The 57671-nt window shown below is 34.5% G+C and carries 59 protein-coding genes and 1 riboswitch (1 of these 60 running past the window's edge); of the genes, 30 read left to right on the forward strand and 29 right to left on the reverse strand.

Going from position 1 to position 57671, the window contains the following annotated elements; all coding sequences use genetic code 11:
* The first annotated feature begins 384 nt into the window (after positions 1 to 384).
* The 5 genes from AC1DY0_RS13130 to AC1DY0_RS13150 all read left to right on the forward strand — a co-directional run bounded on the left by AC1DY0_RS13130 (position 385) and on the right by AC1DY0_RS13150 (position 4990).
* Positions 385 to 723 (forward strand): hypothetical protein, encoded by a 339-nt coding sequence (locus AC1DY0_RS13130; RefSeq protein ID WP_477189044.1) that lies wholly within the window; start codon positions 385 to 387, stop codon positions 721 to 723.
* Between the two features lie 187 nt (positions 724 to 910).
* Positions 911 to 1369 (forward strand): (2Fe-2S)-binding protein, encoded by a 459-nt coding sequence (locus tag AC1DY0_RS13135; protein WP_477189045.1) that lies wholly within the window; start codon positions 911 to 913, stop codon positions 1367 to 1369.
* A gap of 2 nt (positions 1370 to 1371) precedes the next feature.
* On the forward strand, positions 1372 to 3555 hold the full coding sequence (locus AC1DY0_RS13140) for a xanthine dehydrogenase family protein molybdopterin-binding subunit (protein ID WP_477189046.1): 2184 nt from the start codon (positions 1372 to 1374) through the stop codon (positions 3553 to 3555).
* Between the two features lie 42 nt (positions 3556 to 3597).
* Entirely contained in the window at positions 3598 to 4359 is a 762-nt protein-coding gene (gene xdhC, locus AC1DY0_RS13145; RefSeq protein WP_477189047.1) for a xanthine dehydrogenase accessory protein XdhC, read from the forward strand.
* Positions 4349 to 4990, forward strand: a complete 642-nt coding sequence (locus tag AC1DY0_RS13150) for a nucleotidyltransferase family protein (protein ID WP_477189048.1) — start codon at positions 4349 to 4351, stop codon at positions 4988 to 4990. The genes xdhC and AC1DY0_RS13150 overlap by 11 nt, the downstream gene beginning before the upstream one ends.
* A gap of 52 nt (positions 4991 to 5042) precedes the next feature.
* Here AC1DY0_RS13150 and AC1DY0_RS13155 read toward each other — a convergent pair whose 3' ends face one another.
* The 4 genes from AC1DY0_RS13155 to AC1DY0_RS13170 all read right to left on the reverse strand — a co-directional run bounded on the left by AC1DY0_RS13155 (position 5043) and on the right by AC1DY0_RS13170 (position 7330).
* Positions 5043 to 5582, reverse strand: a complete 540-nt coding sequence (locus AC1DY0_RS13155) for a DUF4252 domain-containing protein (protein WP_477189049.1) — start codon at positions 5580 to 5582, stop codon at positions 5043 to 5045.
* Position 5583: 1 nt separating this feature from the next.
* Positions 5584 to 6111 carry a DUF4252 domain-containing protein gene (locus tag AC1DY0_RS13160; protein WP_477189050.1) on the reverse strand — a complete coding sequence of 176 codons (528 nt, stop codon included), beginning with the start codon at positions 6109 to 6111 and terminating at the stop codon, positions 5584 to 5586.
* 273 nt (positions 6112 to 6384) lie between these two features.
* Complete coding sequence (locus tag AC1DY0_RS13165) at positions 6385 to 6834, reverse strand: hypothetical protein (protein ID WP_477189051.1); 450 nt, start codon at positions 6832 to 6834, stop codon at positions 6385 to 6387.
* Positions 6821 to 7330: an RNA polymerase sigma factor gene (locus tag AC1DY0_RS13170; RefSeq protein WP_477189052.1), complete on the reverse strand. Its 510-nt coding sequence runs from the start codon at positions 7328 to 7330 to the stop codon at positions 6821 to 6823. The genes AC1DY0_RS13165 and AC1DY0_RS13170 overlap by 14 nt, the downstream gene beginning before the upstream one ends.
* A gap of 127 nt (positions 7331 to 7457) precedes the next feature.
* Between AC1DY0_RS13170 and AC1DY0_RS13175 the strand changes: the two genes are divergently transcribed.
* The gene (locus tag AC1DY0_RS13175; protein WP_477189053.1) at positions 7458 to 8930 is read left to right on the forward strand and encodes a S41 family peptidase; all 1473 of its coding nucleotides are present in this window, start codon (positions 7458 to 7460) and stop codon (positions 8928 to 8930) included.
* A gap of 110 nt (positions 8931 to 9040) precedes the next feature.
* On the opposite strand, the gene AC1DY0_RS13180 is transcribed toward AC1DY0_RS13175, so the two are convergent.
* The 9 genes from AC1DY0_RS13180 to AC1DY0_RS13220 all read right to left on the reverse strand — a co-directional run bounded on the left by AC1DY0_RS13180 (position 9041) and on the right by AC1DY0_RS13220 (position 17404).
* Complete coding sequence (locus tag AC1DY0_RS13180) at positions 9041 to 10102, reverse strand: YncE family protein (protein ID WP_477189054.1); 1062 nt, start codon at positions 10100 to 10102, stop codon at positions 9041 to 9043.
* Positions 10103 to 10108: 6 nt separating this feature from the next.
* The gene (locus AC1DY0_RS13185; protein WP_477189055.1) at positions 10109 to 11962 is read right to left on the reverse strand and encodes a TonB-dependent receptor plug domain-containing protein; all 1854 of its coding nucleotides are present in this window, start codon (positions 11960 to 11962) and stop codon (positions 10109 to 10111) included.
* Between the two features lie 31 nt (positions 11963 to 11993).
* Positions 11994 to 12192, reverse strand: a riboswitch (cobalamin riboswitch).
* A 104-nt stretch (positions 12193 to 12296) separates the two neighbouring features.
* Positions 12297 to 12833 carry an alpha-ribazole phosphatase gene (gene cobC / locus AC1DY0_RS13190; protein WP_477189056.1) on the reverse strand — a complete coding sequence of 179 codons (537 nt, stop codon included), beginning with the start codon at positions 12831 to 12833 and terminating at the stop codon, positions 12297 to 12299.
* Positions 12818 to 13624, reverse strand: coding sequence for an adenosylcobinamide-GDP ribazoletransferase (locus AC1DY0_RS13195; RefSeq protein ID WP_477189057.1), 807 nt, complete (start codon positions 13622 to 13624; stop codon positions 12818 to 12820). Before AC1DY0_RS13195 ends, cobC begins: the two co-directional genes overlap by 16 nt.
* A gap of 15 nt (positions 13625 to 13639) precedes the next feature.
* Positions 13640 to 15316, reverse strand: coding sequence for a nicotinate-nucleotide--dimethylbenzimidazole phosphoribosyltransferase (gene cobT, locus AC1DY0_RS13200; protein ID WP_477189058.1), 1677 nt, complete (start codon positions 15314 to 15316; stop codon positions 13640 to 13642).
* A 129-nt stretch (positions 15317 to 15445) separates the two neighbouring features.
* The gene (locus AC1DY0_RS13205; protein ID WP_477189059.1) at positions 15446 to 16090 is read right to left on the reverse strand and encodes a Dph6-related ATP pyrophosphatase; all 645 of its coding nucleotides are present in this window, start codon (positions 16088 to 16090) and stop codon (positions 15446 to 15448) included.
* Positions 16091 to 16092: 2 nt separating this feature from the next.
* The gene (gene cobU, locus AC1DY0_RS13210) at positions 16093 to 16602 is read right to left on the reverse strand and encodes a bifunctional adenosylcobinamide kinase/adenosylcobinamide-phosphate guanylyltransferase (RefSeq protein ID WP_477189060.1); all 510 of its coding nucleotides are present in this window, start codon (positions 16600 to 16602) and stop codon (positions 16093 to 16095) included.
* Positions 16603 to 16648: 46 nt separating this feature from the next.
* Entirely contained in the window at positions 16649 to 17011 is a 363-nt protein-coding gene (locus AC1DY0_RS13215; protein ID WP_477189061.1) for a four helix bundle protein, read from the reverse strand.
* Positions 17012 to 17041: 30 nt separating this feature from the next.
* Positions 17042 to 17404 (reverse strand): DUF5522 domain-containing protein, encoded by a 363-nt coding sequence (locus AC1DY0_RS13220; RefSeq protein ID WP_477189062.1) that lies wholly within the window; start codon positions 17402 to 17404, stop codon positions 17042 to 17044.
* 96 nt (positions 17405 to 17500) lie between these two features.
* Here AC1DY0_RS13220 and AC1DY0_RS13225 point away from each other — a divergent pair, with 96 nt between their 5' ends.
* The 4 genes from AC1DY0_RS13225 (at position 17501) to AC1DY0_RS13240 (ending at position 21563) form a co-directional block, all read left to right on the forward strand.
* Positions 17501 to 18643, forward strand: coding sequence for an ABC transporter substrate-binding protein (locus AC1DY0_RS13225; RefSeq protein WP_477189063.1), 1143 nt, complete (start codon positions 17501 to 17503; stop codon positions 18641 to 18643).
* A 7-nt stretch (positions 18644 to 18650) separates the two neighbouring features.
* Positions 18651 to 19679 carry an iron chelate uptake ABC transporter family permease subunit gene (locus AC1DY0_RS13230; RefSeq protein ID WP_477189064.1) on the forward strand — a complete coding sequence of 343 codons (1029 nt, stop codon included), beginning with the start codon at positions 18651 to 18653 and terminating at the stop codon, positions 19677 to 19679.
* Positions 19680 to 19718: 39 nt separating this feature from the next.
* Positions 19719 to 20498, forward strand: coding sequence for an ABC transporter ATP-binding protein (locus AC1DY0_RS13235; protein ID WP_477189065.1), 780 nt, complete (start codon positions 19719 to 19721; stop codon positions 20496 to 20498).
* A 207-nt stretch (positions 20499 to 20705) separates the two neighbouring features.
* The gene (locus AC1DY0_RS13240) at positions 20706 to 21563 is read left to right on the forward strand and encodes a DUF5602 domain-containing protein (protein ID WP_477189066.1); all 858 of its coding nucleotides are present in this window, start codon (positions 20706 to 20708) and stop codon (positions 21561 to 21563) included.
* Between the two features lie 42 nt (positions 21564 to 21605).
* Here the strand turns inward: AC1DY0_RS13240 and AC1DY0_RS13245 are convergent, their stop codons facing one another.
* On the reverse strand, positions 21606 to 23213 hold the full coding sequence (locus tag AC1DY0_RS13245) for a class I SAM-dependent methyltransferase (RefSeq protein ID WP_477189067.1): 1608 nt from the start codon (positions 23211 to 23213) through the stop codon (positions 21606 to 21608).
* A gap of 320 nt (positions 23214 to 23533) precedes the next feature.
* On the opposite strand from AC1DY0_RS13245, the gene AC1DY0_RS13250 reads away from it, so the two are divergent.
* Complete coding sequence (locus AC1DY0_RS13250; protein WP_477189068.1) at positions 23534 to 24031, forward strand: hypothetical protein; 498 nt, start codon at positions 23534 to 23536, stop codon at positions 24029 to 24031.
* Here AC1DY0_RS13250 and AC1DY0_RS13255 read toward each other — a convergent pair.
* The 6 genes from AC1DY0_RS13255 to AC1DY0_RS13280 form a co-directional block, all read right to left on the reverse strand.
* Complete coding sequence (locus AC1DY0_RS13255; protein WP_477189069.1) at positions 24018 to 24470, reverse strand: tRNA (cytidine(34)-2'-O)-methyltransferase; 453 nt, start codon at positions 24468 to 24470, stop codon at positions 24018 to 24020. The genes AC1DY0_RS13250 and AC1DY0_RS13255 overlap by 14 nt on opposite strands.
* A 10-nt stretch (positions 24471 to 24480) precedes the next feature.
* Positions 24481 to 25056, reverse strand: coding sequence for a pseudouridine synthase (locus AC1DY0_RS13260; protein ID WP_477189070.1), 576 nt, complete (start codon positions 25054 to 25056; stop codon positions 24481 to 24483).
* 145 nt (positions 25057 to 25201) lie between these two features.
* Positions 25202 to 26944, reverse strand: coding sequence for a hypothetical protein (locus AC1DY0_RS13265; protein WP_477189071.1), 1743 nt, complete (start codon positions 26942 to 26944; stop codon positions 25202 to 25204).
* 32 nt (positions 26945 to 26976) lie between these two features.
* A complete protein-coding gene (locus tag AC1DY0_RS13270) occupies positions 26977 to 27522 on the reverse strand; it encodes an RNA polymerase sigma factor (RefSeq protein WP_477189072.1) in 546 nt (181 codons plus the stop codon).
* Positions 27523 to 27541: 19 nt separating this feature from the next.
* Entirely contained in the window at positions 27542 to 27865 is a 324-nt protein-coding gene (locus AC1DY0_RS13275) for a hypothetical protein (RefSeq protein ID WP_477189073.1), read from the reverse strand.
* 19 nt (positions 27866 to 27884) lie between these two features.
* Complete coding sequence (locus AC1DY0_RS13280) at positions 27885 to 28736, reverse strand: protease complex subunit PrcB family protein (RefSeq protein ID WP_477189074.1); 852 nt, start codon at positions 28734 to 28736, stop codon at positions 27885 to 27887.
* A 182-nt stretch (positions 28737 to 28918) separates the two neighbouring features.
* Between AC1DY0_RS13280 and AC1DY0_RS13285 the strand changes: the two genes are divergently transcribed.
* The 4 genes from AC1DY0_RS13285 to AC1DY0_RS13300 all read left to right on the forward strand — a co-directional run bounded on the left by AC1DY0_RS13285 (position 28919) and on the right by AC1DY0_RS13300 (position 31968).
* Positions 28919 to 30292, forward strand: coding sequence for a DNA recombination protein RmuC (locus tag AC1DY0_RS13285; RefSeq protein WP_477189075.1), 1374 nt, complete (start codon positions 28919 to 28921; stop codon positions 30290 to 30292).
* A gap of 6 nt (positions 30293 to 30298) precedes the next feature.
* Entirely contained in the window at positions 30299 to 30664 is a 366-nt protein-coding gene (locus tag AC1DY0_RS13290; RefSeq protein ID WP_477189076.1) for a 6-phosphogluconate dehydrogenase, read from the forward strand.
* 4 nt (positions 30665 to 30668) lie between these two features.
* Positions 30669 to 31217, forward strand: coding sequence for an acyl-CoA thioesterase (locus tag AC1DY0_RS13295; protein ID WP_477189077.1), 549 nt, complete (start codon positions 30669 to 30671; stop codon positions 31215 to 31217).
* Positions 31218 to 31428: 211 nt separating this feature from the next.
* The gene (locus tag AC1DY0_RS13300; protein WP_477189078.1) at positions 31429 to 31968 is read left to right on the forward strand and encodes a YceI family protein; all 540 of its coding nucleotides are present in this window, start codon (positions 31429 to 31431) and stop codon (positions 31966 to 31968) included.
* Here AC1DY0_RS13300 and AC1DY0_RS13305 read toward each other — a convergent pair.
* The gene (locus AC1DY0_RS13305; protein WP_477189079.1) at positions 31965 to 32882 is read right to left on the reverse strand and encodes a TIGR01777 family oxidoreductase; all 918 of its coding nucleotides are present in this window, start codon (positions 32880 to 32882) and stop codon (positions 31965 to 31967) included. The two genes, AC1DY0_RS13300 and AC1DY0_RS13305, sit on opposite strands and share 4 nt — an antisense overlap.
* 119 nt (positions 32883 to 33001) lie before the next feature.
* On the opposite strand from AC1DY0_RS13305, the gene AC1DY0_RS13310 reads away from it, so the two are divergent.
* From AC1DY0_RS13310 to AC1DY0_RS13340, 7 genes are all read left to right on the forward strand, one after another.
* Positions 33002 to 33661, forward strand: a complete 660-nt coding sequence (locus tag AC1DY0_RS13310) for a TetR family transcriptional regulator C-terminal domain-containing protein (protein ID WP_477189080.1) — start codon at positions 33002 to 33004, stop codon at positions 33659 to 33661.
* Positions 33661 to 34968, forward strand: a complete 1308-nt coding sequence (locus AC1DY0_RS13315) for an ABC1 kinase family protein (RefSeq protein ID WP_477189081.1) — start codon at positions 33661 to 33663, stop codon at positions 34966 to 34968. Before AC1DY0_RS13310 ends, AC1DY0_RS13315 begins: the two co-directional genes overlap by 1 nt.
* A 4-nt stretch (positions 34969 to 34972) precedes the next feature.
* Positions 34973 to 35251, forward strand: a complete 279-nt coding sequence (locus AC1DY0_RS13320) for a TIGR03643 family protein (protein ID WP_477189082.1) — start codon at positions 34973 to 34975, stop codon at positions 35249 to 35251.
* Between the two features lie 14 nt (positions 35252 to 35265).
* On the forward strand, positions 35266 to 35949 hold the full coding sequence (locus tag AC1DY0_RS13325; protein WP_477189083.1) for an SDR family NAD(P)-dependent oxidoreductase: 684 nt from the start codon (positions 35266 to 35268) through the stop codon (positions 35947 to 35949).
* A gap of 21 nt (positions 35950 to 35970) precedes the next feature.
* Entirely contained in the window at positions 35971 to 36582 is a 612-nt protein-coding gene (gene folE / locus AC1DY0_RS13330; RefSeq protein ID WP_477189084.1) for a GTP cyclohydrolase I FolE, read from the forward strand.
* Between the two features lie 216 nt (positions 36583 to 36798).
* Entirely contained in the window at positions 36799 to 38217 is a 1419-nt protein-coding gene (locus AC1DY0_RS13335; protein WP_477189085.1) for an SDR family oxidoreductase, read from the forward strand.
* 368 nt (positions 38218 to 38585) lie between these two features.
* On the forward strand, positions 38586 to 38771 hold the full coding sequence (locus tag AC1DY0_RS13340; RefSeq protein WP_477189086.1) for a hypothetical protein: 186 nt from the start codon (positions 38586 to 38588) through the stop codon (positions 38769 to 38771).
* Between the two features lie 25 nt (positions 38772 to 38796).
* On the opposite strand, the gene AC1DY0_RS13345 is transcribed toward AC1DY0_RS13340, so the two are convergent.
* Genes AC1DY0_RS13345 through AC1DY0_RS13375 form a run of 7 tightly spaced genes read right to left on the reverse strand, consistent with a single transcriptional unit; the run spans position 38797 to position 44971 of the window.
* Positions 38797 to 40092, reverse strand: a complete 1296-nt coding sequence (locus AC1DY0_RS13345; RefSeq protein WP_477189087.1) for a cryptochrome/photolyase family protein — start codon at positions 40090 to 40092, stop codon at positions 38797 to 38799.
* Between the two features lie 13 nt (positions 40093 to 40105).
* Positions 40106 to 40573 (reverse strand): SRPBCC family protein, encoded by a 468-nt coding sequence (locus AC1DY0_RS13350; protein ID WP_477189088.1) that lies wholly within the window; start codon positions 40571 to 40573, stop codon positions 40106 to 40108.
* Positions 40560 to 41249 carry a lycopene cyclase domain-containing protein gene (locus AC1DY0_RS13355; RefSeq protein WP_477189089.1) on the reverse strand — a complete coding sequence of 230 codons (690 nt, stop codon included), beginning with the start codon at positions 41247 to 41249 and terminating at the stop codon, positions 40560 to 40562. The genes AC1DY0_RS13350 and AC1DY0_RS13355 overlap by 14 nt, the downstream gene beginning before the upstream one ends.
* Position 41250: 1 nt before the next feature.
* Positions 41251 to 41691: a sterol desaturase family protein gene (locus AC1DY0_RS13360; protein ID WP_477189090.1), complete on the reverse strand. Its 441-nt coding sequence runs from the start codon at positions 41689 to 41691 to the stop codon at positions 41251 to 41253.
* A 35-nt stretch (positions 41692 to 41726) separates the two neighbouring features.
* Positions 41727 to 42566: a phytoene/squalene synthase family protein gene (locus tag AC1DY0_RS13365; protein WP_477189091.1), complete on the reverse strand. Its 840-nt coding sequence runs from the start codon at positions 42564 to 42566 to the stop codon at positions 41727 to 41729.
* A 2-nt stretch (positions 42567 to 42568) separates the two neighbouring features.
* A complete protein-coding gene (locus AC1DY0_RS13370; RefSeq protein WP_477189092.1) occupies positions 42569 to 44038 on the reverse strand; it encodes a phytoene desaturase family protein in 1470 nt (489 codons plus the stop codon).
* A 36-nt stretch (positions 44039 to 44074) separates the two neighbouring features.
* A complete protein-coding gene (locus AC1DY0_RS13375) occupies positions 44075 to 44971 on the reverse strand; it encodes a MerR family transcriptional regulator (RefSeq protein WP_477189093.1) in 897 nt (298 codons plus the stop codon).
* 201 nt (positions 44972 to 45172) lie between these two features.
* Between AC1DY0_RS13375 and purB the strand changes: the two genes are divergently transcribed.
* From purB to AC1DY0_RS13410, 7 genes are all read left to right on the forward strand, one after another.
* Positions 45173 to 46519 carry an adenylosuccinate lyase gene (purB, locus tag AC1DY0_RS13380; protein ID WP_477189094.1) on the forward strand — a complete coding sequence of 449 codons (1347 nt, stop codon included), beginning with the start codon at positions 45173 to 45175 and terminating at the stop codon, positions 46517 to 46519.
* 160 nt (positions 46520 to 46679) lie between these two features.
* Positions 46680 to 48494 carry a DUF885 domain-containing protein gene (locus AC1DY0_RS13385; protein WP_477189095.1) on the forward strand — a complete coding sequence of 605 codons (1815 nt, stop codon included), beginning with the start codon at positions 46680 to 46682 and terminating at the stop codon, positions 48492 to 48494.
* Positions 48495 to 48605: 111 nt separating this feature from the next.
* The gene (locus AC1DY0_RS13390) at positions 48606 to 50837 is read left to right on the forward strand and encodes a cation:proton antiporter domain-containing protein (RefSeq protein ID WP_477189096.1); all 2232 of its coding nucleotides are present in this window, start codon (positions 48606 to 48608) and stop codon (positions 50835 to 50837) included.
* A gap of 91 nt (positions 50838 to 50928) precedes the next feature.
* Complete coding sequence (locus AC1DY0_RS13395; protein WP_477189097.1) at positions 50929 to 51510, forward strand: Crp/Fnr family transcriptional regulator; 582 nt, start codon at positions 50929 to 50931, stop codon at positions 51508 to 51510.
* Between the two features lie 89 nt (positions 51511 to 51599).
* Positions 51600 to 52490, forward strand: coding sequence for an MBL fold metallo-hydrolase (locus tag AC1DY0_RS13400; RefSeq protein ID WP_477189098.1), 891 nt, complete (start codon positions 51600 to 51602; stop codon positions 52488 to 52490).
* A gap of 65 nt (positions 52491 to 52555) precedes the next feature.
* Positions 52556 to 52945 carry a nuclear transport factor 2 family protein gene (locus AC1DY0_RS13405; RefSeq protein ID WP_477189099.1) on the forward strand — a complete coding sequence of 130 codons (390 nt, stop codon included), beginning with the start codon at positions 52556 to 52558 and terminating at the stop codon, positions 52943 to 52945.
* A 103-nt stretch (positions 52946 to 53048) separates the two neighbouring features.
* Positions 53049 to 53639 (forward strand): HD domain-containing protein, encoded by a 591-nt coding sequence (locus tag AC1DY0_RS13410; RefSeq protein WP_477189100.1) that lies wholly within the window; start codon positions 53049 to 53051, stop codon positions 53637 to 53639.
* Positions 53640 to 54098: 459 nt separating this feature from the next.
* On the opposite strand, the gene guaB is transcribed toward AC1DY0_RS13410, so the two are convergent.
* Positions 54099 to 55571, reverse strand: coding sequence for an IMP dehydrogenase (gene guaB / locus AC1DY0_RS13415; protein ID WP_477189101.1), 1473 nt, complete (start codon positions 55569 to 55571; stop codon positions 54099 to 54101).
* A 138-nt stretch (positions 55572 to 55709) separates the two neighbouring features.
* Between guaB and AC1DY0_RS13420 the strand changes: the two genes are divergently transcribed.
* Positions 55710 to 57671: the 5' portion of a cation-translocating P-type ATPase gene (locus tag AC1DY0_RS13420; protein WP_477189102.1), read on the forward strand. The gene runs 537 nt beyond the window's last position; the window shows 1962 of its 2499 coding nt (coding positions 1-1962); it begins with the start codon at positions 55710 to 55712; its stop codon lies beyond the right edge, outside the window.

Below are 57671 nucleotides of genomic sequence, written 5' to 3' on the forward strand. Positions count from 1 at the left end.
TCTGTGTTAGTAGCGGAAATCACTTCAAAGTGATCTACTAAAAAATCAGGTAGCATAAATTTTAAAAGGTCTATAGGAGTCATCTCTAATTCTTAGATTACAAAGCTCTTATTTTATTTTGACATTTCCTCCCCAGGTTTTGTTCTTGATCCGAATTAAGTAAAAAAAACTCGTAATTCAAATAAAAAGGATAAGATTTGTATTATATATTTAGTAAATATTCGATTTAACAATCATTTTTTAACATATTTCACTCACACTACGAGTATTATTATTTATCTTTAATAACTTTTTTTCTAAAAGTAGAATATTCGGTATACAAAAGCGTTAATTAACTCAATTAAAATAATTTAGCACTCCATTTCTACCAAAACTATTTAGCCTATGAAAAAAACTACCGTAAAACCATTAAAAAATAATCTAGCTTTATTTTTTAGCTTCGCGTTTATATTTTCAGCTATTATAAATGCGTATTCACAAACCGTTCAATACGATTCTATAAACAATAAAAAATACATACTCGTTGATGTTCAAAAAACCTACGAACGAATTGCAAATCAAGGCTATGAATCTATTGAAATTTATGAATTTCTAGGTAATTACTATTATGAAAATAATAATCCCCGAAAATCAAAATTGTATTTTGACAAACTATTTGGTAAATATGACCTATCAAAAATCTCACCCAAAAGCATAGAGCGCTATAAATCAATCAAAAAATAGTGCATTTATAATCCTAATAGTTTTAAACAAAAACAGCAACTGTATCAAAATAAACAGTTGCTGTTTTTGTTTATTATTTAGTTTAAAAAAATAGATTAATCTTCAATCTTTCTTTTATAAAAAATTAAACACAAATTTTAAAAAAAGTTATAACTTTCAACTTCCTAATTGCAAAATTGAAATCCAAATGACAACACTACTCATAAATAAGAAGAAATACACTATCGATGTTGATCCAGAAATGCCTTTGCTTTGGGCTATTAGAGACACCATCGGTCTAACTGGAACCAAATTTGGATGTGGTATTGGCGCTTGTGGTGCTTGTAAAGTATTAGTTGACAATGTAGCTACTTATTCATGCTTGACACCTGTTTCAATGGTTGTAGGCAAAAACATTACAACTATTGAGGGTACCGCAGAAAATTTACAATTATTGCAAAAATCATGGGAAGAATTCAATGTGCCGCAATGTGGTTATTGTCAACCTGGTCAATTAATAACGGCCACTTCCCTACTCAATTCTAATAAAAACCCTTCAGATACTGATATAGACGATGCCATGAGTGGTAATATTTGCCGCTGTGGAACTTACCAGCGTATCAAAAATGCTATTAAACATACCGTAGAACTTAAAAAACAACGCTAATCATGAGTGAAATTCAAAACATAAGCCGCAGGGCTTTTATCAAGAATATGGGATTGGCGTCTGGAGGATTAATCTTAGCATGCAATTACACTTTATTCTCTCAAGATACCGAATCTGGAAGCCTAACCGAATTCAATCCTAATCTTTTTGTACAATTAAGTTCGGATGGAAGCCTTATTATAATTGCCGCTCGCTCCGAAATGGGTAATGGGGTAAGAACTTCTTTGACCTCTGTCGTTGCTGATGAAATGGAAGCCGATTGGAATAGAATCTCAGTTAAGCAAGCCACAGGTGATGCCAAATATGGTGACCAAAATACCGATGGCTCCAGAAGTGTAGCTGACTTTTATGACACTATGCGAACAATGGGTGCTATGGCTCGAATGATGCTTATTACCGCTGCCGCAAAAAAATGGCAAGTTCCCGAAAGTGAATGTACAGCCCAGAACCATTTTATCGTTCATTCCAGCGGGAAAAAATTAGGTTATGGAGAATTAGTTGATATAGTAACAACATTGCCTGTCCCAACAACCATTAGTTATAAAAACCCAAAAGATTTCAAATACATTGGAAAAACCCTAAAAAGTATCGACGTTAAAGATTTTGCAAACGGAAATGCCATTTACGGCATTGACAAACGCTTGCCAAATATGAAGGTTGTTGCTATAGCAAGATGCCCTGTTACTTTTGGAACTGTCAAATCTTTTGACAAAACTGCGGCTATGAAAATTCGTGGTGTAATAGATGTAATCGAAATTCCAAAAATCGAAAAGCCTTTTGGTCCACTTGGAGGTGTTGCCGTGATTGCTTCGAATACATGGGCTGCCTTTAAAGGAAGAGAAGCGCTTGAAATACAATGGAATTATGGCAAAAATGAAGGTTATGATTCTGAAAAATACATGATCGAATTAACCGAAAGAGTACACAAAGCAGGTAAAGTCGAAAAAGAAATTGGCGATGTTGACAAGGCTTTTGGCGAAGCCGCAAAAGTTGTTGAAAGTACATTTCAATTACCTCATCTAGCACATGCTCCAATGGAAGTCCCAAACGCCGTAGCTTGGGTTCAAGGAGATACCTGCGAAGTTTGGGCACCTACCCAATCTCCACAATCTGCCAGAGAAGAAGTTTCTAATTATTTGGGAACAGCTATAGATAAAGTTACCATAAACGTTACTTTCCTTGGCGGTGGTTTTGGACGAAAATCAAAACCCGACTATATTGTAGAAGCCGCTATAGTTTCAAAAGCAATCAATTCGCCAGTACAAGTTGTTTGGTCACGGGAAGACGACATAAAACATGGTTATTACCACACCGTAAGCTCACAATACATGAAAGCTTCGCTGGATCCGCAAGGCAATGTTACAGGTTGGTTACACCGTTCTGCATTTCCCTCGATCATGTCCACCTTTAAACCAGGCACCGATTATCCTGCCGGATGGGAAGCTTCTAGTGCAGCCGATGTTCCTTTTGACATAAAAAATTTCAAAGTTGAATCTGGGCAAGCTCCTGCAATGGTTCGAATTGGTTGGATGCGTTCGGTGATTAATATTCTACATGGATTTTCCATCAATGTTTTTGCCGATGAATTGGCGCATGCTGCCAAACAGGATCCATTAGAATTTAGACTAAAATTAATTGGTGACGACCGTATAGAAGATACCAAAGATCCAATAAAATACAATACAGCTCGCCTCAAAAATGTTTTAAAAATGGTTGCCAAAAATGCCAATTGGGGAAAACCATTACCCAAAGGACATGCACATGGGATAGCAGTACACTATAGTTTTTATTCTTATGTGGCTTCCGTGGTTGAAGTTTCTATGGTTGATGACAAAGTAAAAGTACATAATGTTCATACTGTTATTGATTGCGGAACGGCAGTTAATAGAGACACCATAAAATCCCAACTGGAAGGTGCCGCTGTTTTCGGAATGTCAATAGCCTATTACGGAAAAATTACGGCTAAGGATGGAGCAATTGAACAAAACAGCTACAGCGACTACCGAATGATTCGTATGAATGAAATTCCGAATGTTCACGTAGAAATTGTGGAAAGCTCAGAAAGACCTACAGGAGTTGGAGAACCTGGAGTTCCAGTGATTGCCCCAGCCATAATTAATGCAATCTTTAAACTAACAGGAAAACGGTATTACAACTTGCCTTTAAGCGATTACGACCTTGTATAACTGATTGACAAATTAAAATACCCAACGAATACTATACTATTAATGACTAACTGGATTGAACTATTACAAGAATTTAAAAGTAAAAAGAAACCTGTTGCACTCGTTACCATTACTAAAATTCTTGGTTCGGCTCCATGTAGAGTAGCATCAAAAATGATTGTGACTCCACAAAAAGAAATATACGGAACCATAGGTGGTGGAAAATTAGAATTTCAGGTAATCGATGAAGCCGTTCGTGCCATCCAAGAAAATAAAATTTTAGAAAGCACTTATACTTTAGGACCCGAATTTGAACAATGCTGTGGAGGAAAAGTAGAATTAATTATTGAACCCATGAATCAATACCCAGAATTATATCTTTTTGGAGCTGGACATATAGGCGTTGCCATCTGCGAGGTTTTAAAAGACACCCCTTTTTCAGTTACTCTTCTTGACACTCGAGAAAATTGGAGAGAAACTATCGAAATTGACCAAACAGTTACTTATAGTGCAGCTCCTTTCGACCTTTATAAACAAACAATAAATTGGGGACCTAATTGTTACGTAGTAATTTTGACTCACGACCACAAATTGGATTTTGAGATTACCGCTTTGGCATTACACGAACAAACTAAATACATTGGATTGATTGGCAGCAAAACCAAGAAAAACAAATTCAATAACTTATTGATAAACGAATTGAATTTTAAACCTGGAATCAAGCCCGTTCATTGCCCAATTGGATTGGATTTGGGTGGTAATTCCCCTAAAGAAATTGCCATAAGCGTCGCCTCCGAATTACTGAAAGTCTATTATGGAAAATAATACCGCATTCGTGTTATTGGCCGGCGGAAAATCCGAAAGGATGGGCGTTGCAAAAGGCTTACTTGAATACCAAAATACCTATTGGATTTTAGAACAAATAAACCGTATATCAGCGTCAACAGTAACCGAAGTTTATATCGGATTGGGTTATCGTTACGAAGAATATTTAAATAAAATTTCATGGCTTATCGAAGCACAATCGCATTTCGTGCTTTACAAAAATTTAAATGTGAGAGTTGTCATAAACCAAAATCCAGAACTTGGCTCTTTCTCTACGCTTCAAACCGTTTTAAGGCAAATTCCAAAAGACAAATCGGTATTGATTAATCCCATTGACATTCCAATATTAAACCCAACCGAATTACAAAATATCATCGAGGAACAAAACCAAATTGTACTTCCAAATTTTGATGGTAAGAACGGTCATCCCATAAAGTTGCATTCTGAATTTTGGAACCCTCTTCTTTTACTAAACCCAACCGATCAAAACAGCCGACTGGATTTAGAAATCAAAAAAATAATTCCTTCCAAAATAACAACAATAACCGTAACCGATTCCTGTATTCTAAAAAACTTAAACACGCCAAATGATTGGATTGAGTTTTCAAATTCTAATCATAAAAGAGCATAAAAAAAGCGTCCCGAAATCTATCGAAACGCTTTTTTCAAAATTAAAATCAACCTTATTTCTTTATTAATTCCTGCAATGGTTTTAATTGCTCCAAATCAATTTTAGATTCTTTCAAAACCGAAATCATATTCATAATATTCGTCGGATTCATGTCTTTTCCCAAAACTCTAATGACAGCAAATCCAGCATCATTTTTATTGGCAAAAAACACAAATTCGTTAATATGGTCATCTGTCCCAACATAACTTACCGAAGCCCCTTCTTTGCCTGAACCAAACTTCATCAGCTGTTGATAGTTGGGGTTTTTCAGAATCAAATTAACCTTGGCACGTTCTGCTTCAAACTGTGCTTTATTTTTATCGTTCAATTTGAAAGCCAAAACATTCATTTTATCAAAAGAATGCAACGCTTCACTTTGTGCCACAGTCAATTTGGTTTTATCAACATTCAAAATGTTTGATGAAATATCCAAGGCGATAAAATCTTTGTTCTCTGTATTTTCAACAAAGTATTTTTGCAAAGTAGGCTCTGAGTTACAGCTTCCAAAAACCAAACTGACAAGCAACGTGATTATAAATAATATGACTTTCATTTTACTTTTTACCTTTAGTTGCTTTTTTCAAATCATCACCTCCTGGAATTTTCATTTTGTCAGTCAAAACCGAAATCTCATTCAAATCAAAATCTCCTGTCAATGACATCAAAACAGTATCTTCATCTTTTCCTCCTTCAACAAACATCAACAACTCTTTAATCTGGCTGTCTTTGGCGCCAGATTTAACCATGATTTTAATGTTTCTTCCTTTGTCATTCACGCGCATTAATTCTTCCAAACCTGCCGTTTTAATATATTTGTCTGCAGCAGTTTTCATTTCGCCTTCAACTCTCGTACTCTGAGTGGTAAACACTTTCAAATTATCCAATTTCTTTATCAGGTTCATATATTGCTGCGCCTCTTTATCGGAGGTATCCACTTTTACTTTACTCATCAACTCAAACATCTTTTTATTGACAACAATCGATGTTACATCGTCTTGACCGTCAAATTTATCGAATGCCCCTTGAGCAAAAAACGGACTTGATACTAATACTATTACTAATGTGATTATTAACTTCTTCATTTTATTTTGATTTAATGATTATTTTTAAAATTCAATTCAACTATTGGGCTTGAATGCTCTAGAATCACTCTCGCTTTATTTTTATTTTCTTCAACCTACTTTCTAAAATCTTTTGGGCGTGTCCCTCCGTAAAAACTTCGGGTCGTGCTGTACGTTCCCGCTTTTTTTATCAATTACCACGGGTTTAAACCCGTGGCAATTGATAAAAAAAAAGAGCTCAACTGCCATCACTCACGCAAAACATAATCTGGTTTATTCTAAAATTTGTCACTTTTATTCAACAAATACTTTGTCTTTCGTCACTTCATATACCTGAAGATATTGTACTCCTCCAACACCAACATTCACATTATCGGATAACATAGCCAAGGCTTTTTGTGTCGCCTCAAAAGCTTCCTCGGGATCATCATACGTTCCCAATTCTTTACTCTCTTTCATTGTATTTGTATTGAAATAAGTGTATGTTCCTACTCCCATCAAAACTACAATCGATGCTGCTATCGACAACCATGCTACTTTTCTTTTTTCAGAAACTAGAGCCACATCATTTGTAAACTCTTGTTCTTTTGCTTCAGCAAAATATCCAAATAGTGGTCGGTATTGTTCTAAATGTGGTGCTACATTTGAAGAAGAAAAATAATCTTTCAATTCATTTTCTTCTGCAATACTGGTCTCTCCTTCAAAGTATTTTTCTAAAAGCGCTTCCATTTTATTGAACTCCATAACTGTGTGTTTTTAACATGTATTCTCTAATTGTTTTCCTTGCCCTTGAAAGTGCCACTCTTACAGCAGTTTCATTCATCTCTGTAATTTTTGCGATTTCCGAAAATTCGCATTGTTCTATATCCCGTAACTGAATAATCAATCGTTGTTGTTCTGGCAATTGGTCTATAATTTTTTCAACCCAATTTAGACTGTCGTTGTCTTCTACTTTTTTATCTAAGCTTGGCTCTCTATCTGTATAATTATTGTGTACAATTTTAAGATTACCCGCCCTTTTCGATTTTAACTGATCCAAACAATAATTTTTGGTCATTGTCATTGCCATTGCCTCTATACTATTATACGAATCTAAATTCCCATTTTTACTCCATAGTTTTACCAAAATTTCTTGTGTCGCATCTTCTGCTTCCTCTGTGCTTACAAGCAATCGCTTGGCCAATCGAAAGAGTTTATCTTTGAATGGATTGATTAAAAGCACAAATTCATTTTGGTTCATAAAGTGGCTATATTAATTTCGGTTATATAATCAAGACGATTCACAATTATATTTGTTACAAAAAAAAAATTTAAATTAAACTAAAGTTAGTATTTTTGCGTTCTATACCTACAAATAAATTCATAAAATGAAGGCATCATTTAAAATTACACTTTTATTATTCATAGCCCTTTTAACTTTTCAGAGTTGCGAAGATCAGGATGATGTTCCAGCTCCACAGGACTTGGCTGTCAATGATTTTATATGGAAAGGCCTCAATTTATATTATTTATGGCAAGCAGATGTTCCTAATCTTGCCGACGATCGATTTGCCAATCAAGACGATTTAAATGTTTTTTTGAAAGGATATTCAAAACCAGAAACATTATTCGAAAGTTTACTGTACAAACCCGTAAGTCTATTTCCTAAAAAAGGAGAAGCAGTTGACCGATTCAGTTGGATCGTAAGTGATTACCGTGAATTGGAAGGAATGCTACAGGGAACAACAAAAAATGACGGTGTGGATTTTGGTCTTTACCGTAAAGCCTCAGATTCTGATGATATTTTTGGCTGGGTACGCTACATCATACCCAATTCTGATGCCTCAACTAAAGATATTCAACGTGGCGCAATTTTTTATGGCGTAAATGGAACTCAACTTACAGTAAGTAATTACCAAACCTTATTATTAAATGCAGAAAACTATACACTAAATTTAGCTGATTATAATAATGGACAAATTACCCCTAACGGAAAATCAGTAACCTTAACAAAAACAGAACTTTCCGAAAATCCAATTTTAATAAATAATGTAATTGAAACTGGAGGCCATAAAATAGGATATCTTATGTACAATGGATTTTATCCAAACTATGACACACAATTGAATGACGCTTTTGGTTCATTAAAATCACAAGGCATTACCGATTTAGTTTTGGATTTAAGATACAACGGTGGCGGGTCTGTGCTAACAGCGACCCGTTTGGCCAGTATGATAACTGGTCAATTTACCGACAAAGTATTTTCTAAACAAAGATGGAATGACAAAATCAATGCTTATTTCGAATCTGAAGACCCAAACGCATTGAATAATTTATTTACAAACACTATTGAAGGCACACCTATAAACAGTTTAAACCTTACCAAAATTTACATCTTAACAACAAAAAGCACTGCTTCCGCAAGCGAACTGGTTATCAACGGCTTAAAACCTTACATTGATGTGGTGCAAATTGGAGATTATACTACAGGGAAAAATGTAGGATCTATCACCATTTATGATTCCCCTACTTTTGGGAAAGAAAATAGAAACCCAAATCATCATTATGCCATGCAACCTTTAGTTTTAAAAATTGTAAATTCTGCAAATTTTGGCGATTATCTTGATGGCTTAACACCAACCTATTCATTAAAAGAAAGCATAATCAATTTAGGTGTTTTGGGTACTTCTTCAGAACCTTTGTTAAGTACTGCCATTGGAAAAATTACTGGAACGGCCAAAATGGTTAAAAAAACTACTGGAAAAGTATTCCCGTATTTTGAAGATGCTAAATCAATCAGTGGTCAAAATCAAATGTATGTTGACAAAGTTCCAGCTGGACTGTTAAGATCTTTGGAATAGATAAACATTACTAGAAATGAGAAATTCATTATCATTTCTAATCATATAAACTCAATCAAAAAAGGCTTTCATCACTGAAAGCCTTTTTTTCTCAAAAACAATTAACCTACTTAATCATTAAAATAAAATCCGTTTGGACCAACACCTACTGTAAATTCTTTTTCCAATGTTCCAGTAAGTGAATAAACATAGGCTTTACTATTGGCTGAAAAATCTCCACCATCTGCAATAAAAATATGATTGTTTCTTACCGCAAATCCATACATTTTACCATAAGCAGATGAAGATGTATAACTTAAAATAGCTGTGTTTGAAGCTTCAGTTGCTGTAAGGTTCATTCCGTAAACTGAAGTCCCAGAGGTATAATAAATTTTATTCTGTTCAATATCTAGATTTTTAGCATCTTGCAAATCACTTGGAAAATTAATTTTACTCAAAGTATTATCCGTTAATTTTACTTTTACAATTTCACTTGCCACACCATAAGGACTTCTTAAAACATACAAAATCCCATCTTTTGATTCCATAGAATCCGCATCGGTACCAATACTTATAGGTGCTTCCAATGATTTTGTAGTTGGATTTATCACTAATACTTTATCATTATTATAAGGCTCAGTAATGTATAATTTTCCGTTTTCTAATACAATTCTGTTTGCTGTTGCGTTTAATTCAATTTTAGATTCAACCACGTTGGTTGTCAAATTAATAACTGCCACATAATCATCTGTATTTCCAGTTTCAGGATTATCAAAAGAATAGGTATTAGCATTCGTTACATAGGCTTTACCATCTTTTACAACACCATATCTTGGAGTCACAAGTCCAGTTTCAATTTTAGCAATAATCTTAAAAGTGTTTCTATTTACAACTGTAATTTTATTGGATCCACCAGCTATTATATAAGCTTTGTCTCCATCAAAAAAGATAGATTGAACAAACTTACCCAACAAATCAGATCCATTTACTGTTGTGTAGGCATTTTGAGTAAAAATACTCAAGTCGTTACTTATATAAGAAACTGAGCCTTGTCCTGAACCTCCTTCATTTAAGACCAAAACACCTTCATTGTAATCACCTGAATCTACTACTGATTCATCATCATTATTCGTACATGAAACCAAAAAAGAAATGCTCACTAGAGCAACAAAAAAGGACTTACTAAACTTCATAACTATTTAAAATTTAAGGGTTATATACATATTAAAATTGCGACCTGGCATGGGCCTGTCTTCCACACTTTCATATTTCTGATTAAAAACATTCAAAACTTGAAAGCCTATTTTTGAAGAATCTAGAAGCTTAAAATCATAATCAACACCAATATTCGCCACATGATAGGCCTCTATAACTTCATTGGGATCATTATCCGATCGAGTATATACAAACCCATTGTATAAATACTGACAATTAACCGAAAAGTTGCTACATGAGTATGCGATAGAAGCTGTTGCTTTATGATAAGGCACAAAAAACAATTGTTTATCTGTGTCTACATTTTTTGAAACAGTGTAAGCGTATGTTCCATTTACAGCAAAATTATTTTTACCATAGGAATTTGCCCAGCCCAAAATTGTTTCGGAACCGTAGGTATTTACTCGGTCTGTATTTTCTGGTGACCAAATATCCCCATTTACTGGAACCCAACGAATCAAATCATCAATTTTATTATAGTACAGAGTCTCGGATAAAGTGATATTTTTATACTTAAAAACATTCCCAATCTCAGCTTGATAAGAACTCTCTGGTTTCAAATCTGGATTACCGCCTGTTTCCCAATACAAATCATTGAAAGTTGGAATCCTGAAGTTTCTGGAAAAATTGACTTTCAAATTATAAAAGGAATTAAAAACATAGGAAGAACCCAAGGAGAATAAGAACGGACTGTCATAATCCGAACTCGCTTCTTTTCTGAAACCTAATTCATTTTGCCATTTTTCATTATGCTTCTCCACCGCTTTTATTGCAATGGCACCAATCTGTCTCGTATTATCACCAAAACTCGTCCCAAAACCTTTGGTACGATTATAATCTAAAATTCCGTTTAGCTTAATGGATTCAATTAATTGATAACCAAAATCCATTTTTGCGATAAACGATTCCGATTTGCCAAAGCTGAAATTATTACTTTCAATATCTCCAAAATATTGGTATTGCTCTGTGAGATAGGCAACTTTATAATTACTACTGAAACGTCCTTCAGTTTCTGAATATTCCAACAGATTCCGACTAAATGTATTGATGTATTTTGTTTTTGAATCAGATTCTGAAACTAAAGACAGATTTCTGTCCGTATTTGAAGATTGACTATAAAAAGTAAGAATCTCATTGGGTTTGATTTTGTAACCCACATTGGCAGACAAATTGGTTGTTGCATATTGTCCGTTTTCATTTTTCCGCTGTACTCCTTTCCAAGTATAAAGATCTATATAATCATAATCATTATCCGAACTATTTCGAGAAAAACCAACTTGCGTACTCCACTTTTTGTTCGAAAAAATCATTTTATAATTGATCCCAACCGTGTTGAAACTTCCATAATCCAATCGCAAGTCATTTTCGAATTTGTTCGTAAAAACCAAATTATTATTTAAATGAACACTTCCTCCTATTGCACCACTTCCGTAACTGACACTTCCACCACCCGCTTTTACACTGATCGTATTAAAATCAGGTGAAGAAAAGGTGTTGAAATCGGCACTGCCGTTGAGTAGCGAATTGACATTTATTCCATTCCAAATCACAGCAGTTTGTGCAGCTGTAGTCCCTCTAAAAGAAACTGTAGAAGTCATTCCTCGTCCATACTCCTTGAAAAACAGCACACTGTTGTAATTTAATAAATTGGTAAGGGAAGATTGGTTTTTATTGATGACCGAATCATTGAGAATCTGAATGGATTGTGATTTATTACTTGAATACAAAGTACGGTCTGAAACGATAACCTCTTTCAAATTAGTAATAGAATCATCCTGCGCCGAAATCAATTGGCACATTAAAGCAAAAAAGGCAAATATTAGTTTTCTTAAAGTCATAATTTCTGAACCTTTTTTCCCGAAAGTTCGATATTTGTTAAGAAAAAAGGCAGGTCTCCTGGCTTGCGTCTTGTTGTTCACCTTCCCATTCTTTAAAAAAAACAGTGGTTTTGTAGATAACAACAAGCTTGATAGCTTACAGTTGCGGGAACAGCTTAGGTTTTGAACCTAATTCCCTTTTAATGTGTTTTCGTAAAAAGTAAAACACAACCTTAATTCGGGTGCAAATATAAAGTTAAAAATATGGAAAACTAAAATTAATGAACCATTTTAATTTCAATACAAATATAAAAAATTGTTTATCAGTGATTTAAAATTAAAAATCGAGTCAATTCTACAATTCTACTTTTATCACAGCCCCATAATCCAATGCTGTTTTAAAAGCTTCCTGCAGAGGAAGATTATTTACTTTGCACAAAATACTTCTAATAACTCCAGAATGCGCCACAATGATAATCGGCTTAGTATGTCCTTTCGAAATATCATTATCCAAAAATTCTCGGACCCTATAATCCAAATCCTCGAAAGATTCTCCATTAGGTACATTTACGGTGACAAAATCTTCCATCCAAGGATCTAGAACCTCGCGAGGGATGGCATCCCAACTTTTTAGTTCCCAATCCCCAAAATCCATTTCCATCAATCTTAAATCTTCAATAATGGAAGTAATTTGGGTATTTTTTTGAATATGTTTGGCCAAAATAACGCATCGCTGCAAGGGGCTAGAATACAAAATAGCGTCTTGTGGCAATTGACTTAGAATCGATTCAAAAATAGCATCAAAAGGCTCGCGAATCCCTACATCACTCTGACCATAGCAAATTCCTTTTTCACAAACCGTTTCGGTATGACGGACTAAATAAACTTCCATATTCCAATAATTGAAAGATAAAAAATAACTTCACATACTTGCTGAGTTGCTCCTAGGCAATCTCCTGTATAACCGTCAATCCATTTTTGGAAATAACGGGCAAGAAAGAAACGGGCAAAAAAAACTGGAACTAAAGTCAACAATAATTGCCATTGAAAAAACGACAAAACTACAAGGGGCAATAATCCAAAAAACGAAGCACCAATTACTTCTTTCCAAGTGAAATTTTGGGCAATTGGCTTACTTTTGCTGGATGCATCTTCCCTTGAGTATTGGTGTGTAAAAACTATGGAGATTGCAGCTAGACGGCTAACCGAATGAGCAGAAACAAAGAACAAAAAAATGGTGAATGGTGAATGGTGAATGGTAAATTCCGAATCTTGAATGTTGTTTATTAATTGAACCAAACTCTGAAATTTCAGCAAAAAAAGTAGAACTAAACCAATGGCGCCATAAGCACCAATGGCACTGTCTTTCATTATCAAGAGGATTTTTTCTTTGGTCCAACCACCTCCAAAACCATCACAAACGTCAGCAAACCCATCTTCGTGAAAAGCGCCAGTAGTCAAAATTCCAGCAATTATGGACAGTATCAAAGCTATTTCTACAGAAAACACAATCGATGCCAGATAATAAGTTCCAAAACAAATTCCACCTACGATCCAACCAATCAAAGGAAAATATCTAGATGCTTTGTTTAAATAATCGGGATCGTGGTCGATGTTTTTAGGACACGGAATTCGGGTATAAAACATCAAAGCCGTGAAAAATATATGTAATTGTTTTTTCATATTTAAAATTAAAATTTACGAACCGCTAACACCAGCAGATTCAAAACTGGCCATTTCATTCAGAAAACAAACAGCGGATTGAATAATTGGAAATGCCACGGCACAACCCGTCCCCTCTCCTAACCGCAAATCAAGTTGTAACAATGGCTGAACGTTTAAATAATCCAATATTATTTGATGACCTTTCTCTGCAGATGAATGACAGAATATCGCATTTTCTTTTACTGATGGATTCATTTTGTAGGCTATTAAAAAAGCAACAGTGCAAATAAAACCATCGACCAAAATGAGCATATTATTTTGTTTGGCCTGAAGCATTCCTCCTGCCATTTGCATAATTTCGAATCCTCCAAAATAAGCTAACTTACTTTCTAAATCATTTGAAACATCATAATTTTCAAGTGCTTTTTTCAGAATATTTTGCTTTTGAATTAATTTTTCATCAATAACACCTGTTCCATTTCCGACACAATCTTCGATAGGTAATTCAAGAAGTATACTCATCAAAACCGAAGCTGTCGAAGTATTCCCAATTCCCATTTCACCAAAACCGATACAGTTACAACTCGTTTCAAAAATTGAATTCACGATTGCTGCCCCTTTAGCAAAACACAAATCCAATTCTGCTTTGCTCATCGCAGGACAGTGTAAAAATGACTGTGTACCTTTCCCTATTTTGGCAGAAACCAGATTGGCATTTGATGGGAAATCATAATTTACCCCAGCATCCACAATGGTTAACTCAATATTATTTTGTTTACAAAACACATTGATGGCAGCGCCACCTTCCAGAAAATTAGTTACCATTTGTCGGGTAACATCTTGCGGATAGGCACTTACGCCGTGATTGCCAATTCCGTGGTCGGCGGCAAAAACAACGATATTGGGTTTTATTATTTTGGGTTCCAATGTTTGGAAAACAGTACCAATTTGTTTCGCCAAACTTTCCAAAACGCCAAGTGAACCCGTTGGTTTGGTTTTATTGTCTATTTTTTGTTGAAGACCTTCACTTATGATTGAATCATTGTAGTGTGATTGCTTCGTTCCTCGCAAGGACTTAGAAACCAAGACTGGAACTGAAACTAAAATCTCTTCAACAAATGGGTTTTCTTGCTTTTGTTTCCAATTCAATTGTTGTAACATCGGTTGGTTGTTGTAATTGGTGGCGGGTTTGCCTACGCAAAAATATCCCAAAGGCTCTATGTTTTCGGGTAATCCCAAAAGCTGTTTGAATTGATAATAATTTAGAATCGAAACCCAACCCATAGAATAGCCTTGTTCTGTCAAGGAGAGCCAAATGTTTTGGGCCGCACAAACCGCACTGAATTTTATCGCTTCATTACTGCCCACAGTTCCAATCGTAAAATTATTCAAAACGGAACGATCGTAACAAATCACCAATCCAAGTGGTGCTTCCTCAATCGCTTCTAGCTTTAAGGCTTTATATTGTGCTTTTTGAAGTTCGTCGTCGGTTAAGTTTGATGCCTTAATATCATAATCCAAAAACAATTCTTTTACGGCTTTTTTGATTTCAGCTGATTTGATTAGATAGTATTTTGTAGCATCGGTCAAACCTACTGAAGGCGCATGATGTCCTGCCTGAAGTGCTTTTTGGATTACTTCATCTGGTACAGCATCAGTTGTAAAATGACGTGTGTCTCGGCGGGATTGTATGATTTCATCAAGGTTCATTGTCGTATTGTGTGTTTGCGTTAGGGATGGAAGCGGCATCCTATTGTGGTCTCGTTTTTTTAACGAGACCACAATAGATATAGCGTACAGCCCGACCCTTGTGGTAACGCCAAAATAATTATTACCATTTTATTCTTCCCAAACGATGAAACAATAATCGTTGTGGGTAATTTTTGTAAAGTTAGGCAATTCTATCGCTTCAGAAAATAACGGACAATTGAGTACCAAGGTATGAAACTCGCCATTTTCTCCGCAAGGGTCAATGCCTTTTCTCGCTAATTCTTGCGCCAATTCTTTGGTCAAAATTTTGCCTAAATATTCTTGTCCCATCATTGGATTGCAGGAAACTATCATTGTTTCGATGCCATTCTCCAACATTTCATTGACCAAAATGATACGATCCTGTTGCCACAAAGGGAGAACCGCTTTTAACGAAGCGGCTTGACAAACTTTGTCTTCCCAATCTTTGTGGGGCTGCAAATCGATGTCACCAAAAACGGCAGATTCAAGATTATATGTGGCTTTTAGCCTTTTCAAAATGGTAATAAATTTAGCTTCATAATCGTCCCACGTCGCAGGAATGGCTTCGAGAGGCAAATTCATTTTTTGGGCCTGCTGTTTCAAAATGGACAAAGGCAATCCATGAGAGCGAGATATTTTGCCGTTTTCGTTCATCATATTCAACAGCACTTTTGGAAAAAATCCTTGATTTACGGCTTGCATCATAGCATAACAGCTGTCTTTTCCTCCGCTCCACGAGCTTACAAAATTCATATCTATCCTTTTATTTTTACTGGAATTCCAGAAACCATTAGTACAACTGTATCAGCGGTTTTAGCAATGTATTGATTCATCCAACCTTGAAGTTCTGTGAATTTTCTACCGATGTGAGTTTCCGCATGAACCCCCATTCCTATTTCGTTTGTTACAATAATTATCGTAGTATTTTCTTGTTGTGCAATGGCATCAAATTCAGATTTGGCTTGTTCCAAACTTAAGCCAACATCATTCTTAGTATCAATGAAAAAGTTGGTTAACCAAAGTGTAACACAGTCAACAATCGCCACTTTACCCGAAAAATCAATTTCCGACAAATATTTTTCTTTCTCAATGTTTGCCCATCGTTTATCACGATCTTTTTGATGACGGTCAACTCTTTTTTGAAAATCATCGTCCCATTTTCTAGCCGTTGCCACATACATTGGGTTTTGAGACAAACCTTTGGCTAAATTTTCGGCATAACTGCTTTTTCCGGAACGTTCTCCGCCTGTAATTAAATAGATCATTTTAATGGTTAATTGTGAATTGTGAATGATTGATTTACATCGAAATTTATTTTGAAACTAATTGATTTTTGGAAGTTTTAAGAATACTTGTTATTAATTTTAAAATTGTAATCGCGTCGACGTAAATGTTATCAAATTCTTTTTCATTTAAATAATCAGTTGCTTTTAACAATTCCAACCAATAAACAACTTCATTAGCCTCTTTCTGAGCAATTGCAAATTTATGAATGAAATCATTTTTACTTTCAGCGTGTTCAGCTTCTCTAATCATCGCACCAATACTTGTTCCTGATCTCAAAAGTTGCTTAGATAATACAAATTCCTTTTTATTACTATTTAAATATTGATAAAGCTTGACTATTCTAATAGCAAAATCAAAACTTTTATCTCTAACAATGTTGTTTTTCATAATTAACAACTAACAATTTATAATTAACAATTAATACGGGCAATGTGTACAATCGCTCTTACAACAATATCCGCGTTTGAGATGAAACCAGGCTTTAAAAACATAGTTGCCATCTTCAAAATAATAATCAATTCCTTCAATAATGTTTGCGGTTTCGGGCAAAAGTGAAGCTTTGTTTCCTATTGCCGTTTCGGGAGTTATGGTGGCCACAAATTCGTCTATTTTGTCGGAACAAGCAGTTTTAAAACAATTTGGACAAAGACAATCATCAATATCAAAAGGATTGAAAATGGGAGGGAAATTATTGCACCAACATTTCTCCCCTTCCATTGCGTCACCACAATTAAAAGGTATTTTACAAGTAGAACAATGTTTCTCTTTTATCTTATTCATTTGGTAAAGATAACATTTGTCTTATTTTTTACTTCAAAAACTAAACAAGAAATTTATAAATTAATATACCTTTGCCTTTATTGAAAAAATTATAATATGAAATTTTCGTTCTACAAAGTTATTTTATTCGTCATTCTTTTTTCATTTATTGGATGTAAAAAAAATGAAAAAAATGACACTCCAACTGATGTCAACTCTCCAAATAGCATTAAGTATGCCAAAAGTTTAGCCATTCACAAACACGAAGGTTATACAGTGGTAACGGTTTCAAATCCTTGGCCGGATGCGGTTAAAGATTTCACTTATATTCTAAAAGAAAAAAATGGAATTGTTCCCGACAGCTTAAAAAAATACACTGAAATTTCCGTTCCATTGCAATCTATCGTAGTGACTTCGACCACAAATATTCCGTTTCTTGAAATGCTGGGTGTTGAAAAATCGCTTGTTGGTTTTCCTCATACCGATTATGTTTCATCCGAAAAAACGAGAGCTTTAATTGATGCTGGTTCTGTTAAAAATGTTGGGCAAAACGAAAAACTCAACATTGAACAACTTATTGATTTATCTCCTGATCTTATTGTGACTTTTGGCATTGACAACAATAATCCCAGCATCGAAAATTTACAAAAAAGCGGTTTAAAAGTATTAATCCAAGCCGATTGGATGGAGCAATCCCCTCTTGGAAAAGCAGAATGGCTAAAACTTTACGGAGCTTTATTTGGCAAAGAAAAAGAAGCCGATATTTTGTTCGAAAATATTGTAACAGAATACAACAACGCTCTAGCTTTGGTTGCTGACAAAAAACCGACTTCAACTGTTTTATACGGTTCGATGTATCAAGACCAATGGTTTGTGGCCAAAGGCAGCAGCTGGGTTGCCCAATTTATGAAAGATGCCAAAGCCGATTATCTTTGGAAAGACCTCGAAGGCACAGGAAGTCTTGGCTTGTCTTTTGAAAACATATTGGACAAAGCCAAAACAGCTAATTTTTGGATTGCAACTGGGTCGTTCAAATCACTTTCAGAACTGGGAAAAGCCAACCCTCACTACAGTCAGTTTGATACTTTTACAAATAAAACCATTTATACTTTTGAAGGAAAATTGGGAGCTACCGGAGGAACAGTTTTTTATGAATTATCACCTTCCCGACCAGATTTAGTATTGAAAGATTACATCAAAATTTTTCATCCTCAATTGCTTCCCGATTATGCTTTTACTTTTGCCACTAAACTGAATTAGATACAAATTGAACAATCAAAAACGAAATACAATCTTATTCTCATTCCTTTTTTTAGGGCTCATTGTGCTGTTTTTTGTAAACATCGGTTTGGGATCAATTACTATCCCTTTCAAAGAAGTTTACACCAGTTTGACAGGAGGCCAATCCAGTAAATCGACTTGGGAATACATCATCATCAATTACCGATTACCAAAAGCAATTACGGCAGTTTTGGTAGGAATGGGATTGTCCATAAGTGGATTATTAATGCAAACCTTATTTCGAAATCCACTTGCTGGACCTTATGTTTTAGGACTCAGTTCAGGAGCTAGTTTGGGGGTTGCTTTTGTAATATTGGGAGCTAGCGTATTACCTTCTTTTTTGAGTGGCGTTTTATTGTCGCCTTACGGAATTGTTTTGGCTTCAACTCTAGGTAGTACCTCTGTTTTATTATTAGTTTTATTGGTTTCGCAACGCTTGAGAGACACTATGGCAATTTTGATAGTTGGACTTATGTTTGGTAGTTTCACCAGTGCAGTTGTTGGCGTTTTAACTTATTTTAGTTCTGCTGAACAATTACAAAAATTTACTTTTTGGTCTATGGGTAATCTCGGCAATTTGTCTTGGACATCCATCCTCATTTTAACAATTTGTGTACTATTTGGATTATTTCTCAGTTTGCTTAGTATAAAGCCATTGAACGCACTATTATTGGGTGAAAATTACGCCAAAAGTATGGGCCTAAATTTCAACAAAGCCCGACTTATAATCATATTGGCGACGAGTATTTTGGCGGGGAGCATAACGGCCTACGCAGGTCCAATCGCTTTTATCGGATTGGCAGTTCCTCATATCGCCAAATTAGTGTTTCAAACCAGCAATCATACTGTTTTATTCTGGAGCACTTTACTTTTTGGAGCGGCAATTATGTTGGTTTGCGATGTAGTTTCCCAAATGCCTGGAATGGAAGTTACTTTGCCAATTAATGCCATTACATCAATATTGGGAGCCCCAGTGGTTATTTGGTTGTTAGTGCGAAAAAGGAGTTTTACGTAATGCATCGTTATAAAGTTTTAAATACATAGAAACCAAAGCATGGCAAACAACATCCTCACCACCGAAAATTTAAGCATTGGATACACTTCCAAAAAAGAAACTGTGACCATTGCCGAAAACCTCAACTTGAACTTACAGGTAGGAAAACTGATTGCTTTGATTGGAGCAAATGGTATTGGGAAATCTACTTTGTTACGCACTATTACTGGAATCCAAAAACCGTTGCAGGGAACTGTTTTATTAAATGATAAAAAAATAACCAGCTATGAACCATTGGCACTCGCCCAAAATTTAAGCATGGTTTTGACTGAAAAATTGCCTCCCAGCAATTTAACCGTTTTTGAATTAGTTGCCTTGGGGCGTCAGCCGTACACCAATTGGATTGGCACGCTATCAGATGCTGATATTCAAATAATTCAAGATGCAATTGAGCTAACACAAATTAGTCATTTGTCTCAAAAAAAACATTATGAAATAAGTGACGGTCAACTTCAAAAGGTTTTGATTGCAAGAGCTTTGGCACAAGACACTCCCTTGATCATACTTGATGAACCCACGACACATTTGGATTTATTGCATAAAGTTTCATTGTTAAAACTCTTAAAAAAACTAACACACGAAACAGGAAAATGCATTTTATTTTCAACTCATGACATTGATATGGCCATACAATTGAGTGACGAGATGATTATTATGACTCCCGAAAGTGTGGTACAAGACGAACCTTGCAACTTAATTAGCAAAGGAAGTTTTAATACTTTATTCAAAGACGAACATATCGTTTTTGACAGCGAAAAAGGGAAGTTTTTAATTATTTAATTGCTGATAACTTTTAAATCTAATGAATTCTTTATTTTGAGTATCTTTTTTTAAAAATAAAACATTAAAAACATCTTGATACAAAAATAAAACATCATTGATTATCAGAGTGTTATATTAAATATTGTACATTTGTTTTCCGTTTTTTTTAAGATCCCCGAGTCTTAACTTATCTACATATTAAAAAACAATTTAATTTTTTTAACTATGGAAAATTTGTTCAGATTGTCCCAAAAAATTATTGCTTTAGTTGTACTTTTTTTCTTTTTTTCCTGTAGCCAGGACGAAACGAATAAAAGTGATTTACAAACAAATGATTCTCAATCGCTGACTGCGAAAATTAGCAAAGACAAACTCAATGTATTTAAGGGGCCGGAAAATACTCTTGGAAACGGAAAAGTACGTTCGTGGATTAGTGTAAACAAAGAAAATGGAATGCCCGTTGAAATTGGTATCGAAATAACTGCCCAAGCATTTACTGGGCTTCCTGATACCGCTCCAGGAGTTGAACTTCCAGTTTATATTGTTCCATTACATCTTAAAGCAAAACAATTAACACCTTTTGATCACATTGGACTCAACTGGAATCCTCACGGACATCAACCTGAACATGTTTTTGATGTACCTCATTTTGATATCCATTTTTACATGATATCTGTTGAAGAACAAATGGCAATACCAGAATGGTCTCCTGCAACTGATGCTGCTTTCAATTCCTATCCCCCCCCTGGTTATTTGCCTGCAGATTATGGAACTCCTCCTGGTCCTGCCACCGCAGAACCACAAATGGGAAAACATTGGGCTCCTAATAATTTACCAGACTTTCTTCCGTTCTCCAAAATTCTGATTTATGGCACCTATAATAGCAAATTGATTTTTGTTGAACCAATGGTCACTTTAGAATATTTTCTTTCTAAACCCGAAAATAATCCTATTCTTTATTCACAACCGGATTTCTTTGAAAAAGCAGGGAATTACCCAACGAAATATAGCGTTTACTATGACGCTGCTACTGGAAATACATACGTAACACTAACCGATTTTGTAGCTAGAACCAAAATATAAATAAGATGAGGAAGTGGAAAAACACTTCCTCTTTTTTTCATATCATTTCCCTTTCAATAAATTAATGCTTACCGTAGCAATTTCAGAATCCGGGAATTTTTTAAAATAATTAAGGTCTGGAAACAATCCTGCTTCGGCGGCGATTTTATGCAGCACATCAATCTCCACAATATATTGATCCGAAAAACCGTGTGTCGCATCATAGGCCGTGGCTGCTGTTTTTCCTAAATTTTCAGCTGTCAAATGAGGTGAAACAGTATGCAATTCAATAATGAGTAATCCGAATTTATGAACATAAGGTGACCATTTTTTGAAGTGTTCCAATAAATTATCTTCAACTAAATTGTTGTTTATCCGAAAACCTCTGTGTGCAAATGCTCCTGTTGAACTACTTATCCTTTCTTCTGTGATTTGTTTTGGTATTTCCCAAATTCGGTTGTGATCCAGAAAAGTTCTCACATTCAACAAATCCTTCAAATCGATATTATAATTCTCTCGTAAATCTTCTGCCAACAAATCCGGACGACCAATATCTCCCCAGATTACTTTGGCCCAAATATCGGCTTTGATTAAATTGGCTCGTGTTACCTTGAGCGCTGCCTGATTATAATCGGCCCCAACCAAAAACAAAGGATGCGTATCCAACATTTTTCCTCTTAAAGTTTGACGTTCAATTACATCAAAAATATGTTCCAGAAAAGCGCCATTTCCACAACCCATATCCAGTATTCCTTTGGGTTGCTTAGCAATAGGCAAATTGAATAATTTGATGATAATCTCATCAACCACTTTAAAGTAGGTATCGTGTGCACCGCCACTTCCCCAAACATTCATTTCTCTATCCACATGAATTTCATCTTCCCCGTCGCCAACGATTCTTAAAACAGAAGGATCACCAAAAATTAATTCATCCATTTTACTAAAAGTAGGCAAATACGAAACCGTTACACCATAGGCAGAAGCTCTTTTGGCAAAAAACAAACCAGCTTCAGTAAATTGATAATTGCCGTTTTTTTGGGTAAACCATTCTAAATAAACCAGAAAATCAAGAATGATTTTGAAATTTTCAGGTGATTTATGAAACTCTTCAGGACGAAAAGATATTTCCATAAAATATTTATGAAACATGCCACTCATACCGAGACGCACTACAGTTGGGCCAACCAAAAAACCTTCAATATGCTTTAAAATTTGATGCTGAATGCTATTGGTCAAAGATTCCTCAGAGAACGAAATTCCATAGTTATCTTTATATTTTTCGAAAATAAATTTTAAGCGTTCAAAGGGAGCTTCTTCAAATAATCTGGGATGAAAATCCATTGAGAAATGCAGTAAATCAACAGCATCTTTGTACAATGGAAACAGAGAAAAAGCGATTTCACTTTTTTCATTAATACTAATGGTTATTAGGTCAGTACTCGTATCAATGTGATAATTGAGAAAACCTTGAGAAGCCAAAACCCGCAAACCCACATTGAGATATCCTTCATTGGCCTTAAATTTATCAGTAAGTTCAGAAAGACTTATTTCCTTTTTATCTAAAATATGAGCTAATACCCCTTTTTTATACAAACAAAAAGCTACTGGGGCAGTTACTAAACCGTCAAGATGTCTAAAAATAGTACTTCGTAAAGAAACATTATCTATCATAAAAAGAGATTTAAGACCTAACATTGTCTATCTCAAATATATGAAATTTCCTTTAAAAAATAGATTCTCAATATAGCAAATAGATTTTAATCACCTCATAATAAATACATAACTAATTTTTCCTCTTTACCTCTCCAATAACAAAAGCAACCGAATTAGCAATATCAAATCTTCCGACTAATGGAGGCATTGGAATGGTAGGTCATTTTCGATATCCTATTTAAAGATGAAAATATTTTTCCTCAAAGAAAAATGAAAATTTACTTTCAAAAACCTGTTATTAAGTTGTTTATATTTGTAATAATTGTAAAAAACTGAAGATGAAACACTTTCTTAAAATCATATTGCTTTTTTGGATTATCGTAAGTTCAGCACAGGCAAAGTTGGAAATGACTCCAAAGGGTTTTCTACCTCTCGAAATGAATATACCCAATCAACCTATTCATCAGTTAATAGAACAATCTAAAGAATGGGCACGGTATTACAATGATAAAGGTGCTGATGTTTTTGATGTGACTGAAAATTCCTTAACCATCGAAGCTCGATATGAAAATGCTTATTACTACTGGAATTTAGCCGTAAAATATAATTTTGACATCAAATACAGTCTTAAAATTGTGTTTGGAGAAAATCAAAAATATACCCTTACGTTTATTGTAAAAGAAATTTATACCGATAAGGTCCTCCTGAAAACTACAGTAGCCGATTTTTTCACTTCTGAAGGTAAACTCAAGGAAGACTTCGAAGATGCAAAACCATCATTGGAAAAAACCGCTAATAGAATTGTAAATTCCTACATCACTTTTATAACCCCATAGTTTGTCTCTTTGCTTCTCCAACAACAAAAGCAACGGAATTGGCTATATTAAAACTTCTAATTAATGGAGACATAGGAATGGTCAGGTGATTTTCGAATAATGCTAAAACTTCGGCACTCAAACCAACACTTTCCTTACCAAAAACCAACCAGTCTCCATCTTGAAATTTTGCATCATAAATTGATTTTGAAGCATGGGAACTCATCAGGAAAACTCTAGATTGATCTGGAATTTGAGACACCCATTCGGCTACATTTTGGTATTCGGTGACATCAAGATGTACCCAATAATCAAGTCCGGAACGCTTTAGATTTTTATCATTAATAACAAACCCAAAAGGATGAATTAAGTGCAAACGGCTTTCAGTACCTACACAAAGACGGCCAATATTCCCAGTATTATTTGGTATTTCGGGTTCAACGAGAACGATGTTTAGCATATTTATTTGTTTAATCGTTTAATTGAAAATCTTCCACTTCCAAAACTTCACCAGCTTGTAAGTCATTCAAAAGTACGTTTCCTATTCGGACTCTTACCAATCTTAGGGTAGGAAAACCAACAGCTGCCGTCATTTTGCGTACTTGTCTAAACTTCCCTTCATTAACTGTGATAGAAGCCCAAGAAGTAGGACCATGACGTTCGTCCCGAATCTTTTTTCCTCTCGCACCAAAATTAGGAATTTCGTTTACAATAAAAGCTTCACAGGGTTTGGTTATATATTTTGCTCCATTAAAACCAATTTCGACACCTATTTTTAATTGTTCTATGGCTTCGAGAGTAATAATACCATCGACTTGCACATAATATTCTTTATCAACTTTTTTGCTTCGAATGGTTTCACTCATTTTCCCATCGGTTGTCAATAAAAGTAAACCTTCTGAATCTTCATCAAGCCTACCAATAGCCATTGTTCCTGCAGGAAAATCATGCAATTCACCCAAGAGCTTTTTCTTGCGCTTCAATTCGTAAATAAATTGGCTTAAATAACCGTAGGGCTTGTGAATGACGAAATGATGGTGGGACATTTTGGCTTTAATTTAAAAAGGCAAAGATAAATTTGTTAGCCCATTAATTAAAGTTATTTTCAAAACAATTAAATCCGCTACAAAACGCAAAAGCTTGTAGCGGATTTTTTTTTAAAATTTTATTATAGTTTTTTTTTGTTCAGTTCTAAAAAGAAACATTCAAACCTACATTAAACATCCATTGAAACTGATTGAATGATTGATTTTCTAATGGATTGATGTAATAATTCATTCCTGGTTCAATGAAAAATTTGGTCTTTTTAAAGAGTTCATACTGCAGAGTACTGCTTAATAAAGTCCCGTAAACATATTCATTTACATTTTTATTTTCGCCAATTGAGTTTCCATTCAAAGCAATATCATTAGAAATTAACTTCCCTACAAAACCACCAGTATTCATAGTAATATTGGCTTTCTTTTTACTCAAAACAGCATACGAAACCTCCAAAGGCATTTCGAAATACTTCAAATTTTGTGATACATCTCCTTTTTCAAGACCACTCTTTGCATTAGAATTAGAAGAAAATAAATATTCTCCGGTTTTTGAAATGGATACTAACTGATAATTGGTTGATGAATTAGGCACATAATTATCATTGGTAAGAGGTAGGGAACCTCCAGCAGTACCATACAACTTTTGTGTATCATAATACGAAACTCCAGCTATTTTTTGCCCCAATTCGTTAATTTTGAAACCAGAACTCACACCCCATTTTTTGTTCAGTTTATAATTCGTCTTCACGCCATAACCATTAGACTGTTTTGAGGTCACAGTATTTCCTAGCGCTTTTTCATTACTGTAATTTTGAGAACTCATAACTCCTGCAAAAACCTGAAGTGACCATTTATCAATGTTTTCTGAAACCGTTTTTTTCTTTGTTTTGTCTTTGTCCAATTGCACTAAAGCTTTTTCTAATTGTTCAACTTCTAATTTTATTTTGTTTGAAGAATCTTTTGGACTTGTGTTTTCTGTAATTTCTTCATTCCCGCTCGATCTAGTAACAATACTATTTTGATTACTTACTATAGATTTGCCATTAGAATTTGATTGGTTGACTTGAATTGATTTATCAATTATTATCTCTGATTTTGAAATGTTATTTTCTGAAATTCCTTTATTCTTATTCGCTTCCGAAACATTACTATTTTGATTACTAACTATAGCGTTTTTAACAGCATTTGATTGGTTTACTTGGACAGATTTGTCAACTATCAATTCTGATTTTGAAATGGTATGATCTGTAATACCTTTATTCTTGTTCGCTTCTGAAATATTACTGTTTTGATTGTTAACTAAAGCGTTTTTGCTTGAATTTGAATTACCATCTTGATCAGATTTATCAATTGATAATTCAGATTTAAGAAGAACCGAATTTGAATTGTGATTTAAAACTATCGCATTCGATTGTGATTCATTATTAGCAATTTGAATCTTCCCTTTCTTTCTCCACTGATTCAAATTATTAAATTTTGGAGAATCTTTTGTTTTAGAAGAAATACTCGAAACGGTTGTTGTCGCCACTTGATTATTATTTAAATCAACATTTTTAATTCCTTTACTATTGAACTTATCATTCCTATTTTTGACGGTATTGTCATTTAGAGTACTATTAATTTTCTCGTTTGAATCCTTTTGTAAAACAACTTCATTCGCATTATTCTCCACATTCAATTCAAGACCATTTCCACGATTGGCATCAAAATACAAAATAGTAGGAACAGTAAGTCCAACTACTAAACTAGCAGCAATCGACCACCAAATAATGGCGCGTTTCTTCTTTTTAGGTTCATCTAATTGCGCTTCAATTTTATCCCATAATTCGGGAGGTGGAATACTGGAGTAGTTTTCCAATGAAGAAAAAATAGATTTTGCTTCTTTATTTTTCATGCCTTGTTTCTATTTACTTTTGTGGTATTTTATTATGCTGTTTTACAATTCAATACAACCAAAATTCTTTTTTTCAAAATACTCTTGGCTCTATTCAGATTCGATTTTGATGTACCTTCTGAAATTTGAAGCAACTTTGCAATCTCTTTGTGCTTCATTTTTTCGAAAACAACCAAGTTGAAAACCATTCGGTATTGATCAGGTAATTCTTGAATGTATTCTAATAACTTTTCTTGTTCGATTGGAGCCAATTCTAATTCTTCTTCCTCAATTACATCAGTATCAAAAACATCCAAGAAGAGTACATCTTTTTTCTTTTTCTTTAGTGTTTCCAGTAATTTATTGATAAAAATCCGCTTGATCCAGCCTTCAAAACTTCCTTCAAATTTGTATTGTCCCATTTTTTGAAAAGCAATTACAAAAGCCTCCTGAAAAACATCTTTGGCATCATCTTCATTTCGCATGTATTTGAGACATAGCCCATATAAAACAGGAGAAAACAACTGATAAATTTTCAGCTGTGCTTCCCGGTCGTTTTCGACACATTTTTTTATAAATAGTTCTATGTTTTCTTTCAAGAAATAAGTTTTAAACTCGTTATTTTTTTCTTTTAGTTATATTAAAATTKGCATAAAMAATTGGATCATTGACTGTTTCCTTATTATTGTTCAAAAACAAATCATCATTACTATAACTTTCTAAAATATCTTCGACAAAAATAGGACTTACTTTTGTAGTATTATCCAATTTATCTTTGGTTGTTTTTATAGGAGTAAATTCTCCTTCATCTGTAAAAATAAAAATTTTCCAAGCCCAACTATCCATGATTTCTTTTCTTGAATTTGGATCAAAACCAGCATCATCATTAGCACATGAACAAAAAGTAAAAACTATAAGTATATTTAAAAAACCTTTTTTCATGATTTGTATGATAAAAAAATTATTTTGAACCATCCAAAACGGCAACTCTACTATATATATAATTCATAAACTTCACTAAATTTTCTTGACTTTGGTCTGTGCTGTTAAAATTCATGAAATCAATTTTGGTCACTACATCACCTTGATGATATTCAAGATAGCACCCTCCTCCATCTGCAATCATATCATCTTTATACTCTTTGGTTTGACCTTTAAGAGCTAAAACTTCTTGGGGAATATGAGACACAAAATTGGATAAATCTTCCTTGAAAATAAGTCCCTCAAAATTTCCAGATATAATATTATTTCCGGACAATCTAATTGTCTTTACAGCATCAATTCTGTAAGACGAAAAACAATTACTTGGACAATACAGACTGTAGCGACCAATTATTATATAATCTTTTATCTCTGCTACTTTCTTAAATAAAATAGGTTTGTTTGATTTTGGAAGTACAACATAGTCTGCTGGATAAGTTATAGCAGTAGTTACAACCTCATCCGCCTTTGGTTCTTTTTCAAAATACTCAACAACTATTTGGCAATCATCTTCGACTACTGATTGAACTTTTATGGCATATCCGCCAGTTGGTTTTGGTCCAGCATAAATTCCCAATATTCTTTTCTTAGTAAAATCAGGCAAGGCGACATCAAAAGTTTCACATGCTGTAAACAACTTTTGCATTTCTTCATTCGAATTCACAATTATAAAAGATGGTTGTTTTGGGTTTTCTTTCAAAACACCACAGTAACTAAAACTTTCATAGGCTACATTGGTAATACTACCACAATTCTGCACGTTATCGTCAGTAAAATCAGTACACGAATAAAAGCTTAGGGCAACAAATAAGATTGAAATTAAATTCTTCATAATTATATTAATTAGTTATATAGTAAAGATGGCTTTCTAATAAAAAGGTTGCGTTACGATGCTAAAAAAAATAAAATTGTTCGTTTAGTCTTAGATTTTTAATAATTCGTGAAATTTCATTTTTTAAAATTAAGTACTACGTATTAATGCGTACTTTTACTTTTTTTTTAAAATGAAACTCTATGTTAACAATTCTTCCTTTATTATTGGTCTTTATTATTGCTCTTGCAATTGGTATCTTTATTGGCAAACTCATTTTTTCGGCACGATTCCAGTCAGAAAAAGTAAGTTTGGAAGAGAAATTAATAGCTTTGAATTCACAATTCAACCAACAAAAAGAACAATTTTTAATCGATAAAAACACTTTCGAAAAACAACTCGAATTATCCAATTCTGAAAAGGAAAACATCCGAAACGAGAAAGACAGTCTCGCCATTCAACTTTCCAAAAAAGAAGTTGACTTTGAAAATCTTTGGGAGCGCAACAAAGAACAAAAAGAAGAAGTTGAGAAACTTCAAGAAAAATTCACTAAAGAATTTGAGAACCTTGCCAATAAAATATTAGACGAAAAATCAAATAAATTTACCGAGCAAAACAAAGAAAACATGAAAAATATCTTGACTCCGCTTCAAGATAAAATTCAGCTTTTCGAAAAGAAAGTCGAAGATACCCATAAAGAAAGTATTGACTATCACGCTGCTTTGCGCCAACAAATACTTGGCTTACGCGAAATGAATATTCAAATGAGCAAGGAAACCATCAACTTGACTAAAGCCTTGAAAGGTGACAGTAAAATGCAAGGAAACTGGGGTGAACTGGTTCTGGAGCGTGTACTTGAAAAATCAGGATTGGAAAAAGGACGTGAATACGAAGTCCAACAAAGCCATACCACAGAGGATGGGAATCGAGTGTTTCCAGACGTTGTCATCAATTTACCTGACGGAAAAAAGATGGTTGTCGATTCTAAAGTTTCTTTGACTGCCTACGAAAAATACATAAATGAAGATGATGATGAAGCGACAAAAAGCCGTTATTTAAAAGAGCATGTCAGTTCGATAAAACTTCACGTAGAACAGTTAGGAAATAAAAATTATCAGGATTTATACCAAATAGAAAGCCCAGATTTTGTTTTGTTATTCATACCAATGGAACCTGCATTTGCAATAGCGCTTAACGAAGACACTACCTTATACAATAAAGCATTCGAAAAAAATATCGTAATTGTTACCCCATCAACCCTATTAGCCACTTTACGCACCATAGACAGTATGTGGGCCAACCAAAAACAACAGGAAAATGCTTTTGAAATTGCACGACAAGCAGGTGCATTGTATGATAAATTTGAAGGTTTTGTTGCCGATTTAATCAAGATTGGAAAAAAAATTGACGAGAGCAAAGTAGAATACCAAGGTGCCATGAACAAACTCGTGGACGGAAAAGGAAACCTTATCACCAGCGTTGAAAAACTTAAAAAAATGGGTGCCAAAGCCAAAAAAGCACTTCCTGATAATATTTTGAAAAGAGCTGAAGCTGACGAAAATTCACTTTTAAATTAAAACAAAATGAAAAAAATCCTTGCCTTTATCATAGTCGCAATTACAGTTGGTTTTATAAGTTATTTTGCTTTTATCTATTACGTTCCTGTTAGTGAAGGGATTCGATCTGGAGAATTGATTCGACTGAGTCATAAAGGCATTGTCATAAAAACATGGGAAGGCGAATTGAGTCAAGGAATTTCTGGAGCTCAAATTTTCAAATTTTCTGTTTTAGATAGTGATAAAGAAGTGATTGAACAAATGAAGACTTTGCAGGGACATTATGTAAAACTTACTTATGTAGAAAAATACAGAACCTTTTTCTGGTGGGGAGAAACCAGATATTTTATCAAAACAATACAAAAAGAAAAATCCCCTTTTAACCAAAACTAAACCTATGGAGAAAATATACAAAACAGTTGCTTCATCTCATGTCAGTATTTCGGTATTAATGCTGCCTTCACATACCAATTTTAGTGGAAAAATTCACGGTGGTTATATTTTATCCCTTCTGGATCAAATAGCCTTTGCTTGTGGATCCAAATTTTCCGGAAATTATTGTGTCACAGCCTCAGTAGATACAGTCAATTTCTTGAAACCTATCGAAGTGGGTGAACTCGTAACAATGAAAGCCTCTGTTAATTATGTTGGGAAAAGTTCAATGATTGTGGGGATTCGAGTAGAAGCCGAGAACATTCAGACAGGTTATAAAAAACATTGTAATTCTTCCTATTTCACAATGGTTGCCAAAGACAATGAAGGTAATAGTATGGCAGTTCCAGGTTTAATTCTGTCGAATTTTGAAGACGTAAAACGCTTTTGCAATTCATTAAAACAAATCGCTTTAAAAAAAGAACGCGAGTTACACGAAGAAGAGTTCAATTACACTTCAAAAGAAACATTGGAAGGTCTAAAAAAATACAATATTCAGATTAATTTGGATTAGTTTTTTTCTTAAGACAATAAGTTACTAAGATTCTAAGTTTAAAACTGAAGTTATAAATAAAGTATCTCAAGAAAAAAACATATAACTTATACTCTTAATTACCAATATCAAAAGAATCAATCTTTTGATATTGGTTTTTTTTGGCGTAACTTTAAGAGTATTGTCGCAAAAAGAATCGTAACTTTAGATTAAACCTTTAATAGAAAGAATTATGAAAAAATTTACTCTATTAGTTCTGTTTTTTGTCTTATACCCGATTAGTGCCCAAGAAAAATTAAGCACCTCAAAATGCACAATTTACTTCGAAGCTTCTGTACCCTTATTTGAAGCCGTTGAAGCAAAAAATGAAGCCGTTGACTGTACACTAATTCCAGACAAAAGCCAAATTACCTTTACCGCTGTCATTAAAAATTTTCAATTCAAAAGAGATTTAATGAAAGAACATTTCAATAGCAATTACTTGGAAAGCGACCGTTATTCCAAAGCTATTTTTAAAGGGGTTATCGAAAAATTTGATTTGAAAATTGTAACCGAAACTGAAAAAGATTTTCAGATAAAAGGAAAACTAACGATTCATGGTCAAACCAGGTTGATTACTGTAAATGCTAAAATTAAAAAAGTAAATAATGGAATACAGATAAACTCTCATTTCACATTAAACACAGACGACTTCAATATCGAAATCCCAAGTATTGTCATTGCAAAAATCTCAAAAAGTGTAAATACTCAAATCGATTGTATTTTAAACTAAGCTTGTTTCAAACAATCTTTCAGTGCCTTTTTGAGGTTTTTGAACTGAAACCTAAAGCCCAGTTTTTTTATTTTATCCGAAGAGACTCTTCTTCCTGTCAAAATAATATCGGCTATTTCACCTATACCCATTCGGATTAAAAAAGCTGGAACATTCGGAAGCCACATTGAACTCCCAAGTGAATTTGCCAATTCTTTGGAGAAGGATAAATTTGTAGTACTATCATTGATGGTAGCATTATACGCCCCAGTTATTTTTTCGTTTTCAATTGCTTCGATATACATCGCACATAAATCGTGTATGTGAATCCAAGGCATATATTGCTTCCCGGATCCTAAAGCACTTCCTAGTCCTCGTTTAAAAATAGGGGCAAGTTTCTTTATTATTCCTTCATTTCTCCCCAAAACCATACCTGTGCGAATTTTTACGGTACGAATGTCCAAACCAGCCATCAAATCAGCTGCTTTTTCCCATTCTTGGCATACGACACCGATAAAGTCATTGGCAGGCATTGTGCTTTCCGTACAAATACCCTCACCATTAACAGCTCCATAAAAACCAATCCCCGAAGCCGAAACAAAGGCCTCAATTTTTTTATTGTGCTTTTTCAAAATGGAGTAAATCAATTCCGCTGATTGTACTCTACTATCCCTAATTTCTTCTTTTCTTTTGGCTGTCCATTTTTTTTCGACAATATTCTCTCCAGCCAAATGAATAATATAATCAGCATTGACTACAGCTGCCTCTTCCATTTTTTGACTTGAAACATCCCAAATATAATAGGTAATTCCATCAATATTGGGTTTACTGTTTCGTGAAAGTATCGAAACCGAATACCCCTTTTTCAACAATTCTGCTGTTAGATACTTTCCAATAAAACCGGTTCCACCTGTTATTAAAACATTCTTTTTCATTACTTTATAAATTAGGGGCAATCAATTATAGCTATACAAATATAAGTTAATGTTTTGTTTAGCATTATTAATAATAAGTTAAACATTATTACCTTTATAAACTAATAAAACCTGAAAACATGGCAACTAAAAAAATAATATTATCCAAAGACCTCATTGTATCAATGTATATGAACTATACTCTAGAACATAATGAAAAACCGAAGTCTGTATTTCATTTTTCTAAAGTAAATGGTTTTACAGAAGCCGAATTCTATACCTTTTTTGGCACACTGGAAAGTATCGAAAAGGAAATATTCAATATCTTTTTTGACAAAACAATCGAGCTATTACAAAAAGATGATAATTACGAAAGTTACGATATGAAAACCAAACTCTTGAGTTTTTATTTTACTTTCTTCGAATTAATTACTGCCAATAGAAGTTATGTAGTGATGACTTTGGAACAGCATCAAAATCAACTGAAAAACCTATTGCTTTTATCAGAGTTTAGAAATAAATTCAAAGACTACATCTCCGAAATAATCACAGATGATTTCCGCATTAAGATTGAAAAACTACAGCAATACCAAGAAAAAGTATTAACAGAATCATTTTGGATTCAATTTCTATTAACCTTAAAATTTTGGATGGAAGACTCATCCCCTTCTTTTGAAAAAACGGATATCTACATTGAAAAATCGGTTAAAGTTTCTTTTGAATTAATAGACATTACACCCATTGATAGCTTAATTGATTTTGGAAAATTTATTTTCAAAGAAAAAATAAACAACAAATAATGAAAACGATAGACTACATCCCAACTTCCAAAATCGAAAGAGCTTCAAAACTAGTACAAACCGGCGCCAAAGTAGGTGTGAATTATTTGAAATATTATGGCGAAAAAATGATCAATTCTGATTTGACTCGGGACAAACTCAACGAAAATAATGCCGAAGATATTTACGATGGTTTGAAGAGTCTAAAAGGAAGCGCGCTCAAAGTTGCTCAAATGCTGAGTATGGACAAAAGTTTTCTGCCACAGGCTTATGTAGAAAAATTTTCATTGTCTCAATTTTCAGTACCGCCACTTTCGGCTCCATTGGTTTTGAAAACCTTTAAAACCAACCTAGGAAAAACACCTTATGAAATTTTTGACGAATTCAATCCTAATTCGGTCAATGCGGCAAGTATTGGTCAAGTGCATATTGCTAAAAAAAACGGTAAAAAATTGGCCGTAAAAATTCAATATCCAGGTGTTGCTAATAGCATTTCTTCAGATTTGGCCTTGGTAAAACCCATTGCTATCCGAATGTTCAATCTTCAAGGCAAAGACTCCGATAAATATTTCAAAGAAGTTGAAGACAAATTGATTGAGGAAACCAATTATCTTCTTGAACTCAAACAAAGTCAAGAAGTGGTAGCTGCCTGCAAAAAAATAGAGCATTTACTTTTCCCCGAATATTATCCCGAGTTCTCGTCCGAGAAAATTATTACAATGGACTGGATGACAGGAATTCATCTTTCTGAATTTACTTCCAAAAACGAAAATCACGAATTAGGAAACCAACTCGGACAAGCTTTATGGGATTTTTACATGTATCAAATTCATATTTTGAGAAAAGTACATGCCGACCCGCATCCTGGAAATTTTTTGGTAAACGACAACAATCAATTGGTCGCTTTAGATTTTGGTTGTATGAAGAAAATTCCCAATGACTTTTACATTCCGTATTTTGAATTGGTAAACCCGAAAATACTCAACAATCCACAATTATTTAATGAGAAACTTTTTGAACTGGAAATTCTAAGAATGGATGATTCTCCTGAAGAGATTCTTTATTTCACTCAAATGTTTTACGACTTACTGTCGCTTTTCACCCAACCTTTTCAAGGAGAAGTCTTTGATTTTTCGGATGCGGAATTTTTCGGAAATATTGCACAACTCGGAGAACGATTTTCAAAAGACACCAACTTAAAAAAAATGAATGGTAACCGTGGTTCCAAACATTTTATCTATATGAACAGAACCTTTTTTGGGCTTTACAATCTATTGTTTGATTTGAAAGCCAAAATTGTGGTGAACCAGTATAAAAAATACGAGTAGAATATTGAAAACAGAACTGACAGATCTAGAAACTGACCGAATCATAGAAATGGCTTGGGAAGACCGAACTACTTTTGATGCAATTTTTATACAATTTGGTATAAAAGAACAAGAGGTTATCAACCTTATGCGAATCGAAATGAAGCCATCCAGTTTCAAAATGTGGCGCGAACGAGTGCAAGGCAGAAAGACAAAACATGAGAAATTAAGAAACTTCGATGAAGGCCGATTTAAATGTTCAAGACAAAGACACATTAATAGCAATAAAATATCAAAAAGATAATTTTTAGAAAAAATATGCGAAACATACTAATCATTGGCGGAAGCAAAGGAATTGGAAGTGCTATCCTATTGCAACAATTGGAAAACAATAAAGTGTACAACATCAGCAGGTCAACTCCTGATGTAGCACATCCTAATTTAATTCATTACCCCATTTCAATTCTTGAAGATGATTTACCCGAGATTGAAGCCGTAGATGTTTTAATTTATTGCCCTGGTTCGATTACATTAAAACCTATTTTGAGTTTGAATCTGGACGATTTTAGAAATGATTTTGAAATCAATGTAATTGGAGCTGTAAAAGCGATTCAGAAATATTTGCCTGCCCTAAAAAAAGGAAATAATCCGTCTATTGTATTGTTCAGCACTGTTGCCGCCAAATTGGGAATGCCATTTCACGCCAGTATCGCTACCGCAAAAGCAGGAATTGAAGGATTGGTAAAATCCCTTGGTGCGGAATTGGCTTCGGTCGTTCGCGTAAATGCTATTGCCCCTACTATTACCGAAACTTCCCTATCAGCTAATATTCTTAGGAACGACCGCATGAAAGAAAATATGATGGAACGCCACCCTATGAAAAATTATCTAAAACCTAGTGAAGTAGCCGAAATGGCGAATTACTTAATATCAGAAAATGCAAAATCCCTTTCCGGACAAGTTTTTGAAATGGATTATGGAATCGTAAGTTTTAAAATTTAATAAAAAAAACAGCAAAAAAAGATGATAAAAGAAATGAGAAGTTACGAGAAAATCGAACAATATGATACCGAAATAACAGAACTACTAGCCCAAAACTACAAAAAAATTATTGGTGATTTAGGCGAAGATGTAACAAGAGAAGGACTCGAAAAAACTCCCGAAAGAGTAGCAAAAGCAATGCAATATTTAACACACGGTTACGAATTAGATCCGTTAAAAATATTAAAATCGGCATTATTTACCGAAGACCACCAACAAATGATTGTTGTCAAAGACATAGAAGTATATTCGATGTGCGAACACCACATGCTACCCTTTTTTGGCAAAGCACATATCGCTTACATTCCAAACGGAAAAATTGTTGGTTTAAGTAAAATTCCCAGAATTGTTGATGCTTTTGCTAGAAGAATGCAAGTACAAGAGCGATTGACCGACCAGATAAAAAATTGCATACAAGAAGCATTGAATCCGCTTGGTGTAGCTGTTGTCATCGAAGCACAACATATGTGTATGCAAATGCGGGGAATTCAAAAACAAAATTCGGTAACAACAACTTCTTCCTTTACAGGTGCGTTCGAAAAAGATAAAACCAGAAAAGAATTTATAAGTCTCGTCTCAAACAAATTGAGCTAATTTGTAGAACAGGGGCAACATAACCAAATATCATGCGTCCCAAATTTATTTTCCAAATAATAAGCTAGAAGGCAAATTCCTAACTATAATAAAAACAAAACCAGTAAAAAGCAGAATATCGACAACGAATTTTACTCTTAATTCGAAAAAAGCGTATTTTTTTTTAGAAGACATTATTAAACGTAAAGTTCTAAATAAAATTAACATCACTAAACCATGAAAATTCTTTTAACAGGCGCAACAGGATATGTAGGCAAACGGCTTTTATCTATTTTTGTAGAGCAAGGCCATGATGTTATTTGCTGTGTCCGTGATAAACAGCGTTTTTTTTGCCCAAAAGAATTTGAAAAAAACATACAAATTATTGAAGTTGATTTCTTAAAAAAAGAAACTTTAGAAAACATCCCCAAAGATATCGATGCCGCTTATTATTTAATCCATTCCATGTCGGGTTCCGCTAATAATTATGATGAATTGGAACATATTTCGGCTTTAAATTTTGTAGAACATATCAATCTGACGAATGCCAAACAAGTCATTTATTTAAGTGGAATTGTCAATGACCAATCACTTTCCAAACACCTATCCTCACGAAAAGCCGTAGAAGAGGTTTTGAACACTGGAACTTTTGCTACGACTACATTGAGAGCAGGAATCATAGTAGGTTCCGGTAGTGCATCCTTTGAAATCATTCGGGATTTAGTTCAAAAATTGCCCATAATGGTTACACCAAAATGGCTCAATACCAAATGCCAACCCATTGCTATTGGTGATGTTTTGGATTTTTTGACAAAATCGCTTTTAAATCAATCAACATACAATCAAAGTTTTGACATCGGTGGCCCCGATATCCTTACTTACAAAGAAATGCTTTTAGGGTTTGCCAAAGCAATTCACCTCAAAAGATACATTTACACCGTGCCAGTAATGACACCCAAATTATCCTCCTATTGGTTGTACTTTGTAACCTCAACCTCCTATAAATTAGCAACGGCGTTGGTGAGCAGTATGAAAGTCGAAGTCATTTGCCGAGACAACAGCATCAATTCAATTTTGAATATTAAACCTATGACTTATGAACTTGCATTGTCCAAAGCCTTAGTGAAAATTGACAATGACGCTATTGCTTCTAGTTGGAAAGATGCCATGATTAGCGGTCAATTTGTAGGCAACGTAAGCGATTATCTAAAAGTTCCCAAGAAAGACTGCTTTATTGACCGAAGAAAAATGGAAATTCAAAACCGAGCTTTTACCATTAACCAAATTTGGTCTATTGGCGGTGAAACCGGCTGGTATTACGGTGATTGGATGTGGGAGTTACGTGGATTTATCGACAAACTTTTTGGAGGAGTAGGTTCGAGAAGAGGACGCACTAACAAACACGAAATTCATGCTGGTGATGCATTAGATTTTTGGCGGGTTTTGTATGCCAACAAAGACGAAGGTAAACTCATTCTCTATGCCGAAATGAAACTACCGGGCGAAGCCTGGCTCGAATTTAAAATCATCAACAACACTTTGTATCAATCGGCAACTTTTAGACCCCAAGGCATTTGGGGGAAACTGTATTGGTATTCAGTTTTACCTTTTCACGGGTTTATTTTTAATGGAATGCTTCAAAAGTTGATTCACTAATTTTCTGATTTGATTCAAAAAAAACATCTATTTCAAAACCATTTGGAGGTGCCACCATTATGCAAAGGAGGCTACTTATAGCACCGCCTAACCGCCCCATTTCCATACTGCTGTCGGGCTATTCATGCTCCTTTGGTAGCTTATTTCAAATGAAATTCACTGAACTCCTATAGAAATAAATTCCTAGTGAAGTAATCCCTCACCCAAAACAACTTCAAGAAAAACGACATGAAATGATTTTCAAAAAAAGAAAATATATTTAAATTGAACAATTGCGACATACTTTTGAAAAGTAATTACTTATAAAAAAGAAATAAAAATACACTTAATCGATTTTTATTGTACTTTAGCACATATAATTTAAAATTATGTTGATAGCCTTATATTTCATGTTCACTTATTTGATAGCATTAGGAATTGCTAATACTAAAGCTAAAAAAGAATATGGTTGGAATAAACAACTATTGATAACAATTGTTGTTTTTCCGGTGGCCATTCCATTTATAATAATGATGGAAATCCATGCTTTTCTAAATAAAAAATGTACATTTTAGTAGCCTGAATCCATCCTTCAACAGATCACTTCAAAATACCCGTTTTATAAGCAGCAATAGCTCTATCTCTAGCAAAGGCATGTTCTACCATTGGTTGCCCATACCCCAAATCAAATTCCAGAATCCATTTGCGGATATAGATTCCTTTTTCATCAAACTTTTTGAGCTGAATATCAGGATTAAAAACTCTAAAATAGGGTACCGCATCACAACCTGTTCCTGCCGCCCATTGCCAATTGCCAACATTAGCAGACAAATCATAATCCAATAACTTTTCAGCAAAATAAGCTTCGCCCCATTGCCAATTGATCAATAAATGTTTGCATAGAAAACTTGCCACCACCATACGCACTCTATTGTGCATATATCCAGTTTCATTGAGCTGACGCATTCCTGCATCGACCATAGGATAACCAGTAGTTCCAGTACACCAGCGTTTGAAATCTTCCTCATTGTTGCGCCACTGAATTCCATCATATGCCGATTTGAAATTATGGCTGACTACTTTAGGAAAGCTGAATAGGATTTGCATAAAGAATTCCCGCCATATTAATTCGCTCAAAAAAATATCGTTTTTGCGAGCCGCCCAATTTACCAATTTTCGGATGCTTACTGTTCCAAAACGCAAATGGGGAGAAAGATACGAAGTGCTGTCCATCGCTGGAAAATCGCGAGTTTCATGGTAGTTTGCAATCTCCGTGAGGTTATAAGGAATTACTTTTATATCATTTTCCTCGAAACCTATTTCTTGTAAAGATGGGAATTCAAAAAGGTCTTTGTGAAAATTGAATAAGTAATTTTGTGTAACATACTCCTGAAGCGGTGCTATGGATCTGTATTTATCCAACCATTTATTTTTGTATGGTGTGTAAATGGTATATGGCAATCCATCGGATTTTGTGATTTCGTTTTCTTCAAAAATGACTTGATCTTTGAAGGAAAAACAAAGAGCATTATTTTCTTTTGCCAATGCTGAAATGGTTAAATCTCTCTTAATAGCGTAGGGTTCGTAATCTTTATTGAAGTAAACTTCCGAAATGGTAAACTCTTGAAAAAGGGATTTCCAAACTTCAGTTGTTGTTCCTTTTTTTATTAAAATTGAACTCCCGACAGCATTCAGTTTTACATTTATTTTACTGAGCGATTCGTGTATAAAACTAACTCGTGCATCGTTATTTGGCAAGCTATTTAAAATATCCGTGTCGAAAATAAACAAGGGAATAACAGGGAATTTGGATTGTAAAGCATTATACAATGCCACATTATCTTCCAGTCGCAAATCGCGTCGAAACCAGAAAATAGATACTTTTTGTTTTGTCATTTTTTTTTAGCGGCTAAGATTCTACTGAATTAAAAATCTGATCGACTTTTACACAACGGTAATCAAATATTTCCTTCAGCTGTTTTTTGACGATCAAAGTATTCACTATTCGTCCCAAAAAACCTAAAGGCAATGCGTAATGTACCACGTCAGTCATTTTTACACCATTTGGAGTTGCTTCAAAAAAATGTTTGTGATGCCAAAAACTGTAAGGCCCAAAACGTTGGTCGTCGATAAAATAGACTTTGTCTTTGACTTGGGTAATTTCGGTGACCCAATTTAATTTTAATCCCAAAAAAGGTGAAATTTTGTATTGAATAATTTGCCCTGCATACATCGGTTTACTATCAAAATCGGTGATTTCGAATCCCATCGTTTTTGGGGTTATTTTTTGCAAATTTCCAGGACTGGAGAAAAAAGCCCAACATTCCTCAAGCGAAGCATTGATATGTTGAACAGTTTCTTTTTTATATACTTTCATTTTTTCTATCAATTATTTTCATCAAAATTAAACTCATCAACAACATTGTAAAAGCATAAGCCACATCCTCTAAAGGAATAGTTCCTAAGCGAATACCTAAATTCTCATTATCATTATAAAAAACAACTGGCTCCTCGATAAAACTACCTGTAAGAATTCCGTTTACGAGTAAAAATGGAATTAAAATAATTAGAAAAGTAATAAAATAGGTGTTGAGAATTTGCTTGACTTTAAAAACAGCAATTGTTATAACAATCACAAACAAACTAAGATCAATAAAAGTGTACCATTTATTAAAATTAAAAACAATTACAGGTATAGTAATCAGCAACAAAACAGAATAAATCTTTTTTACGGTGGTGTCACTTAAGGCAACATTGGGCAAAAAATACTGAAAAGAAAAATGGATAAATATACTGGCATACGGAATGCAAATAAAAAAAAGCCATTCTTCTATAGGCAAACCAAAAAAATCTATTCCAGAATGGTATCTTGGATTGAAACTCCAAACTCCTATTTTAGTAAAAATAATATCCCAAATAATAAAAAATAGCGCCGTAATAATCAAAGAAGGAAAAATGACTCTCCATCGTTTTATATATTGCATTCTCTTTTCGAAACTATACAGAAACGGAATCAAGAAGGAAGCAATATTCAAAAAAAGATATAATGACATATTAGATTTTATAATATTTAAAAGGCACAAATAACATTCCGAAACACTCACCATGCTCTTTTCCCAAATGTTTATGATGTACTTTGTGAGCCTTACGCAAACCAACTAAATATTTGTTTTTAGTGTTTTTGAACCATGTGAAACGTTGATGAATCAATACGTCGTGAATCATAAAATAGCAAAAACCATAAGTGGTAATGCCTAGTGCAATAAAAAACAAATAATTCATTCCGCCTTGCACTCCAAAATAAAAAAGAACAATGCTTGGAGTGGCAAAAATAACGAAGAATATGTCGTTACGCTCGAATGTATGTGCGTATTTGGGTTGGTGATGATCGGCATGAAAATACCACATGAGCCCATGCATAATGTATTTATGCGTGAGCCATGTGACACATTCCATGAATAAAAAAACGCCTAAAAAAATCATGAAGGAAATCATATTCGCTTTATTAAATTAAAAATTCATCCATTTTTTCATCCCAATTTCAGTTTGTAAGTTACGAACGACTGGGCCAACAATCCTGCTTTGGAATAATTGGAAACCCGAATTCTTGTATTTCCAATTTCATTACAAGGTGTGTGTGCCAGTTTTTTGAGCAGCTTTTTGTAATAAACATAAGCTGTGTAAACACCAAATTTTGCTTCCAAAGGTAATTTTATGATTCCTTGATAAGCAATTCTAAAATCTTCCTCGATTTCCTCGATTATTGCTTTTTTTGACTTTTCATCAAAAGATTTCAAATCGACTCCAGGAAAATAATTACGGTTCAACAGTAAATTATCATCTTTTAAATCACGAAGAAAATTTACTTTTTGGAAAGCAGATCCCAATCGCATAGCTTGGTCTTTTAGCTGATTGTATTTGACTTCATCACCTTTGACGAAGACTTTCAGACACATCAATCCTACTACATCTGCAGAGCCGTAAATATATTCATTGTATTCCTCTTTGCTTTGATAATCAGACTTAATTAAATCGAGTTTCATGCTTTTGAGGAACGATTGAATCATTTCATCAGTAATATTATAATCCTTTACTGTTTGCTGAAAGGAATTCAAAATCGGATTCAAACTGATGCCCGATTTCATGGCTTTGTAATACTCGGTTTCAAAGTCATTGATTAGATCTTCTTTGTCATAACCGTGAAAAGAATCTACAATTTCATCAGCAAAACGTACAAATCCATATATACTATAAATGGCATTGCGAATACTGGGTGCCAACATATAAACCGCCATAGAAAACGAAGTACTGTAATTCTTGGTTACCAATTTACTGCACTTAAAGGACACATCATCAAATAATTGTTTCATGACTATTGATTTAAAAGTTGTTTTACTATTAATTCAGATACTAATTTTCCAGAAATTAATGCGGGAGGAACGCCAGGCCCAGGAACAGTTAATTGTCCCGTAAAATATAAGTTTTTCACTTTGGAGCTTTTGAGTTTTGGTCTCAAAAAAGCAGTTTGCAAAAGTGTATTTGCCATTCCGTAAGCATTTCCCTTATATGAATTGTACTCCGAAACGAAGTCATTTTTACAGAAAGATTGTTTGAATATGATATTCTTTTTTACCGTTTGTTGGGTTATAATTTCGAAACGTTCAATTATTTTATCGAAATATTCATCTCTTAAGACTTCGGTATCTTCGATTCCAGGAGCTAGAGGAACCAGAAAAAAACCGGATTCCATACCTTCTGGCGCAGCGGTTTCATCTGTCAATGATGGGAAATTGGCGTAAAATAAAGGTTCTTTTGGCCATTGTGGTTCGTCATAAATAGCTGCGGCATGCTGTTCAAAATCAACATCAAAGAACAAAGCGTGATGCGAAATATTCTTTATTTTTTTATTAAAACCCACATAAAACAATAAAGAAGATGGTGCAAAAACTCGGCTATCCCAATACGCTTTCGAATAGGCACGATGCTCCACATTCAATAAGGTTTCGGTATGATGATAATCAGCTCCACTCAAAATGATATTGGACGGAATCATTTTTCCATTGACCACAATTGAACGAGCTATTTTATTTTCGACATTTATTTTTTCAATATTTGCATTGGTTACAAAGGTTACACCCAATTCTCTAGCCAGACTTTCTATTGCCCGAACTACGTCAAACATACCAGTTTTAGGATGCCAAGTTCCCAAACCAAAGTCTGCATAATTCATAAAACTATAAAAAGAAGGCGTATTGGAAGGTTTGGCACCGAGAAACAAAACAGGAAATTCAAGAATATGAATCAATCGCTTGTTTTTGAATTTCTTTCTAATGTCTTTACTAATGTTACTAAAAAATTGATCTATTTTCTTAGCAGTTTCAATAGTTACCAATTCCAAAGGAGAAACACCAGGACGATACACTAATTCTTTGATAGCGATATCATAATTATTTTTGGCTTCATACATGAACTCCTTTAACACTTGACCGCTTCCTTTTTCAATAGCTTCAAAATCTGCCACAATTTGAGGTAAATTATCAGCAATGGCAATAAAATCATCAATATCAAAATAAACTCTGTACGCTGGGGAAAGCTTTATTAGTTCATAATAATCAGTTGTTTTTTTGCCAAAATCAGCAAAAAAACGTTCAAAAACGTCAGGCATCCAATACCAGCTGGGCCCCATATCAAAGGTAAAACCTTCAGCTTTCAATTGGCGAGCCCTACCGCCTATTGAAGCATTTTTTTCATAGATTGTTACTCTATGCCCACTTTGTGCCAAATAGCATGCTGCAGACATTGCTGAAAATCCAGAACCTATTATTGAGATTGATTTTTTCATTTGTTTAACAAATGTACAAAAATCTTAAACAAAAAATCAAACCTTTTCTACTAAATCTGAAATAGAATTAAAAACTTTAACATCGTTAGGAATTAACTTTTGATCAATATATTGAGTCATTCTGCCTAGTAGCCAAATTTCTGACTGATTACCCAACAACTGGGAACTCATAACAGCAACATATTCATTTACAAGGCCCATTTCGGGTTGTGTCGTAAAATACGAGACATAAACAATTGAACTGTAGTATTTCTTTAGCTCTTTCAAATTACCAATTGGCATACTTTCCCCTAGATAAATAACCTTATGCCCTTTGGACACAATTTCATAATGTAAATACATCAATCCCAAAGAGTGAATTTCATTAAGAGGAAGTGACAATACATAAACTTTATCCGATTGTATTTTTCTTTCACTTTCAATTTTTTCAATATTTACAAGTACTTTTTTTATTATCAAACAACTAATAAAATGCTCGTGAGCGGGCATTATTGTATCAGTTTGCCATAATAAACCAATATCCTCTACCAAAGGAATAAACACTTGATAAAAAATTTCCCTAAATGATTTTTCTTCCAATAACCAATTATAGGTATTCGAAAAAAGCTCTTGATCAAAATTCATCATAGCCATCTTAAAAGCATTGACAGCATGATTCTTGGAGTTTTTATTCGAAACAATATCACGAGTCATTTCGGCTATTTTTTCATCAGTAAAGGTTGAAATTTTAGAAATTTTATACCCGTAGTCACATAACAGAGTAATATTCAACAATTTTTGTAAGCTTGACAGAGAATACAAACGTATATTAGTATCGGTACGCATGGGTTGCAGAATATTATATCGTTTTTCCCAAATTCGAATTGTATGCGCTTTAATTCCCGAGAGATTTTCAAGGTCCTTAATACTGAAAATATTTTTTACATTGTTCATCTATTCATTGATATTTATTAAACAAATATAACTTTATTTTAAATTAAAATTAGAACAAAACAACTCCCAATTTTTCGAATCTTTTAATTTCATTGAATAGCTATGTTTTTTATAACTTATTTCTTCATCAAACCTTAAATTTCGTAACCCCTAATCCCTAAATTCTCTTTATATTTGTGCCTTTCGAAAAAACAACATAAAATGACTACTCTAAACGAATTGAATGCTATATCACCAATCGACGGTCGTTATAGAAATAAGACATTATCACTAGCTCCTTTTTTCTCTGAAGAAGCATTAATCAAATACCGCGTATTAATTGAAATCGAATATTTCATTGCTTTATGCGAAGTGCCTTTGCCACAATTAAAAAACGTAAACCCTAATTTATTTGGAAGTTTGCGTGACATTTATAAAAACTTCTCTACCGAAGATGCTCTTTGGATAAAAGAAACTGAAAAAGTAACCAACCACGACGTAAAAGCCGTTGAGTATTTCATCAAAGATGCTTTTGAAAAACTAGGTTTATCAGAACATAAAGAGTTCATCCACTTCGGATTAACTTCTCAAGACATTAACAATACTGCGATTCCACTTTCTACAAAAGACGCTTTTGAGAAAGTATATATGCCATCGTTAATTACTTTGACATCCAAATTGAAAGAATTGAGCCAAGAGTGGAAAGACATTCCAATGCTTGCCCGTACACACGGACAACCGGCATCGCCAACTCGTTTGGGTAAAGAAATTGCTGTTTTTGTTGAACGTCTGGAAGAGCAAATGCGTTTGTTGTTCAACATTCCATTTGCAGCCAAATTTGGTGGAGCTACAGGAAACTACAATGCACATCATGTTGCTTACCCACAAATTGACTGGAAACAATTCGGAACCAAATTTGTTCAAGAAAACTTAGGATTACACCATTCTTTTCCAACAACACAAATCGAGCATTATGACCATTTTGCAGCCTTTTTTGATGCCCTAAAAAGAATCAACACTATCATTATTGATTTGGACCGCGACATCTGGACGTATGTTTCAATGGAATATTTCAAACAAAAAATTAAAGCTGGAGAAATCGGATCATCGGCTATGCCACACAAGGTAAACCCAATTGATTTTGAAAACTCTGAAGGAAATTTAGGAATAGCCAATGCAATTTTCGAACATTTATCGGCTAAATTACCAGTTTCAAGATTGCAACGTGATTTGACAGACAGTACCGTTTTAAGAAACATTGGTGTACCTGTAGGTCATACTTTAATTGCTTTTGAAGCTACTTTGAAAGGTTTGAATAAATTATTATTGAACGAATCTAAGTTTCACGAAGATTTAGAGAAAAACTGGGCTGTTGTAGCCGAAGCGATTCAGACAATCTTAAGACGTGAAGCTTATCCAAATCCATATGAAGCATTAAAGGGATTGACTAGAACCAACGAGGCAATTGACAAAAATGCAATCCACGGTTTTATCGCAACACTTGATGTTTCTGAAGAAATCAAAGCAGAATTGATGAAAATTACACCAAGCAACTTCTTGGGGATTTAATTTCACCATAGACTTTATCCAAAATCCCATTCACTTATGAATGGGATTTTTTTTTATCATTTGCGAACTAAAAGCGATCTATCTTACAATATTTACATACATTTATTGCTACTTTCAATCTGAAAATCGAAAAAACAATCATTAATCAATCTCAAAAACTATGAAGAAAAAGACAATTCTAATTATTTGCATACTTTTAAACTGCCTAAACACAGCAATTGGACAAGAGTTATTTTCTAAAAAACTGGAAAATATACAATCAGACAAAAACATTAAATCTGAAGAAGAAAAACTAAATTTATTATATCAGATACTTTTTGATTATCAACTGGATGTATCTCCTGAAAGCGGTACTTTTTGGGGAAAACCATCAGATAATTCCAGGTGGACAGATTACTCAATGGAAGCTCTAAATCAGCGTAAAAAAGACAACGATTTATTCATTAATACATTAGCAGGAATCAACAGAAACAATCTGAATAAATCCAGTCAGCTGAACTACGACTTATTAAAAAATCAGTTGGACGACGAGAATAAAGGAGAGCAATTCCCAACTGAGCTGATGCCAATTAATCAAATGAGCGGTGTACATCAGCAAGTCATTCAAGCAGTTACTTTTACTAACATTAAAAACGAAAAAGACGCTAATGATTTACTAAAACGGTTTGATAAATTACCTGCCTTATTCGATCAAATTCAAATTTTGATGCAAGAAGGCTTAAAACAAAAAATAACACCTTCAAAAAATTCACTTTTAGGAGTTCCTGAACAAATTCAAAACCTAATTGCTGAAGATCCTTCAAAAAGCGACTTCCTTACCAGTTACAAAAAATACACTGCAACACTTTCTCCAGAGAAAAAGAAAGCAATGGATGATTTAGCAATAAAAGTCATCAATGAAAAAGTAAATCCAGCTTTACGAAAATTGAAGGAATATGTAGAGAAAACGTACATCCCAAATTCTAGAAGTACTTACGGATTAAAAGACTTACCGAATGGAATTAATTGGTACAATTTCAACATTCAACAAACAACCACAACAAAGCTGAGTTATACTGAAATCCATGAAATAGGACTCAGTGAAGTAAAACGCATTCGAACAGAAATGGATGCTTTGATAAAAAAAATTGGCTTTAAAGGAACATTTGAAGAATTTGGAGTTTTTCTAAAAACCGACCCGCAATTTTACTTTGAGAATGGCGACCAACTACTAGATGCATATCGTGTTATTGCTAAAAAAATTGACCCGGAATTGCCGACTCTTTTTGGAAAATTACCGAGACTACCCTATGGTGTTATGCCAGTTCCGTCTTATGACGAAAAATTCCAGACAACTGCCTATTACAATCCAGGCTCTCCAGAATCAGGCAGAGCAGGAAATTTTTATGCCAATACCTATGATATAAAAACCCGTCCAAAATGGGAAATGGAAGCACTTACTGCCCATGAGGCCGTTCCTGGTCATCACCTTCAAATTGCATTAAGCCAAGAATTAGAGAATGTTCCTGAGCTTAGAAAAACGACTTTCTACACCGCTTTTGTAGAAGGTTGGGGTCTCTATTCTGAGAGTTTGGGGACTGAAATTGGACTATACAAAGACCCTTATTCAAAATATGGACAACTTACTTATGAAATGTGGAGAGCCATCAGATTGGTAGTTGACACAGGTATTCACGGTAAGGGCTGGTCAAGACAGCAAGCCATCGATTATTTTAAAGCTAACTCCGCCAAAAATGAGCATGACATTACCGTTGAAGTTGATCGTTATATCACATGGCCAGGACAAGCATTAGCTTATAAAATAGGAGAATTAAAAATTAAAGAATTGCGAAAAAAAGCTACTCTTGAACTTGGAGACAAATTCAACGTTAGGGAATTTCACGATGCTGTTTTAGAAAACGGAGCTGTTCCGCTAAATATTTTAGAAAATCACATTAACGAATGGATTGTTTCCGTAAAAAACAAAACTAAATAAATCACATTCTTTTAAAGTTCATCTTAAAAAAAGCCTATTTTTCAACTTAAACCATTGAAAAATGGGCTTTTTTTCTGTAAATTACACCATAATTGATTTTTCCAAACAACTATGCTTCTAAGTACAACTACAACAAGCCATTTAAACCCATTGATCAGTGATTTAGGACTCATCTTAATAACTGCGACTGTTGCTGTTCTAATATTTAGAAAACTCAAGCAACCTTTGGTATTGGGCTATTTGATTGCTGGTTTTTTGGCTGGTAACCATTTTGATTTTTTCCCTTCTGTCAAAGAAATGAAAAGCGTTGAAGTTTGGGCCGAAATTGGGGTCATCTTTTTACTGTTTAGTCTCGGATTGGAATTTAGTTTCAAAAAATTAATGAAAGTAGGCGGAACAGCCTCCATCACCGCTGGAATCCAAATTGTGAGTATGTGCATTTTGGGATATGCTGTTGGGCAATGGTTGAGTTGGCCAAAAATGGACAGCATCTTTTTGGGAGTAATTCTCTCCATATCATCGACCACAATTATCTTAAAATCATTTGATGAATTGGGCGTTAAGACGCAAAAATTCGCAGGAATCGTTATTGGCTCTCTAATCGTTCAAGATATACTGGCGATATTAATGATGGTTTTATTGTCCACGATTGCTGTGAGCAATCAGTTTTCTGGAGGCGACCTTTTAATGTCGGTATTAAAACTGGTCTTCTTTTTAGTGCTTTGGTTTCTGGGAGGGATTTTTATCATTCCAACAGTGCTCAAAAAAACCAAACATTTACTCACCGATGAAATGTTACTCATCATCTCGCTTGCGCTGTGCCTGATGATGGTTGTCCTTGCCGCAAATGCTGGTTTTTCGCCTGCACTTGGTGCTTTTATAATGGGATCCATCATTGCCGAAACCACACAAGCCGAACATATTGAACATTTGGTAAAACCCGTAAAAGACTTATTTGGAGCTGTATTTTTCGTGTCGGTTGGTATGTTAATCAATCCCGATGCTTTGTACCAGCACGCCATTCCAGTTGTTATTCTTTCTTTTGTTACCATTTTTGGCCAATCCATCAGCTCAACGATTGGTGCCATATTATCAGGACAACCTCTTAAAGATTCTATCAGAACCGGAATGAGTTTATCCCAAATTGGGGAATTCTCCTTTATCATTGCGACTTTGGGAGTAACCTTGAAAGCAACCAATTCTTTTTTGTATCCAATAGTCGTTGCCGTTTCGGCTGTAACGGTGTTTACAACTCCGTTTATGATTAAATATTCGCTTCCTTTTTCAGAATATTTGGCACATAACTTACCCCGAAAATGGACCAAACGAATCGAACGCTATTCGGCTAGTACACAAGCCATAAAAACAGTTAGTTTGTGGCAAAAGGTTATTAACGCTTTTTTAATTCAGGTGATTGTGCTTATCGTAATCATTCTTGCCGTCATATTGCTTTCCTCCCGTTTTATATTGCCTTTAGTTGAAGATTATCATTTGGGAAACACAATGGGAGCTTTGATCACATTGGGGATAGTAGCTCCATTTTTGTGGGCGCTGGCTTTTCGAAGAGTCGCTACCAATGAAGTTGAAGAATTAATGCTGGACCGAAAATCCCGTGGGCCGTTGACGATGCTGTTTTTTATACGTATTGTACTATCCATATTTTTTATCGGTTTATTGCTGAATATTTTCTTCTCTCCAAAAATCGCCTTAATTGCATTCATAATTGCAGTGATAATTTATTTGATTTTTCAAAAGAAACTCCACATTCAGTATCACAAAATAGAAAATCATTTTCTAGCCAATTTAAACGACAGGGAGATTGACAGAGCCAAAAGAAGCCGTTCTGATCTTTCACCTTGGGACGGACACATGGCAATATTTGACATTGCAGCAGAATCCAATATAGCCGGCGAATCATTGAAAAACCTCCAAATGAGGGAAAATTTAGGAATTAATATTGTTTCGATAAAGCGGGGTGACATAACCATACACATTCCTAGTAGAAACGAACGTATTTTCCCTGGTGACGAAATTTGTGTCATAGGAACCGATGCCCAAGTACAGCAATTTAAAAAATACCTGGACCAACACGAAATGGATGTCTCTCCGGAAATCGTAGAACCCGATATTGTTTTACGCCAAATCGAATTGAAAAACCACACCTTTATTGGAAAAAGCATCAAAGAATCCAAACTGAGAGAAAAAACACAAGGACTGATTGTAGGTATCGAAAAAAGAGGAAACCGAACGCTAAATCCAGAGTCAAATGTCATTCTGGAAAAAGATGATATTTTATGGATTGTTGGCAACAAAAAACTGTTGGCAGATTTAGCCCATGATTAGAATAGTTTTTTAAATTTCGAAGTCAAAATTTTAAAAAAAACAAATCTACTAATCCCTATTTCAAGCAGTATTATTTTACAAACCTCATAAAATGACCGAACTTCTCCAAAAAAATATCGCAGCACACATTTCACTTTCAGACACTGAAATGGAGGAATTCTGTAATTTGTTTCAACATAAAACAATTAAGAAAAAAAGTTTTTTGTTGCGTGAAGGAGAAGTTTGTAAATTTGAAGGTTTTGTTACCAAAGGACTTTTTCGGGTTTATCATATTGATAAAAATGGTTTTGAACAAATACTCTATTTTGCTATTGAAAATTGGTGGATTACCGATATTGACAGCTTTACAACTGGAACACCATCACAACTTTTTATAGAGGCTATTGAAGATAGTGAGGTGCTTTTGATCGATAAAAAAGATAAGGAGTTTGCCTATGCTAATTTGCCTAAAATTGAAAAGCTGTTTCGGGTAATGACACAAAAAACGCACGTTGCCCTCCAACGAAGAATGATTGATAATTTGAGTAAAACAGCAGAGTCCCGTTATATTGAATTTACAGAAAAATACCCCCAGCTTATCCAACGACTTTCTAATATTCAAGTATCAGCTTATTTGGGAATTACCAATGTTTTTTTGAGTAATATTCGAAAGAAAATTGCAGTCAAAAAATAAGATTTCCCTTTTATTTATTAAACTAGTTTAATGTTTTTAGATCGCATATCGTCTCATCTTTGCAGTGTTAATTTAAAATAACACAACAAATGAAGAACAATATCTCAACAGTATTTATAACAATTTTAATCTTATTTAATATGGAAACACAAGCACAAAGTTTTAAAACAATCGAAACTAAAGATTTAAAACTTCAAGTTTACAACGCATCAGAAAATAGTTTTGGTGTAGCATCAGTAATCGTATCTGGAAAAACAGATGCCATTTTGATTGACGCCCAATTTACCTTGGCGGATGCCGAAAAAGTAGCACAAGAAATTAAAGCAAGCGGTAAAAAATTAACCACAATTTTTGTTTCTCACGGCGATCCTGATTTTTACTTCGGACTGGAAGTATTCAAAAAATATTTTCCGGAGGTTACTGCTTATGCTTCTCCTACAACAATAGAACACATTAAAGCAACAGCTCAAAAGAAACTGGAAGTTTGGGGTGAAAGATTAGGTAAAAACATTACATCAAACGTTATTCTACCACAGGTTTTAAAGGGAAATAGCATTGAATTGGAAGGTCAGAAATTAGAGATCATTGGTTTGGAAGAATTCCCGAATAAAACTTTTGTATGGATTCCTTCAATCAAAGCAGTGGTGGGCGGAATTAACGTTTTTGGAACTACTTTTCATCTTTGGATGGCAGATGCACAAACTGCTGAAGCTCGTAAAATCTGGATATCCGTTTTAGATAAAATCTCCGCTTTGAAACCTGAAATTGTAATTCCGGCTCACGCCAATTCCAATTCTCCATTTGATATCGCTTCTGTAAATCATACCAAAAGTTATATTCAATTCTATGAAGAAGCTTTGAAAACCAATAAAACATCAGACGCTTTAATTTCAGCTTTGAAAACAAAATATCCAACACTTACTTTTGAAACTGCCTTAATGATTGGTGCAAAAGTAAATACCGGAGAAATGAAATGGTAAAATCAATTCTTTACAGCCTGATAGCACTTTTTGTATTATCAGGCTGTTCTTTAAATAAAAAGACAATGACAAATCTTGAAATCATAAAAAGTACTTACGAAGGAAAGACTTCGGAAGAAAATGGTCAAAATCTGGCTAAATATGTTGCCGAAGATGTTTCGTGGACAGAAGCAAAAGGTTTTCCGTATGCAGGAACTTACATTGGTTTGGGCAACATAACCCAAAATGTCTTTAGCCGATTGGGAAGCGAATGGATTGATTATAAATTTACTCCTGAAGATTATGTTGCCAGCGATGATAAAGTCGTTGCTTACGGAACTTACACAGGAACTTATAAAATTACAGGTAAATCATTCACCGCCAGAGTGGCTCACGTTTGGAAATTGAAAGATAGCAAAATCATCAGTTTCGAACAATTCGTAGATAGCCAACCTGTAAATGATGCTATGAAATAAAGTCCTTTTTTTTCCGCTAGCGCGAGCGTGCCCACAAAGTAGATGGCAACAATTTTAAAGAACATCTCAGTAACAATAAAAATCTTTTAAAATTTACACAGCAATGCAAACCGACAATTTATTAAAACAAGTAAGTTTCATAAAAGAGATTGACAAGTTGAAATACATTCAACGTAAAACTAAATTATTCAACAGCGACAGAAACGAAAATGATGCTGAACATAGTTGGCATTTAGCAATGATGGCAATTGTATTAGCAGAACATTCGGACAAACCAATTGACGTTCTTAAAGTTTTGAAAATGGTTTTAATCCACGACATCGTAGAAATTGATGCTGGTGACATTTTTCTTTACGACACTACAAAAAACCACACCAATACAGACGAAGAACTTATTGCGGCAAAACGAATTTTTGGACTTTTGCCAACAGAACAGGCAGAAGAATTTATTGCAATTTGGGAAGAATTTGAAGAAGGCATAACTGATGAAGCAAAATTTGCAAAATCAATGGACCGATTTGAACCATTGCTACAAAACACCTCCAACAATGGCGGAACTTGGGCAGAATATAATGTGCCGTATCAAACTGTTTACGACAAGAAAAAGGCAATCAAAGAAGGTTCCACAACCATTTGGAACTATGCAGAAAATTTGATTAACGAAAGTGTGGACAAAGGAATCCTAAAAAAATAATTGATTAACTTAGAAGAAAACTGCTATTGCAGAATTTTAGCTCACTATTAGATTTTCCTTTTTTAAATAATAGCAAAAAATCAAAATATCTCTCTTTAGCCCCGAGAGAAGTGAAAAACCTTTTGTTCCGGGGTTCGACACAAAAGATTGTAACGGATAGCGGGACTAATGCCACCTGAAAAAGCCTAATCTTTCTGCTCCAAAATAATAATCAAACCCCACATAAACCTAGAATCCACAATAGAAATAAAGCAATTTACTTTTGAAACGAAAAATTGGCCACGGATGTCACGGATTTGACTGATTCTCACAGAACTTTTTTTTGCATATTATTAATCCGTGCGAATCAGTTTGATCTGTAAAATCTGTGTGCCATTTCGTAATCTGGTTAAAAACAAAAAAGGTGCAAGAACTAAATCCTGCACCTTTTGACTTTAAGACTTTCGTCTTTGGACTATATTATCTCGAATAATTCGGAGCTTCTTTTGTGATCGTTACATTGTGCGGGTGACTTTCGTTGATACCACTGGCAGTAATACGAACAAAACGACCTGTATCCTGTAAAGTAGCAATGTCTTTTGAACCGCAATAACCCATACCGGCACGAAGACCACCTATGAATTGTTGCATACTTTCGTTCAACTCCCCTTTGTAAGGTACACGTCCAACGATTCCTTCTGGAACAAGTTTCTTAACATCGTCTTCCACGTCTTGGAAATAACGATCTTTTGAACCTTCTTGCATCGCTTCAACAGAACCCATTCCTCTGTATGATTTGAATTTTCTTCCTTCAAAAATAATGGTCTCACCTGGAGATTCCATAGTACCGGCCAATAATGAACCTAACATCACACAATCAGCACCAGCGGCTATCGCTTTAGGAATATCTCCTGTGTAACGAATTCCACCATCTGCAATTACAGGAACTCCTGTCCCTTTTATAGCAGCGGCTACTTCAAGCACAGCAGAAAATTGAGGAAAACCAACACCTGCAACGATTCTGGTTGTACAAATAGAACCAGGTCCTATTCCAACTTTTACACCATCGGCACCATTTTCAACCAAATATAAAGCTGCTTCTGGAGTGGCAATATTACCAACGATTACGTCAAGTTTAGGGAATTTAGCTTTTACAGCTTTTAATACATCAACCACACCTTTTGTATGTCCGTGGGCTGTATCGATAATTACGGCATCAACTCCTGCGTTTACCAAAGCAGTTGCTCTTTCAACAGCATCGGCAGTAACACCCAAAGCGGCTGCTACTCTCAAACGTCCAAATTTATCTTTATTGGCATTTGGTTTTTGAGTCAATTTGGTAATATCTCTAAAAGTGATTAAACCAACTAGCTCATTTTTATCATTTACTACAGGTAATTTTTCGATTTTATGACCTTGTAAAACTACCTCAGCTTGTTCTAATGAAGTTCCTTCGGCAACGGTTACCAGATTTTGGCTTGTCATAACCTCAACAATAGGTCTTGAACCGTTTTTTTCAAAACGTAAATCTCTATTGGTAACAATTCCTTTTAAGATTTTATTTTCATCAACAATTGGAATACCACCAATACCAAATTCTCTCATGGCACTTTTAGCATCGGCAACTGTAGAAGTCATTAATAAAGTAACAGGATCGATAATCATCCCAGACTCAGCACGTTTTACTCTACGTACTTTGGCTGCTTGTTGCTCGATTGTCATGTTTTTATGCAAAACACCAATTCCTCCTTCTTGAGCCATAGCGATTGCCATAGAACTTTCGGTTACGGTATCCATAGCTGCGGATACAATAGGAACATTTAATGTTATATTTCTTGAAAATTTTGATTGGATACTCACTTCGCGCGGAAGAACTGTTGAGTAATTGGGTACTAATAATACATCATCGTAGGTTAAACCCTCGCCGACAATCTTAGAGATATGTGCTTTCATGTTGCAATTTGTAGTTGAATTGCGTGCAAATATAGACAATCTTAAGCTAAAAAACACTTAAGTCCCCTGTTTTATTTTTAAATTGCATGGTAAAAATAAGTTAAAGCCTTATTTTATTTATAACCTCACCTCTTAATTATGTCAACAGCAAACGACTCTATTTCAGGATTAAACAAAGTTGAAGTTGAACAATCCAGAATCCAAAATGGTTTTAATTCCACAGACCATCAAAAGAAAAACCACTTGCTTTCTTCCATAATCGAAATGATAAAGGAGCCGATGTTCTTATTATTGTTAACCGCTACCAGCATCTATTTCATAACCGCAGATTATGGAAATGGAATTTTTATGACAGTAGCCATTTTACTGGTTTCCACCATTTCTCTTTATCAGGAATCCAAGAGCCGAAATGCCATCGAAGCCCTGCATAAATTAACGCAACCCAAAAGCAAAGTCATCCGAGAAGGTGAACTTATAGAGATTCCATCCGAGGAAATTGTTTTAGGAGACTATATTCAATGTGAAGAAGGCACGTTTATTCCCGCGGATGGAATCGTCATTCAGTCCAACGATTTTTCGATAAACGAATCGATAATCACAGGAGAATCATTGGCAGTTTTTAAAAATGAAAAAAGTGAAAACAATCAAGTCTTTCAGGGAACAATTGTTGCCTCTGGATTGGCTATCTGCAAAGTAATTGCGATAGGAAGCCATACACAATTAGGAAAAATCGGAAAAAGTCTGGACGACATAACCGAAGAGAAAACTCCTTTACAAATACAAATTGGAAATTTTGTTACCAAAATGTCTCTTGTCGGCTTGGGTGTATTCCTTCTTGTTTGGGGAATCAACTACTACAATTCAAAAATTGTTTTGGACAGTTTATTAAAAGCATTAACCTTGGCGATGAGCATTATTCCTGAAGAAATTCCGGTAGCTTTTGCCACATTCATGGCTTTGGGAGCCTGGCGCTTGATGAAAAGCGGAATCATTGTCAAACAAACCAAAACAGTGGAAACACTGGGAAGTGCAACCGTGATATGCACAGACAAAACAGGAACCATCACCGAAAATAGAATGAGCTTGGCACAATGGTATTTATTGGAGGAGGACAGATTTAACGAAGATAAAAACAACAGTTTATCAGCAAAAGACGAGGAATTATTGAGCCTTTCAATGTGGGCAAGCGAACCAATCCCATTTGATGCCATGGAAATTGCTTTGCACGATGCTTACGCAAAAACAGGAATCAAAGATGAGCGTCCCAATTACAAAATGGTACACGAATATCCTTTAAGCGGAAAGCCCCCAATGATGACCCATCTTTTTGAAAATAAAAACGGAGATCGAATCATCGCCACCAAAGGAGCTCCCGAAGCCATTATTGCCTGTTCAAAATTATCCGAGAAACAAACCAATCAAATTCTAAATGCAGTCCAATCTATGTCCGAAAAAGGATATCGGGTTTTGGGAGTTGGAGTCACTAATTTTTCAGGAACTGATTATCCGAAAACTCAGCAAGAATTTTTATTCGATTTCAAAGGGCTTGTAGCCTTCTATGATCCGCCAAAAGCCAATATAAAAGAAGTTTTTGAAACTTTTTACAAAGCGGGAATACAAGTAAAAATAGTCACTGGCGATAATGCCCTCACAACTGCAACCATTGCCAAACAAATTGGTTTTAGAAACTCAGGTGAAATTTTAAATGGAGACGAGCTGATGACTATGGATGAAGCCACTTTGAGAAAGAAAGTTATGGAAACCAATATTTTTACCAGAATGTTTCCTGAAGCCAAATTAAAAATTATCAAAGCCCTAAAAGAAAACAATCAAATAGTTGCGATGACTGGTGATGGTGTCAATGATGGGCCTGCATTAAAATCGGCTCATATTGGTATTGCTATGGGCAAAAAAGGAACAGAAATTGCCAAACAAGCAGCGAATTTAATTTTGATTGACGACGATTTTTCCAAAATGACAGAAGCCATAGCCATGGGGCGGAAAATTTATATCAACTTAAAAAAAGCCATTCGTTATATCATATCAATCCACATCCCAATTATCTTAATTGTATTTATTCCATTGGTTTTGGGCTGGATA

The organism is Flavobacterium sp. P1_E4 (assembly GCF_056405915.1).

Bases quoted from the DNA above. Each gene is read 5' to 3' on its own strand.
- AC1DY0_RS13130 (WP_477189044.1), top strand. From the start codon at position 385: ATGAAAAAAACTACCGTAAAACCATTAAAAAATAATCTAGCTTTATTT.
- AC1DY0_RS13135 (WP_477189045.1), top strand. From the start codon at position 911: ATGACAACACTACTCATAAATAAGAAGAAATACACTATCGATGTTGAT.
- AC1DY0_RS13140 (WP_477189046.1), top strand. From the start codon at position 1,372: ATGAGTGAAATTCAAAACATAAGCCGCAGGGCTTTTATCAAGAATATG.
- xdhC (WP_477189047.1), top strand. From the start codon at position 3,598: ATGACTAACTGGATTGAACTATTACAAGAATTTAAAAGTAAAAAGAAA.
- AC1DY0_RS13150 (WP_477189048.1), top strand. From the start codon at position 4,349: ATGGAAAATAATACCGCATTCGTGTTATTGGCCGGCGGAAAATCCGAA.
- AC1DY0_RS13155 (WP_477189049.1), bottom strand. From the start codon at position 5,582: ATGAAAGTCATATTATTTATAATCACGTTGCTTGTCAGTTTGGTTTTT.
- AC1DY0_RS13160 (WP_477189050.1), bottom strand. From the start codon at position 6,111: ATGAAGAAGTTAATAATCACATTAGTAATAGTATTAGTATCAAGTCCG.
- AC1DY0_RS13165 (WP_477189051.1), bottom strand. From the start codon at position 6,834: ATGGAGTTCAATAAAATGGAAGCGCTTTTAGAAAAATACTTTGAAGGA.
- AC1DY0_RS13170 (WP_477189052.1), bottom strand. From the start codon at position 7,330: ATGAACCAAAATGAATTTGTGCTTTTAATCAATCCATTCAAAGATAAA.
- AC1DY0_RS13175 (WP_477189053.1), top strand. From the start codon at position 7,458: ATGAAGGCATCATTTAAAATTACACTTTTATTATTCATAGCCCTTTTA.
- AC1DY0_RS13180 (WP_477189054.1), bottom strand. From the start codon at position 10,102: ATGAAGTTTAGTAAGTCCTTTTTTGTTGCTCTAGTGAGCATTTCTTTT.
- AC1DY0_RS13185 (WP_477189055.1), bottom strand. From the start codon at position 11,962: ATGACTTTAAGAAAACTAATATTTGCCTTTTTTGCTTTAATGTGCCAA.
- cobC (WP_477189056.1), bottom strand. From the start codon at position 12,833: ATGGAAGTTTATTTAGTCCGTCATACCGAAACGGTTTGTGAAAAAGGA.
- AC1DY0_RS13195 (WP_477189057.1), bottom strand. From the start codon at position 13,624: ATGAAAAAACAATTACATATATTTTTCACGGCTTTGATGTTTTATACC.
- cobT (WP_477189058.1), bottom strand. From the start codon at position 15,316: ATGAACCTTGATGAAATCATACAATCCCGCCGAGACACACGTCATTTT.
- AC1DY0_RS13205 (WP_477189059.1), bottom strand. From the start codon at position 16,090: ATGAATTTTGTAAGCTCGTGGAGCGGAGGAAAAGACAGCTGTTATGCT.
- cobU (WP_477189060.1), bottom strand. From the start codon at position 16,602: ATGATCTATTTAATTACAGGCGGAGAACGTTCCGGAAAAAGCAGTTAT.
- AC1DY0_RS13215 (WP_477189061.1), bottom strand. From the start codon at position 17,011: ATGAAAAACAACATTGTTAGAGATAAAAGTTTTGATTTTGCTATTAGA.
- AC1DY0_RS13220 (WP_477189062.1), bottom strand. From the start codon at position 17,404: ATGAATAAGATAAAAGAGAAACATTGTTCTACTTGTAAAATACCTTTT.
- AC1DY0_RS13225 (WP_477189063.1), top strand. From the start codon at position 17,501: ATGAAATTTTCGTTCTACAAAGTTATTTTATTCGTCATTCTTTTTTCA.
- AC1DY0_RS13235 (WP_477189065.1), top strand. From the start codon at position 19,719: ATGGCAAACAACATCCTCACCACCGAAAATTTAAGCATTGGATACACT.
- AC1DY0_RS13240 (WP_477189066.1), top strand. From the start codon at position 20,706: ATGGAAAATTTGTTCAGATTGTCCCAAAAAATTATTGCTTTAGTTGTA.
- AC1DY0_RS13245 (WP_477189067.1), bottom strand. From the start codon at position 23,213: ATGATAGATAATGTTTCTTTACGAAGTACTATTTTTAGACATCTTGAC.
- AC1DY0_RS13250 (WP_477189068.1), top strand. From the start codon at position 23,534: ATGAAACACTTTCTTAAAATCATATTGCTTTTTTGGATTATCGTAAGT.
- AC1DY0_RS13255 (WP_477189069.1), bottom strand. From the start codon at position 24,470: ATGCTAAACATCGTTCTCGTTGAACCCGAAATACCAAATAATACTGGG.
- AC1DY0_RS13260 (WP_477189070.1), bottom strand. From the start codon at position 25,056: ATGTCCCACCATCATTTCGTCATTCACAAGCCCTACGGTTATTTAAGC.
- AC1DY0_RS13265 (WP_477189071.1), bottom strand. From the start codon at position 26,944: ATGAAAAATAAAGAAGCAAAATCTATTTTTTCTTCATTGGAAAACTAC.
- AC1DY0_RS13280 (WP_477189074.1), bottom strand. From the start codon at position 28,736: ATGAAGAATTTAATTTCAATCTTATTTGTTGCCCTAAGCTTTTATTCG.
- AC1DY0_RS13285 (WP_477189075.1), top strand. From the start codon at position 28,919: ATGTTAACAATTCTTCCTTTATTATTGGTCTTTATTATTGCTCTTGCA.
- AC1DY0_RS13290 (WP_477189076.1), top strand. From the start codon at position 30,299: ATGAAAAAAATCCTTGCCTTTATCATAGTCGCAATTACAGTTGGTTTT.
- AC1DY0_RS13295 (WP_477189077.1), top strand. From the start codon at position 30,669: ATGGAGAAAATATACAAAACAGTTGCTTCATCTCATGTCAGTATTTCG.
- AC1DY0_RS13300 (WP_477189078.1), top strand. From the start codon at position 31,429: ATGAAAAAATTTACTCTATTAGTTCTGTTTTTTGTCTTATACCCGATT.
- AC1DY0_RS13305 (WP_477189079.1), bottom strand. From the start codon at position 32,882: ATGAAAAAGAATGTTTTAATAACAGGTGGAACCGGTTTTATTGGAAAG.
- AC1DY0_RS13310 (WP_477189080.1), top strand. From the start codon at position 33,002: ATGGCAACTAAAAAAATAATATTATCCAAAGACCTCATTGTATCAATG.
- AC1DY0_RS13315 (WP_477189081.1), top strand. From the start codon at position 33,661: ATGAAAACGATAGACTACATCCCAACTTCCAAAATCGAAAGAGCTTCA.
- AC1DY0_RS13325 (WP_477189083.1), top strand. From the start codon at position 35,266: ATGCGAAACATACTAATCATTGGCGGAAGCAAAGGAATTGGAAGTGCT.
- folE (WP_477189084.1), top strand. From the start codon at position 35,971: ATGATAAAAGAAATGAGAAGTTACGAGAAAATCGAACAATATGATACC.
- AC1DY0_RS13335 (WP_477189085.1), top strand. From the start codon at position 36,799: ATGAAAATTCTTTTAACAGGCGCAACAGGATATGTAGGCAAACGGCTT.
- AC1DY0_RS13340 (WP_477189086.1), top strand. From the start codon at position 38,586: ATGTTGATAGCCTTATATTTCATGTTCACTTATTTGATAGCATTAGGA.
- AC1DY0_RS13345 (WP_477189087.1), bottom strand. From the start codon at position 40,092: ATGACAAAACAAAAAGTATCTATTTTCTGGTTTCGACGCGATTTGCGA.
- AC1DY0_RS13350 (WP_477189088.1), bottom strand. From the start codon at position 40,573: ATGAAAGTATATAAAAAAGAAACTGTTCAACATATCAATGCTTCGCTT.
- AC1DY0_RS13355 (WP_477189089.1), bottom strand. From the start codon at position 41,249: ATGTCATTATATCTTTTTTTGAATATTGCTTCCTTCTTGATTCCGTTT.
- AC1DY0_RS13360 (WP_477189090.1), bottom strand. From the start codon at position 41,691: ATGATTTCCTTCATGATTTTTTTAGGCGTTTTTTTATTCATGGAATGT.
- AC1DY0_RS13365 (WP_477189091.1), bottom strand. From the start codon at position 42,566: ATGAAACAATTATTTGATGATGTGTCCTTTAAGTGCAGTAAATTGGTA.
- AC1DY0_RS13370 (WP_477189092.1), bottom strand. From the start codon at position 44,038: ATGAAAAAATCAATCTCAATAATAGGTTCTGGATTTTCAGCAATGTCT.
- AC1DY0_RS13375 (WP_477189093.1), bottom strand. From the start codon at position 44,971: ATGAACAATGTAAAAAATATTTTCAGTATTAAGGACCTTGAAAATCTC.
- purB (WP_477189094.1), top strand. From the start codon at position 45,173: ATGACTACTCTAAACGAATTGAATGCTATATCACCAATCGACGGTCGT.
- AC1DY0_RS13385 (WP_477189095.1), top strand. From the start codon at position 46,680: ATGAAGAAAAAGACAATTCTAATTATTTGCATACTTTTAAACTGCCTA.
- AC1DY0_RS13390 (WP_477189096.1), top strand. From the start codon at position 48,606: ATGCTTCTAAGTACAACTACAACAAGCCATTTAAACCCATTGATCAGT.
- AC1DY0_RS13395 (WP_477189097.1), top strand. From the start codon at position 50,929: ATGACCGAACTTCTCCAAAAAAATATCGCAGCACACATTTCACTTTCA.
- AC1DY0_RS13400 (WP_477189098.1), top strand. From the start codon at position 51,600: ATGAAGAACAATATCTCAACAGTATTTATAACAATTTTAATCTTATTT.
- AC1DY0_RS13405 (WP_477189099.1), top strand. From the start codon at position 52,556: ATGACAAATCTTGAAATCATAAAAAGTACTTACGAAGGAAAGACTTCG.
- AC1DY0_RS13410 (WP_477189100.1), top strand. From the start codon at position 53,049: ATGCAAACCGACAATTTATTAAAACAAGTAAGTTTCATAAAAGAGATT.
- guaB (WP_477189101.1), bottom strand. From the start codon at position 55,571: ATGAAAGCACATATCTCTAAGATTGTCGGCGAGGGTTTAACCTACGAT.